Genomic DNA, 57671 nt, shown 5'->3' with positions numbered 1-57671 from the left:
CTTGGCCTTGATGAGGTCGAGGGTGCGAATTCGCCGAGGCGGCGCTGCGGGTGCCGACGCCGGACCGCCGTATGGGGCGGGCTGTTCCGCCGAGGCGGCACCGGCCGTCGCGCCGGGGCTGGCCGTCGCGTTGGGGCCGGCCGGGGCATTGCCGCCGGCAGGTGTACTACCGGCGGCAGTCACGTTGCCGTTCGTGTCGGTGCTGGAAGTGGTGGTGAACTGGTTCGGTTGTGCCGCTTCGGGCATGAGAATCCTTCAGATATGCGATGTCGTCGGTGCCGGCGCGGGCGGGGCGAGACCGATGCTCCGGTCCGAAGCCTCGGCGTCTCTCACGGGGGCGCCCACCGCAATGCGCATCGACTCGGATTGCGAGCCAGACCACAGCCTATTGCATCTCGTGGGCGCAGAGCCATCGACAGATTCGACGGCGCGCGCGACCACCGTCCACCTGCCGCCCATTGGAACATCCGCCCGCTCCCAGCGTCGCACCCGCGCGTCGCGAGTTGTACATTGCCCACCCTCGGGATTAAGCTCAAATCTGCGCAAAGAAATAAACGCACAACTGCGTAAAAGATTTCGGGCGGCTCTCACCACATGCGAGGCACTTCAGGCACGGGTCCCGCCCACCGAGCGAAGGACGATGATGACCACGACAGCTTCGATCGAACTCACCCTCAAGGACATCTCTGCCTCGGGCGCGAATGACGATATGTGCACGACGGAGCTGCTCGATGCCCCGTGGGACGTCGACGAACGCCCCGGCTACGGACCTGGTTCGTCGATGGCCGATCCGATTCCGGTCGCCGCCCCACGTCAGGGCGATATTCCCGACGAGTACAAGCAGGAAGCGCCGGAGGAGCTCGATGCCCGTATCCGCGCCGCGAAGGCCACCCTCGGCGATCGCGTCGTCATGCTCGGCCACCACTATCAGCGGGTCGAGGTCGTCGAACACGCCGACTACATCGGCGACTCGTTCATGCTCGCCCAGGCCGCCCAGAACCATCCGGAGGCCGAGGCCATCGTCTTCTGCGGCGTCCACTTCATGGCCGAGACCGCCGACCTGCTGTCCAAACCAGAGCAGTCGGTCATTCTGCCCAACCTCGCCGCCGGCTGTTCGATGGCCGATATGGCCAGCATCGATCAGGTCGAGGACTGCTGGGAGCAGCTTGCCGAGATCTTCGGCACCGAACCCGACGCCGACGGTCGCGTCCCGGTCATTCCCGTCACGTACATGAACTCCTCGGCCGCGATCAAGGGCTTCTGCGGCCGCAACGGCGGAATCGTGTGCACCTCCTCGAACGCCGAGGTGGTCCTGGAGTGGGCATTCGAACGCGGGCAGCGGGTCCTGTTCTTCCCCGACCAGCACCTCGGCCGCAACACGGCGGTGAACATGGGAATCAGCCTCGACGAGATGCCGCTGTGGAATCCCGCCCGACCGCTGGGCAACAACGACGAGCAGACGCTGCGTGAGGCCCGCGTCATCCTGTGGCAGGGCTTCTGCTCCGTGCACAAGCGCTTCACCCCCGCCCAGATCGACAAGGCCCGCACCACGCACCCGGACGTGCGCGTCATCGTCCACCCCGAATGCCCGCGTGAGACCGTCGAAGCCGCAGATGAGGCCGGGTCGACCGCGTACATCACGAAGGCCATCGCCGAGGCGACCGAGCCGACCACGTTCGCCATCGGAACCGAGATCAACCTCGTCCAGCGGCTGGCCGCCGAACATCCGCAGCACGAGATCTTCTGCCTCGATCCCGTCATCTGCCCGTGCTCGACGATGTATCGCATCCACCCCGGTTACATCGCCTGGGTCCTCGAATCCCTCATCGACGGCCATGTCGTCAACCAGATCTCCGTCGACGCCGAGGTGGCCGAACCTGCGCGTGTGTCCCTGAAGCGGATGCTCGCCGCGAAGCCGCGGATCTGATGAGTCGCGTCATGGTCGCAGGCTCCGGGATCGCGGGGCTGACCACGGCACTGCGCCTGTCCGGACGCCACACGGTCACACTCGTGACGAAGGGCCGCCTCGGCGAGTCGAACACCGAGTGGGCGCAGGGCGGCATCGCCGGTGTCATCGGCCCCGACGACACGGTCGATTCCCATATCGCCGATACGCTCACGGCAGGTGCCGGACACTGCGACCAGGAGGCCGTGCGCATTCTGTGCGAGGCCGGTGGTGACGCGATCATCTCCCTCTCCGAGGCAGGGGTGGACTTCGACACCGATCCGACCGGAACCTGGGTCAGGGGTATGGAAGGGGCACATTCCTATCCGCGCATCTTCCATTCCGGAGGCGATGCTACCGGTCGGGCGATCAGCACCGCACTGGCGGAGAAGCTGCGCGCCGAGGCGGCCGCAGGTCGCGTCACCCTGCTCGAGGACACCATGCTCGTCGATATCCTCACCACCGACGAGGAGCATCGACCCGTTCGAGCCACGGGAATCACCGTGCTCCGCGGCGGTCGGGTCAAGAGCCTCACCGCCGATGCTGTCGTGCTGGCCACCGGCGGGGCCGGGCAGCTCTTCGCGCATACCACGAACCCGGCCGCGGCGACCGGTGACGGTTTGGCCGCGGCCATCCGTGCCGGTGCCGAGGTCGCCGATCTCGAGTTCTTCCAGTTCCATCCCACCGCCCTTTCTGGTCCCGGCTTCCTCATCTCCGAGGCCGTTCGCGGAGCCGGCGCTCTTCTCCTCGACGAGTCGGGCCACCGGTTCATGACTGACATCGACGATCGCGCCGAGCTCGCCTCCCGTGACGTCGTCGCCCTCGCGCTGCACCGCCGCCAAGCGGCTCAGGACGGACGTCCCTGCTTCCTCGATGCACGGGCCGTGCCGGATGTGACGGCGAAGTTCCCGAGCATCACCACTGGTCTGGCCGCTCATGGTCTCGACCTGTCCCGAGATCTCATTCCCGTCACCCCAGCCGCCCACTACTTCATGGGCGGGGTGGCCACAGATCGCGACGGTCGCACGAGCATCGCGGGGCTCTTCGCCATCGGCGAGGTCGCGTGCACCGGAGTGCACGGCGCCAACCGGCTGGCCTCGAATTCGCTGCTCGAGGGCGCGGTCTTCGCCTCCCGCGCCGCCGCGGCGATCGACGCACTGCCGGCCGATACATCCGCAGCCGGCCTCTCCGCACACCGTGCAGACCTCGCCGTCGAGGATTCGAATCCAGTGAGTCATGACCTCCCACTCCCCCAGCTCGATTCATTCCACCAGACGGCACTGACACGAACCGAGCTGCAGGCTCTGACCTGGGCTCATCTGGGTGTGGAGCGCACGGCCGAGGGCCTGCGGACTCTGCTCGACCGCCTCGACGACGGTGCCCACAAACACGCCGCCCACGACGACGGCTCCACCGGCGACCTCACCAATGACCAGGAATTCAACGCCGACCATTCCGTACCCGGCATCAAGCCACTCGAGACCGCGAATCTCGCTCTCATCGCCGAACATATGGCTCGGCACGCGTTGGCCCGGGAGCACAGCCTCGGCGCGCATACCCGCACCGACGTTCGCACCGCCACCGCGCTCACTTCGCCCACCGCTCTGCTTCAGGAGGCCACCGCATGCTGACAGCTGCGACCATCGATTCCGCACTGCGCACAGCCCTCGACGAAGACGCTCCCTGGGGCGATCTCACCGGCGAGGTCTTCATCCCTGCCACCGCCTCGGCGAGGGCCGATCTGCGTGCCCGCGAAGACGGAGTGCTCGCCGGGGTCGAGGTCTTCGCCCGCGCCTTCACCCTCGTCGACCCGAACGTCGCAGTGGAACTTGCCGCCGCGGATGGTGACTCTTTCACCGCGGGTCAGGTGCTTGCCACGGTCACCGGTCCCGCCCGGGCGGTGTTACAGGCCGAGCGGATCGCATTGAACTTCTGCCAGCGGATGAGCGGAATCGCCACTCAGACTCACGCCTTTGTCGAGGCCGCCGCGGGGCGGGCACGCATCGTCGACACCCGCAAGACGACTCCTGGCCTGCGGGCGTTAGAGAAGCATGCCGTGGTCTGCGGCGGCGGGCACAACCATCGCTTCGGCCTCTCCGATGCGGTCATGGCCAAGGACAATCACCTCGCCGTGCTCACCGGTGAGGGGCTGAGCGTCGCCGAGGCGATCCGCACCGCCCGTGCCCGTCTGCCGCATACGACGACGATCGAGGTCGAAGTCGACCGTCTCGACCAGGTGCCCGCGGTGCTCGACGGCGGCGCCGATATCATCATGCTCGACAACTTCACCCCGGCTCAACTGCGCGAAGGCGTCGAACTCGTGGGCGGCCGCGCCGTCGTCGAAGCCAGCGGCAACGTCACCCTGGAGACGATTCCGGAGATCGCCGCCACCGGCGTCGACGTCATCTCATCGGGCGCGCTGACCCACAGCGTCCGTGCGATCGACCTCGGTCTCGACCTCTCCCTCGAGGCCTGAGATGACCGGGCGCCTCTACCTCGACACCGCGGCCGCGGCCCCCGTGCGCAGGGAAGCCCTCGAAGCCGCTTGGCCGTATCTGGCCGGGGCGTTCGGCAACCCGTCGAGCCACCACGAATTCGGGCGCGGACCCGCCGAAGCCCTCGCCGATGCCCGTGCTCGCGTGGCGAAGGTGCTCGGCATGCGCGCCACGGACATCACGTTCACCAGCGGAGGCACCGAGGCGGACAACCTCGCCATCATCGGCATGGCCCTCGGCGCTCGGACTCAGAGTCGAGCTCAGGCCCAGGGCCGGGCTGGGACCGTGGCGCCGCCTCGGCGGCATATCGTCACTTCCCCCATCGAACACGAAGCCGTACTCGCCTCGGTGGAGTTCCTGACCCGCGTCCACGGATTCACCGTCACCGAGGTGGCCCCGGCCTCCGATGGGACAGTGACCCCCGAAGCCCTCACAGCAGCGATCCGCCCGGATACCGTGCTCGTGACCTTGGGTTATGCGAACAATGAGATCGGCACCGTGGCCGACATTCCGGCCTTGGCCGGCATCGCCCACGAGGCCGGAGCACTCTTCCACACGGATGCGGTGCAGGCGGCCGGATGGCTGCCGCTGACCGGGTTGGGCGTCGATGCGCTCAGCTTGGCCGGGCACAAGGTCGGAGCGCCGAAGGGCATCGGTGTGGCCGCTATCCGCGCCCGCGTCCCAGTCGAACCGCTCATCCACGGCGGCGGTCAGGAGTCGGGACGACGCTCGGGCACGGAGAATGTGGCCCTGGCCGTCGCGTTCGCCACGGCCATCGAACTCGCCGAGGCGGAGCGGCATGAGGCCGCCGATCGTGTCCGGGCCGTCCGCGATGAGTTCATCGCCACGGTCCTCAGCGCTGTGCCCGGGGCGTTCCTGACTGGCGCGGCGGGAACGGCCGGCCTTGACGGCCGGACGACGCGGACTCCGAATCATGCGTCGTTCTGCTTCTCGAATACCTCCGGTGAGGCCGTGCTGCTCGAGCTCGAACGCCTCGGGGTGACGGCTTCGAGCGGTTCGGCCTGCGCGGTCGGTTCCGACGAACCCTCGCACGTGCTCACGGCCTTAGGGATCGCTGCGGAGGTCGCGCAGACGAGCGTGCGCTTCACGTTCCCGTCCTCGATCACCCTCGAGCAGGGACGGGCGGCCGCACAGTCCGTCATCAGCGCTGCCGAGAGCCTCGCTTCGTCCTTTGCGTGAACGGCGTCTCACGCCCGGGTTGATTTTGATCACCTTTGCGCCCACCAGGTGGGATAGCCCTATCTTTCTCAGTATTTTGGGGCGAGACTGAAAGAGAAGCATTCGCAACAGGGTGTGAGGGGGCCGCCATGGATCTGCTGATTCTGCTCATGATCGCAGTGATGTTCGCAACGATCGTCTTCCTCGTGGGACGATTCGCCTGCCCGAAGCATGACCGAGTGCCCCTCATCGAGGTCGATCACGTCCTCCTGTGGACCACCCTGCGCCGTGGCTGGCATGCGCTCGGATCGTTCGGTCCGTTCACTCATTACCCGGATGGTCGATCGGGAGCGTCTCGCGCCTGAGGTTGCTGACGGCTGTTGTCAGAGTGACAACATGCCTTCCCCTGCACAGCCGCATCGGAACCCACCGAGCGAGAGAGCCGCGCTCGTCTTCGCGATTGCCTCGATTCTCGTCTTCCTCGGGTTCTCCGTCTGGTTCTGGGTGCAGGCGCCCGAGAACGTAGCCACTCACTTCGACTCCGGCGGACAGCCCGATGACTGGACGTCGAAAACGGGACTCCTGTCGATGTTTCTGCCCATAGGCGTCGGCCTGCCCGCTCTGATGTCGATCAGGCCGCTGTTCGAGAAACTTCCGGTCTCGCTCATCAATGCCCCGCACAAGGAGTATTGGCTCGAGCGCGACGAGAGGACCTACCTCGTCGACTGCCTCATGGAGCTGCTGCGCATCACCGCGGGGCTCACCGCACTGCTCGTCGCGGCCATCCTCGTCATCATCGCCGAGGGGGCGCGTTCGGCAACGATGCCGGAATGGCTGACGTTCGTGCCGACGGCCGTCTTCCTCGCCGCCACGGGGCTCGCCGTCTGGCGTTTCTACCGCAGGCTCACCCCACCGAGGTGACCGACTCAAGGTCAGGGCCACCTCGGTGAGGGGGATCCGATGTTCCCTGGGATCAGACGGTGACTTCCTGGGGCAGGAACACGGAGACGTCCCAGTTCTGCATGGCGTGGGCAGAGGCCCAGAAGTGGAGTTCGAAGACGCAGGCCTGCTCGAAGGCGGCGCGCATGCGGGTGGCTTCCTCGCTCGGGGCCTTCGCTAGCTCCTGTTCGAGGATCTGCACGGCGTGGCGGGTCGATTCGTCGAAGTCGGGAGAGTCATAGGTCTGCACCCAGGTGCGGTAGGGGTGGTCGTCGGCCATCTGCCCGGCCCGGTCGACAAGCACCTTGCCCATATGGGCGTACACCCAGAAGCAGGGCAGCACTGAGGCCACGCCTTCGCCGTAGGATCGGCTGGCGGCGTTGGCGACGAGGAAGGACACGTAACCCAGCGTCGTCGGGGAGGCCTTGAAACGGGAGCCTTCCACGGTGAGCTCCTCCAGCGCCGAGGCGAGTCGGGCGTCGGCGAGCAGTTCTGCGTGCATCTCCTCTTCGACGGTGATCGCCTCGGCGGCAGATCCGGCCCAGAATCGGGATTCTTCACGGTCGACGGTCTTCGCGGCCAGGAACGACATGGCCTTGGCATATCCGTTCAGGTAGAGGCTGTCCTGCGAGATGTAATTGACGAAGGCCTTCGGATCGAGGCTGCCGTCGGCGAGCTGGGCGAGGAACGGCAGCTCTTCGATCTGCTTGACGATGGGACCGACGCGGTCCCACAGCTGGGTGGTCAGTGGGCCGGCGGTAAAGGTGACGGTCATGGGAACTCCCTTGTGCTGGTGTGACGTGGTGATTCGTATGACGTGGTGGTTCGAGTGAGTTGGCGGTTCCGGTGAGGTGGTGGTCAGGCGGGATGGATACCTCAGGCGGGTCGACCGCTGACGATGTCGACCTGGTGGTCGACCGGTCCGTGGGCGCCCTCCGGATTCAGGCTCAGCTGCCAGTCCGCAGCCGAGGTGAGAGCGCGAGCAAGATAGTCGAGGGCATTGCCGACGGCCTCGCCGAGGATGTCCGACCCGATCTCTGTGTGTTCGCGGCCGAGGACGGCCACCTCGGCGGTGATCGCGGCTGACAGGGTGCACCCAGTTCCGTGCGTGTTCATCGTCGTCACGCGGGGGTGGGTGAACTCGCGAACCTGGCCGTCGGCGGTGGCGAGGATATCGATGACTTCGTCATCGCTGCCGTGTCCGCCCTTGAGCAGGACCGCTCCGGGCCCGCGTTCGAGCAGGCGCCGGGCCTGGTCACGCATGGCTTCAGTCGTCTGCGCTTCAGGTTCGTCGTCGGAGATCAGCAGGGCCGCCTCGGGGAGGTTGGGGGTGATGAGGTCGGCGACGGGCAGCAGGTGGGTGCGCACAGCGTCAACGGCATCGGTCTCGAGGAGGCGGTGGCCGGAGGTCGCGATCATCACAGGGTCGACGGTATAGAAGCCGAGCCGACCTTCGGCGGCGCGATCGACGACGAGTTCGACGAGGTCACGGCTGCCGAGCATTCCCGATTTCGTCGCATCGACGGGCAGGTCGCCGAGCACGGACTCGAACTGATCGGCGACGAAATCGACGTCGATCGGATAGACCCGGGACACACCGTGCGTGTTCTGCGCGACGAGAGCAGTGATGACGGTCGTGCCCATGGTCTTCCGCGCGGTGAAGGTCTTGAGGTCGGCATGGATTCCGGCGCCGCCGGAGGGATCGGTGCCGGCGATGGACAGGGTGATCGGCGGGCGGGTCGTCACTGTGCACTCCCGGTGAAAGCGGCGAGCAGCTCCTCGGCCGCAGTCTTCGGATCGTCAGCCATGCAGATCGCCGAGACCACGCAGATCCCGATCAGCCCACGACCCTTCAGGTCAGGGGCACGATCGGCGTTGATGCCGCCGATCGCGACCGCGGGGATGCCGGCTTCTGCCACCAGTTCGCGGAGACGGTCCGGTCCGATTCCGTCGGGGGCGTCTGCTTTCGTGGAAGTGTCAAAGACCGGCCCGATGCCGACGAGGTCGACGACTCCGGAGTCGCGGGCGGCGGCGAATTCGTCGCTGTTCGCGGCCGAGAGACCGATGAGCGGTTCCGCACCCAGGGCGGCGCGCACCTCGGCGACGGTGGTGTCAGTTTGGCCGACGTGGATGTGCACGTTCTCGCCTTCGTCGTTGAGGCGGCGGGCCACCTCGACGCGGTCGTTGAGGACGACGGGGACCGTGCGGTCGGTGTCACGGGTGGCGGCTTCGACGGCGGCGATGACTTGGCGGGTGAGCGAGTAGAAGTCACCGTCGTCGATGTCTTTGTCGCGGACCTGGACGATGCCCACTCCCCCGGCGACGGCGGCCTGCACGGTCTCGGCGACGCTGCGACCGGCGGCCTCGCATTGCGCCGAGTCGGTGACGAGGTAGAGGCGCGTGTCGATTCCGGCGAAGCGGTCGGTCGAGCCGTCTCGGTCGTTCACGGTTGCGCCGTCGTCGGCCGAGTTGTCAGCGATGTGGGCGGATCCGGCGGTCATGCCTGGACGCCTTCGCCGGCGGTGAGCGTGTCGAGGCCGATTCTCGCCTGCGCGAGTCGGTCACCGTCGACGGTGTGGAGCGCGTCGAGGAAGTTCACCGAGTAGCTGCCCGGACCCTTCGCACCATCGGCGGCGAGTTCCCCGGCGACCGCGAAGTGGGCGTGGGCGGCGACGACGGCTTCGAACTTCGCCGAGGCGGCCCCACCGTTCGCGGACTGCTCGGGGGCGCTGATTGCTGAGACGTCGGCGTCGGGGTCGGCCAGTCCGGCACGGGCGGCGGCCAGGTATGCGACGGTGACGGCGCCGAGTGAGCAGCCGGTGCCGATGACCAGCGGCATGAATTCGTGTCCGCCGGAGATCCGGGCGACGTGATCGGTGCCGTCGATGTGGGCGACGACGGCGTCGGTGGGTCCGGAGACCGCGACGATCGCGCCGGTCTTTCGCGACAGTTGAGCCGCGGCGGGAAGGACGGCATCGACTTCATCGGTGGATTCGACTCCACGACCACCGAGTCCGACTCCGGCGAGTGCTGCGACCTCGGAGGCGTTGCCGCGGATGGCAGTCGGGTGATCGGCGGCGGCACGGCGGATGCGGGAGGTGCGGAAGTCGACGGCGCCGACGCTCACGGGGTCGAGGACCCAGGGCTTGCTGGCGGCGTTCGCGACGTCGATGGCTGCGTCGGCGGCGAGCAGCTGATGGTTCGAGGCGGTTCCGAAGTTGACGAGGATTCCGTTGGCGATTCCGGCGAACTGTCCGGCGTCGGCTTCGTGGTCGAGCATCGCCGGGGAGGCGCCGATGGCCAGGAGCACGTTCGCGCTGAACTGCTGTACCACGGTGTTCGTGATGCACTGGATGAGTGGATTGCTTGCGCGCAGTCGCGCATTGGCAGAACGCAGGTCGAAGTCAACCATGACGATCCCTTCGCTAGTATGGCCCAGATCAGGTTCGATGGGTGTTCTCTCAGCCTCGGTGTCCTCCGTGCGCAGCTTCTCGGTGCGAACGGATCCTCATGAGGCACCCCATGTCAATGGCTCCGACTGTATCAGCCCGGTCGGACACGGGCGACTCCTCCATCCAGCAGAACCGCCGAGCGGACCCCGTCGCGGCGAAACCACCTCCGGTTCAGGGTGGTTTCGCCGCAACGGGGTCCGCTGAGGGAAGAGCAGCCGCTACCCCCGCCCGACGTACCTCTGTCCGCGGCGGCTGAGCGCATCGATGACGACGGCGGTGAGCAGGACGAGTGCGGTGATGATCTGCTGCGCATCGGAGTTGAAGCCGATGAGGTAGAGACCGTTGTTGATCGCACCGACGACCAGGGCACCGAGCACAGCGGCCCATGCGGTTCCGCGACCGCCGAACAGCGAGGTGCCGCCGATGACAGCCGCCGCGATCGCGTTGAGCAGGTCCTGCGTGCTCACCAGCGTCGATCCCGCATTCGTCGTCACACCGGTCTTGATGAACCCGAACAGTGCGGCCAACACTCCGGCTGCCATGAACACGCTGATGCGCACCCAGGTCACGCGGATGCCAGCGCGCCGGGCGGCTTCGACCTTGCCGCCGACGGCGTAGATCGACCGGCCATAGCGGGTCTTGCGCAGCACGAGATCGATGATGATCGCGATGACGATCATCAGGAAGAACGGCATCGCCAGACCGAAGTCCTGATTGACGAGGATGAGGAATCCGAACACGATGGCGGCCAGCAGCACGATGCGCACGATCACCGACGCCCAGCTCGGGGCGCTGAGGCCTTCGCGGTGGCGGCGCAGCTTCGAATAGATGATGCCGCCGCCGAAGCCGATGATCGCAATCGCTCCGAAGATATAGGCCCAGATCGCCGGGAAGTAGAAGCTCGCGAAGTCGAAGGCGAAGGTGTCCGACATCGACAGGTTCTTCTGTGTGCCCAAGGTCGTCAGGGTCAGACCGGTGAATGCGAGCAGACCAGCCAAGGTGACGACGAACGCCGGGATGCCGACGACGGCGAAGAACCAGCCTTGGATCGCACCGACGACCAGACCGAGCAGCAGCATGATGATCAGCGCCATTGCCGGGGGCACACCCTGCCTGACGACGAGGACACCGAGCAGCGAGGCGGCCAGACCGCCCAACTGCGCCAGAGACAGGTCGATCTCGCCGAGGAGTAGGATGAGGTTGATGCCCAGAGCAAGGATCGCGAGGAACGCCACCTGGGTGGAGAGATTGACGAGGTTGGCCGGCGAGATGAAGTTGGAATCGGCCGACTGGAAGACGATGACGATGACGATGAGGGCGAAGATGACGGGGAACGAACCCAGCTGCCCTTCTTTGACCCGTCTGACGAACGTCCCGACGATGCCTTCGGACGAGATCCGCTCATCGGTGATGAAGGAGTTGCGGGTCATCGGCGCTCACCCCTCCGTGCGGCGCGTTTGGTCACGACATTGTCGCTGGCTCCGGTGATCGCGGCGACCAGCACGTCCGTGCGTTCGTCTCCGGGGAAGTCACCGGCGTCCTTGCCCAGGCGCAGCACGTGCACCCGGTCGCACACGGCCTGCACATCGGCCATATTGTGGCTGACGAGCAGCACGCCGAGGTCGCGTTCCTTGAGCCGTTCGATGAGATTGAGCACCTCGGCCGTCTGGGCAACACCGAGGGCCGCCGTCGGCTCGTCGAGCATGACCAGCGAAGGATCGCCGAGGAGGGACCGGGCGATGGCGACCGTCTGACGTTGTCCGCCGGACAGTGCCGCGATCGGTACGCGCACGCTCGGGATCTTCGCCGACAGGCTGCGCAGCAGCTCCCAGGATTTGGCTTCCATGGCCACCTCGTCGAGGACTCCCCCACGGGTCTTCTCGTGCCCGAGGAACAGGTTGGCGACGACGTCGAGGTTCTCACACAGAGACAGGTCCTGGAACACGGTGGCCACTCCGGCCCTCTGCGCGTCCTTCGGGGAGGAGAATTTCTGCGATGTCCCATTCATGATGAGTTCGCCCTCATCGGCGGCGTGGACTCCGGCGATGACCTTGATGAGTGTCGATTTGCCGGCGCCGTTGTCGCCTACGAGGCCGACGACTTCGCCGCGACCGACGCTGAGATGGATGTCGCTCAGCGCTTGGACGGCGCCGAACCGTTTGTTGATTCCGCGCAGTTCGAGCACCGGCTCGCTGTCGCTGCCCGGCGTCCGCGTCGCCGCAGCTGCCGGTTCGGGTGTCTCTGGTGTCATCTGTTCCTACTTGTCGCAGTCGTTGACCCCGGCGGCCGGCGACCGGTGATGGTCGCCGGCTCGAGGTCGGTCACGTCAGATCATGAACGCTCACGCGCTCACTTCACGCCGGCATCGGCGCAGAGCTTCTCCACCTTCCCGGTGCAGATGTCCTCGGCCTTGATCTGATCACCGACGATGTCCTTGATGGTGTCGGTGGTGACGACTTTGGCTTCAACGAAGTCCGTGGGGGTGTCCTTGTAGGTCGTTCCTGCATCGACTTCCTCGCCCGCTGCCAGAGCCACGGCGGCCTTGGCTGCGAACTCGGCCTGCGGCGGAATCGACTTGTAGATCGTGGCGTACTGGTCACCTTTGAGGATGTTCTGCAGACCGTCCACCTCGGCGTCCTGACCGGTCACGACGGGATCGACCTTGGCCTTCTTCGTCGCGGCGATGACACCGCCGGCGTGCCGTCGTTGGCCGCGTAGATCGCGATCGGCTTCTCACCCTTGCCCTGCAGCTGACCCTCGACCCACTGGCGTGCGTCGTCGGGGTTCCAGTCGAGGGTGTCGTGGCTGGCGGCGATGTCGACGCCGGCGCCCTTCAGGGTCTCTTCCGCACCGGCCTTGAAGTCCGCGGCGTTCGGGTCCTTCGGGTCGCCGTTCACCATCCAGACCGGTCCCGACTTCGGGTCGACTCCAGCTTCCTTGAGCCCGTCGAGGACGGCCTGGCCCTGCAGGTTGCCGATCTTCTTGTTGTCGAACGAGGTGTAGTAGGCCGCACCTTCGAAGAAGCGGTCGTAGGAGATGACCGGGATCTTCTTCGCTTCGGCCTTCGAGAGCGCAGAGGAGACGGCGGAAGCGTCGACGGGGTCGAGGACGATGGCGTCGACACCCTCGGTCACGGCGGCCTCGACCTGTTGCTGCTGCTGAGTCGCGTCCTGATTGGCGTTGCGGTATTCGACCTTCGCGTCTGGGTCGGCCTCTTTGACGTACTTCTCGAAGTTCGGCTTGTCGAGCGACTCGTACCGGGTGGTCTTCGACTCGGGCAGCAGCAGTGCGATCGTGACATCTCCGTCACCGCCGGACCCGCTGTCGGCCTCGTCGTTTCCCTGGCCTTTCTGGTTGCCGCAGCCGCTGAGTGCAAGAGCACCGATCGCGACCGAGGCACCGAGGAGCGCCAGCTTCTTGTGGGAGTCAAGGTTGTGCCTCATTGTGAACCTTTCAATCTTTCTGACAACGTTGTCAGGCTGTTGAATATGATTCGCCGAACGTCGCCTGCTGTCAACTGTTTCGGCAAAAGTTTTCAGCGGGTGTCGGGAGGCTCCTCACCGCTGCCGCGAGCGATGACACAGAGCGCGTTGTCGAATTCCGGCACACCGTCATCGACGCGTTCGCGCCCGGTCGTCTCCGACGGATGCTGATTCCTACCCTCGCCGAGGCGGCCCTCTCCTCCCCCGGAATCGGTGGGTTCCGCGCCGGACCGGAGTCGTCGGACCGCCTCGGCGGCGAGGGATTCGACGTTGCGATCGACGACGGTGACGTCGAGGAGTTCGGCGGTGGGGAAATCGTCGATGCCGACCAGGGCCGGCCATTCGCCGAGGCGGCGGCAGGCGTCGATGGCACCTTGAGTCACGGTCGCGGACAGGGTGATGAGTGCGCTGGGGGCGCTGCGCGAGCCCAGCCAGGCGGCGACGACGTTCTTCGCGCTGGCTTCGTCGTGGGCGTCTTCGCGCATATAGGCGCGCCACCCGACGCCGCGGCGGCCGGCGATGGCGTCCCGGATTCCCTGCAGCCGGCGGGTGGTGATGAGGCTGGGCGAATGGTCGCCGATGACGCCGAGCGCCATGTGTCCGTGGGCGAGCAGCTGTTCGGCCGCGAGGCGCCCCGCTTCATGGTCGTCACCTGCGAAGACGCTGATCCCTGGGCCGCCTACCGCAGGGTCGAGGGTGACGATTCGGATGCCCGGCGCCGAGGCGGCTCGTGCGTAGGTCTCGGCCGCCTCGGGGTGGGCGCGGATGACGATGATCCCGGTCAGGTCGTTGGCGAGGCATTCGTCGAGGAAGGCTTCCTCTCGGTCGGGATCGTCGCCGACGACTGTCACCACCGGGCGCAGGTCGAGGGCGGCGAGTTCGGCTTCGATAGCGCCGAAGGCACGGGCTTGGAAGGCGTCCCCCGCGTCGGAGAGGACGACGCCGATATAGGGTGAGCGGCCTCCGGCGCGGAGTCGGCGGGCCGTGGAATTGAGGCGGAATCCGAGTTCTTCTGCGGCGGCTTCGACCTTCTCCGCGGTTGAGGCGGCGACGTGCTTTTCGCCGTTGAGGACGCGGGAGGCGGTTTTGATGCTCACACCGGCGCGTTCGGCGACCGTGGCCAGAGTCGGCCGATCGTTTCGCTTCGCCATGTGCGCACCTTTGAGTCTGCGGACCGGTTCGTGACTCTGCGCATCGACGCGCAGGCAACCGTTGGAATGATACTAACCGGTGGGCATGAGGGATGAACGCACTCGCCGAGGCGGGACATCCTTCCGGAGTCCCACCTCGGCGAGGTTGTCGTCGGTTCGGCTCAGCGGGCCACGGGGTTGGGCATGGTGCCGGCGTAGAGCAGCGATTCGGCTTGGTTGCCGATGTCGACCATCTGCTTCGTGTTCTTCAGCTGCAGTCGGTTGAGGCACGAATGAGCGAAATGATCGGCGCGCAGATCGACGTCACCGCTGACCCCGCGTGCGGACTCCGGGTGCTCTGCCTCGTAGTCGTCGAGGGTCTCGGCGACGATCGCCCAGAACCGATCGGCCGGCAACAGACCATCGGCGTCGAGGATTCCCGACAGGTGCCGCAGCACCCCGTCGAACATGTCGGTGAAGACCGCCAGGGCCTTCTCCTCCCCCGACACCACGGCTCGGATGCGTTCGACGTCGGCAGGCAGTTCGCGGTGGCCGAGCACGGCGACTTCCTCACCGATGTCCTTCATGAATGCCCCGGTCACCGTGTGCTCGTCGAGGATGAGGATGAGGTTCTCCCCGTGCGGCATGAATACGAGATCGTGCGCGAGCAGCGCATGCACGAGCGGTTTCAGGTAGGCCCGCAGGTAGCTGCGCATCCATGCCGCGGCGCTCAGCCCCGAGGCGTTGATCAATTCACTAGCCAAGGACACACCCTGATGGTCCCGGTGCAGCAGCGCGGCCATCGTGATGAGCCTCTGACCTGGAGCGATCTGCTCGATGGGGTTCTCCCGCCATAGGGCGGCGAGCATCTTCCGGTGCGGGTTCGTCTCCTTCGTCCGGTGGTAGACATCGCCGGTGTAGCCGAGTGCGGCACGCTCCCGCAGCACTCGGAATCCGGTCGCGGCGAAGGTGTCATCGGCGGAGATGAGGTTCGCGACCCAGTCGTTGATGGCCGGAGTGTCGCGCATGTACTTCGGCGACAGCCCGCGCAGGAATCCCATGTTCTGCACGGCGAGCGCGACCTTGACGTACGGCGCTCCGGTCCGCGAGTGGTTGAAGAACGTGCGCAGGGACTGCTGCGCCTGATGCTTATCAAGCCCCTCCCCGAGCGGCAGCAGATCACCTCGGGCGATGTCCGCGGCGAAGGTGATCGACAGTCGATGGTCGGCCTGCCACGGGTGGATCGGCATGAGGTGGAAGTCCGCTGGGTCCTGTCCCGCCGCCCGGATCCGGGAACCGAAGAGGTCCCGTTCGGCTTCGCTGAGCGCCTCACCGAGGTGGCTCTCCTCATCGAGTCCAACGCCCAAAGAGAGATGGCTGAGTTCGCGCCTCGCCGCCACCCATTCGATGCGATTGAGTTCGCCGTTCTCCGGTGCCCATGTGCGGAAGTCGCTGAGGCCGAATCCGATGCGGCCGTTGTTCGCGAGGAACCCGGGGTGCCCTTCGGTCATGGCTGCCTCGGTGGTCTGGAAGTCCGCATCGGCGAGCGTACGCGCATCCGGCCTGCGACCGGCTCGAGCGCCTTCGAGTTTGTACGCGGCCCCGGCCAGGGTCGATGCGAGCTCCTCGAGGTAGGTGGATATGAGGTCCTCGGGGATGGAGAGTGCGTCTTGGAGTTCGACGATGAGTTCCTGGGCGTCGAGCGGAACCTCGGATCCGTCGCACCACCGGGTGATGCTGACTTCGTCGATGACCCAGTGTTCGAGCGTCAGCACCGCGCGGTAAATGTGTACCGGCTGGCTCCGTCGATGTTCAGTTCCCAGGCTTGGTCGTCACCATTCGCCGAGGCGGCTCTCCCGTCCGCATGTGCGTTGCCATTCGCGGCGGCTCCCCCGCCCGCACCGACGCTCACCGGATGGATGAGTCGTTCGTGGGCGAATTCGGACAGGGCTTTGGCGACGAGGTGGCGTTGTACGACGGAGAACGCATCGGAGTTGAGATGGGCGTATGGCGCCGGCGGCGTTGCTGTTCTCCGGCTCATTCGTGATTCCGTCAGCTTCTGGTCGCCAGCCGATTCCTCGGTCTCAGCGACGAGAGTCGGTCGTGCGTGATCCGAGTTGATGGGCGTCGGTCCCAGGCCTCCGACGCCGACGAACGGGGCCAGTGCGCTGGACTCGAAATCCGCGCGGGTGCATACGCTCACGAGCGCGCGTTTCGCGATCTCGCCCATCATGATGGTCGCCTCGGTGATGGGGGTGAAGCCGGCGGCTCGGTTCTTCTCGATGATCGCGTCGTTTCGTGCATCGGGTTCGACGACGACACGTTCGGCACCGCGTCCTCCCTGGTCACCGGGTTTGAGGCAGAAGTCGATGACCGCTGCCATGATCCGGTCGGTAAGTCCGTGCACGGCAGGTCCTGCCGGTGGTGCGACGAGCAGGTGCATCCCGATGTCGCTAGGTCCGGTGGCCAGGACGTTCTGCGGGATGAGGCTGTCGGGAGTGTAGGTCTCGACGTAGAAGCAGTCATCTCCGTCGACGGATCCGACCCAACCGGCGTCGTCCGCGGAGTCGCGAATGCCTTCCAAGTAGGCCCGGACCTCGTTCTCGTTTAGGTCGGTCATCATCCAGTAGTGTGCGCGTGGGTGGGTCAGCCACTCGTGGATCCGGGCGGTGTTCCGGTCGACGTCGAGCGGACGGATGGACACTGTCGCAGAGGCGGCCGTGAGCTTGCTCGGTTCGGTGATGAGTTCGGTGGTCATGCGTGTGACATCTCCTTGGAGTCGTCGAGTGCGAAGGCGGCGGAGTCGTCCCCGGAATCAGCGTCGGCGGAGCCGGCTCGGGAATCTCCCTCGGTCGAGTTCGCGGTGGCAAGCACGGAGGCGTCGGATTCGTCGGCCGGCACTCCGAAGGTCTGGAAGGCGATGGTCCGTTCGATCGGATACGGTTCTCGACCGGTCACCGCGGCGAGCACCACCGAGGCCCGCCAGGGACCGAAGCCCAGGTCAGGGGCGGTGACGCCGTGGGTGTGCTCTTCGCCGCCCACGACGTGGATGGTGCCCTCGTCGTTGATCGCGTAATGGCGGCTGACGTCGAGACGGCCGCGAGAGTCCAGACGGATATCGTCACCAAGGGGGCTGAGGAAGTCCGGCACCTGTGACTTGTATCCGGTGGCCGCGACGACCGATCCGGACCGCCTGGTGAAGGTCTTGCCCAGTGCGGTGTTGCGGAATCCGAGCAGGTATTCGCCGCTGATCGGGTCAATGTCGGCGCTCTCGAGTTCGGCTTCGGAGATGAGGTTCGTCAGCAGCTGCCTGCCACATCGACTGAGTCTATAGAGAGTGTCGTGGATGTCGTCGACGAGGTCGGCCGAGATGCCCTTGTACAGATTGCGCTGTTCACGACCGACGCGTTCGCGCAGCTCGTCGGGCAGGGATCGGAAGTGGTCGGTGTATTCCGGGGAGGTCATCTCGAGGGTGAGCTTCGTGTACTCCATCGGGAAGAACCGCGGCGAGCGGGTCACCCAATCCAAACGGACGCCTCGGTCCTCGGCATCGTCGATGAGGTCACGGTAGATCTCGGCGGCGGACTGGCCGCTGCCGACGATCGTGATCGCACCGGAATCGAGCAGCGCTTCGCGGTTCTCGAGGTAGTCGGCGGTGTGGACGAGCGGGCCGGCAGCGGGCGAGCCGGCGACACCATCCGGTTCGGCGACTCCGTCCGGTCCGGCTCCGGAAGTATCGGCGCCGGCGTCACGCCTAAGTCCCTGCAGCGCGGGCGGCAGCACCGGCTGCGTTCCCACTCCGAGCACGAGATGCCGGGCGCGGTAGGTCTCGGTCGTCACGATCGAACCGGAGTCGTCGGCCACCTCGGCGAGGCAGTGAACACACCCTTCTCCCTGGTCACGGACACGACGCGACGGTTCCACCGCAGCGTATCCAACTGGGCGGCGACCCACCGGCAGTACTCGTCGAATTCGGCGCGGAGGGGGTAGAAGGATTCGCGGATGTAGAACGGGTAGAGCCGCCGGCGCTCCTTGAGGAAGTTGAGGAATGAGTACGGCGAGGTGGGATCGGCCATGGTGACGAGGTCGGCGAGGAACGGCACCTGGATGGTCGAGCCTTCGATCATCATGCCCGGATGCCAGCGGAATTCGGGCCGCTGGTCGAGGAAGATCGCGTCGACGTCGTCGAGAGGTTCCGACAGTGCGGCCAGGCCGAGGCCGAAGGGGCCGATGCCGACGCCGAGGATGTCGTGGATGTGCGTGGAATCTGCGCTCATGCTGCGCCTCCTTCGGTTGCAGCGCTTTCGATGTCTGCGGCGCCCTCGAGATCCCGGCCGGCGAGGATTCCGTGGCCGGTGGCGCGGACGAGGTCGAGCACGGCAGTGATGTCGTCGATGCTGGTGTCGGGGTTGAGCAGGGTGAGTTTGAGCCATGGCCGGTCGTCGATGACGGTGCGGGCGATGGCGGCCGGCCGGAGCGGAAGAGGACGCGGCGGATGAGCGGCACGAGTTCGTCGCAGGTGACCTGGTCCGCGGCCACCGGGGTGAATCGGAAGAGCACCGTGGACAGGTCCGAGGCACCGAGCACCTCGAAGTCAGCCTGATCCTCGAGCAGCGCCCGGACGTCGGCCGCGAGGTCGCAGACCGTGTCGAGCATCGACCCGATCTCGGATGCGCCGCGGGCGCGCAGCGTCGTCCAGAGTTTGAGCGCGTCGAAGCGTCGGGTGGTCTGCAGGGACTTGTCGACCTGGTTCGGTTCGGCGTCGGCGCCCTGTGCTTCGGCTTCGGGGTTGAGGTAGTCGTGGTGGTGGATCGTCGGTGCGAACAGGCTCGCGTCCCTGATCAGCAGGGCCGAGGAGGACACCGGCTGGAAGAACGTCTTGTGGAAGTCGATGGTCACCGAGGTGGCCCCGGAGATCCCGTCGAGCAGGTGGGCTCGTTGTGGGGCCCAGAGCAGTCCGCCGCCGTATGCAGCGTCGACATGCAGCCACACGTTCGCCGATGAGCAGACCTCGGCGATGGTCTCGAGCGGGTCGATGACTCCGAGGTCGGTGGTTCCGGCGGTGGCGACGACGGCCATGGGGATCTGGTCGTTCGCGTCGATGGCGAGCAGGCTCGCGTTCAGCGCCTCGGCGTCCATGCGCCCGGTCCGGTCGGTCGGGACGGTCACGACCGCCTCGGCGTCGAGGCCGAGGAGGAAGGCCGCACGGGACACGGAGAAGTGAGCCTGATCGGTCGCGAGGATCCGCAGCCGGGACAGCTGGTCACGGCGGGTGGGCTCACCCAGGTCGGGGCCGCCTCGGCGAGGTTCTGCGTCAACGGACCCGCCACGTTCGGATTCGTCGGCGTGATCGGCCAGTCCGGCAAGCACGTTTTCGCGGGCGAGGAACAGCGCTTGGAGGTTCGACTGCGTGCCTCCGGAGGTGAAGATTCCGTCGCCGCCGGCGAAGCCGAGGTGGCCGCAGGTCCAGTCGATGAGGCGGCGTTCCATGAGGGTGGCGACCTCGGATTGGTCGTAGGTGTCGACCGAAGTGTTGATGGCCGCGAGCATCGCTTCGGCGGCGACGGCGGGCACGGCGACGGGGCAGTTGAGGTGGGCGACGTAGCTGGGGTGGTGGAACCACACGGCGTTGTCGGCGTAGAGGGCGTCGACTTCGCGCAGGGCTTCGGCGTTGCCGACTCCGGCGGTGTCGAGGTCGACAGCATCGACGGCAGCCTGCAGTCCGGAGCGGTCCTTCGCCGAGGCGGCGCGCTCAGTGGTGCGGAATCGTTCGCCGAGTGCGTCGACGACGTTGTGCATGAGCGATGTGTATTCGTCTGCGCTGTGGGCGCCGAGGAGCGCATCGGTACCGGTCGGGTTCCGGACCTCGGCAAGGGTGGGGTTGACGACCTCCGGCGCCGCGATCGGGGCGCTGGACTCGGAGTTCGCGTGGGGGATTTCGGGGGTCTGAAGGGGTGCTGAGGTGGGTGTCGCTTCGGTGTCGTAGAGCAGAGAAGTCGTCACTGTGAGGTTTCCTCCTTCGATGATGCGCACCGCGAAGCGCGGCTCGCATTAGGGAAACCTACCCTAACTTTCTCTGTTTCCGAAGAGATATCAGTCGGGTTCGCTGACTACGGAAGTAGACCTCTCATCGGGGCCGATGCCGCCTCTCCCCAGCACTCATCAGGCAAGGAGCCCGTTCACACTACGGGTGCATCGGCCGGAAAACGAGCGCGTGGTCTTCGTCACAACAGGGTGTGTCATCCAGCATCGTGAGACAGCACGGACCCCGGTAACCGCGAATTGATGGGTCGATCCACGGTGGTTTCAGCCCGCAGACCACCGTGGATCGACCCAACAATCTGCTCGGGCGCTGCAGAGTCACAGCCGCCCGTTGAAAGGCCAGGAATTCGCCCCGCGCCGTCGGCATCCACATAAGCAAGAAGCCGCAGCCTCCGCGAAAATACGGAAACTGCGGCTTCTCATCGACCAGAGGCATCTCCGTCAGATGTGCCCGCCTACGTCACTTCACGACGTAGTTCGGGGCCTCGACGGTCATCTGGATATCGTGCGGGTGGCTTTCTTTCAGTCCTGCCGTGGTCAGACGGACGAACTTGCCCTTGGCCTTGAGCTCGTCGACGGTGCGCGCGCCGACGTAGAACATCGTCTGGCGCAGACCTCCGGTGAGCTGGTGGGCGACCTGCTTGAGGTGACCGCGGTAGGCGACTCGGCCTTCGATACCCTCGGGGATGAGGTCGGTATCGGTGGCGATATCGGCCTGGAAGTAGCGGTCCTTCGAATACGACTTGCCCTTGCGCGGAGCCATGGCGCCCAGCGAGCCCATGCCGCGGTAGGCCTTGTACTGTTTGCCGTTGACGAAGATGAGTTCGCCCGGCGACTCGTTGCAGCCGGCCAGCAGGGAGCCGAGCATGACGGTGTCGGCACCGGCGACCAGGGCCTTGCCGATGTCACCGGAGTACTGGAGTCCGCCATCGGCGATGACCGGAACTCCGGCGGCTCGGGCGCCTGAGCGGCGAGGTGGACGGCCGTGACCTGCGGGACGCCGACACCGGCGACGACACGGGTGGTGCAGATCGATCCGGGTCCCACGCCGACCTTGACGGCGTCGACTCCGGCCTCGACGAGCGCCTGCGCGCCTTCCTTCGTGGCGACGTTTCCGCCGATGATCTGCACGGCGGAGAACGCCGGGTCGGACTTGATCTTCTTGATCATGTCGGTGACTCCGCGGGCGTGGCCGTTGGCGGTGTCGACGACGAGGACGTCGGCTCCCGCCTCGGCGAGCATTCCCGCGCGCTCGTAGGCGTCACCGTAGAAACCGACGGCGGCACCGACGCGCAGGCGGCCTTCGTCGTCCTTGGTGGCCAGCGGATATTCCTCGGTCTTGACGAAGTCCTTGACGGTGATGAGGCCCTGGATGACGTTGTTGTCGTCGACCAGGGGCAGCTTCTCGACCTTATGTTCGGCGAGCAGTTCGAAGGCCTTCTCGGCGGCCACCCCAACGGGCGCGGTGACCAGTGGCATCTTCGTCATCGTCTCGGCGACGGTGCGAGTGGGAAATTCGCTGCGGGTGACGAAGCGCAGGTCGCGGTTGGTCACGATGCCCACGAGCACGTTGTTCTCATCGACGACGGGCAGTCCGGAGATGCGGTACTTGCCGCAGATCTCGTCGAGCTCTTCGAGCGTCTTGTCGGCAGTGATCGTCAAGGGGTCGTTGATCATGCCCGATTCGGAGCGCTTGACGTAGTCGACCTGGTTCGCCTGATCCTCGGCAGAGAGGTTGCGGTGGATGATGCCCAGACCGCCGATGCGGGCCATGGCGATCGCCATCCGGGATTCGGTCACGGTGTCCATAGCCGCGGAGACGAGCGGGATGTTGAGCTCGATCTCCTTGGTCAGCCGGGAGGCCGTGGAGGCTTCGGAAGGGATGACATCGGTGTCGCCTGGCAGGAGGAGGACATCGTCATACGTGAGTCCCGTCAGCGAGAACGGATCGTTTGCGGCCTGTGATTCCTGCTCAGGGTTTCCCATGAAGACAGCCTTTCGACGCGAAGATACGGTGGCTCAATGCTATCGGAGCCAGAGTCTCGACCGCTATGGGTTCAAGCACCGGGCACTGTGAGACTGGCTACACAGGAAATGCTGTGGGAATCGCGCTAGAGCAGGGCGTTGAGTCGCGTGAACGGCAAAGTGTCCGAACGCCGGCCCCCTAGCGCCCCTCCCCCACGGACCGTGCGAGGTCGAGCGTCGAGGCTTCGGAATCGTCGAGGTGGATGCGCAGCAGTCCTTCGGCCCCCTGCCGATCCCCGGATTTCATCTTCTCGAGGATGTCCCGATGCGGATTCGCCCAGTGCGAGTGGTATTTGCCGGGTTCGGGCGAGCGCGAGAACGTCGTCGACAGCCGAGCCATGAGGTTGAGGTAGAACTCATCGAGCAGCGGTGAGCCCAGCAGCCCGACGATCGCCCGGTGGAACGACGCCGAGTGCTCCTGGGCATCCGCCCAGGTTTCGTTCTTCGGTGCGGTCTCGGCCCGGACCACGGAGGCTTCGACGGCGGCCATCGCCTCGTCGGTGGCGTCCTGCGATTCCTGGACGGCGCGGATTTCGAAGACCCGGCGGGCGCGGTAGAGGTCCTTGAGTTCGTCGATGCCGAAGGTGGAGACGAAGAAGCCCCGGTTGGGTTCCTGAGTGAGCAGCCCGGCGTGGCGCAGCAGGCTCAGCGATTCGCGGGCGGTGTTGCGCGAAACGTTGAACTCCTTGGCCAAGGCACCATCGCGGACCGGGCTTCCTGCCGGGTACTCACCGTCGGTGATGCGGGTGCGGACAAGGGCGACGATGGCCTCTGATGTGCATCCGGGGGCGTGTGGACTCATAACACCAGGCTACCGGGTTTCGCCCGGATCGGAGCTGACCGCAGCAGGATCGAGGCCGAGTCCGCTCTCGAATCGTCGGCTCACTCCGGTCAGCGGATCGTCGAATGCGATCTCCGCGGCCAACAGCTGCAGCGGCGATGAGAAGTCGTAGGGGTCCGGGGCGAGGTCGACCGGATAGACCGGATCACCGAGGATGGGCAGCCCGAGCGCGTTCATGTGCACCCGCAGCTGGTGGGTCTTGCCGGTGACCGGCTCGAGCTCGTACTCGGCAACCCCCCGCCGAGGCGGCGCTTCGTCCTCGCCCCTTGTTCGATCACGAGGTTCGACGTCGGCATCCTCTCGCCGAGACGGCGCACCGACGGCGATGTCCAGTTCAGTCGCGGTGGGGCTGGGTCCAGAGATTGACGGGACGGCGCGCACCAGGCGGATCCGGCTGATCGCGTTCGACTCCCCCGCGACTTCGAGGACTTGGCGTCCTCCGACGGGCTTCACCAGGCGTGATTCACGGACGAGCGGAAACTCCATGTCTGCAGGTGGTGCCGGGGCCAGGGCGCGGTACGTTTTGTGGACCCTGCGGTCTTGGAACAGGCGCTGGTAGCGGCCGCGTGTCTCGGGCCGTTTCGACAGGACGAGCAGTCCGGCGGTGATCCGGTCGAGGCGATGGATGGCGACGAGGTCGGGCTGGTCGAGGTCGACGCGCAGACGGGTGACGACGCATTCGCGGACGAAGCGTCCGTTCGGGGTGCTGGCCAGGAAGTGGGGTTTGTCGACGACGAGCAGGTCCTCATCCTCGAACACGATGCCGACTTCGAAGGGGATTCGTTCTTCGGGCGGGACAGGACGGTGGAAGAAGTAGAACCCGCCCGGGATGACCGGATCGTCCCAGGTCACCGGGTGCCCCGCCTCGTCGCGGAGGTCCCCATCGGTCAGCAGCGCCCGTCGGGATTCGGGGGCCGCCTCGGGGAATTCGGATTCGAGCCATTCCCCGATGGAGTCGGGAACGGGCAGGTGATTCTTGGCGTGAGTGGCCTTGCCACCGGGGGCGCGCAGCGCGGTCGCCGAGATTCCCTCTCGAGGCGGAAGCGGACTGCGGGGCATGGGCCCAGTCTATGCGGTGCCGCCTTCGTCGCGGTCGCGAATGCACTGGCGCGGAACCGCACGAAGTCTGCCGGATACCTCAGATCCGCGGAGGATTCCGCAAAACTCCGAGACGCCTTCGGAATCCCGGCGGATGAGGACCTATGGTGGGACACATGGACCGCATCGAACTTACGCAGGATGTGCTCTGCGAGAAGGTCGTCACGCCGATTGTTCTCGGCATGTTCGCCAACTACGAGTGGGACAGCATCGCGATGCTTCGCGATACCGACGATGAGCGTCGGCTGATCGCGCGGATCGTCGTCGCCGGGGAGGCCATTGAAGTCCTCCTCGATTTCCCCGGAAATGATGAGAGCCTCTATGACATGCAGGAGCGGCTGGTCGAGGAGTTCCGGGCGTTCATCGAAACGTCCGAATTCGGCGCGCGCCGCACTCCGGAGTGGGAAGCCGACTCACTCGCCCTCGAGCAGAAACCCGCTGTCGTCACCCGCACTCCCCGACCGGACTTCGACGGCCCGCCGGACTGCGTACAGCGGCACCTGCGCAACCGCAGCCGGGTCATGCGCGTCGACCGCCGCCGCTGCGTCTCCGCCCACCGCCGCGGCTGAGGCTCCCGGCACCGCTCGCGACTGAAGCCCAGTCTGAGGTGGGCAGCCCAGTTTCAAACATGGGCTATTCAACTCAAACTGTGCTATTCGCCGCGCCGACCCCGGTCCCGCACCTCACACGGCTTCGAGGGCCTGGACGGGACTGATCGACGTCGCCGCTCGGGCAGGTTCGCGGCTGGCAACGAACACGGCGACGAGGGTGCCTGCGACGACGGCGATGACGACTACCCAGGGCACGCTCGGCGCGAAGAGTCCGAGCAGGGGCGAGAGCAGGGTAAGCGCGCCGACCCAGCCGAAGCCGATACCCAGCGGCACGGCAACCAGGCACGCGGTCAGGCTCAGCTGCAGGCCTTCGGCCGTGATCATCCGCCGCACGCGCTTCGGGGTTTGGCCCAGTGCCATGAGCAGGCCGATCTCCTGAGTGCGCTGCCGCACGGAGAGCATGAGCGTGTTCGCGACGCCGATGACGGCGATGATCACGGAGAAGAGGATGAGGGCGAAGGCGAACAGCATCGACTTGTCGATGACGGTGGCCAGCGCGTCCTCGAGACCGCCCCACCCCTCTTCGCCGAGGGAGCGCGCATACCGCAGCAGCTGATCGCGGAAGGTGGTCATGGCGGTGGCGAACATGACGATGAGCGTGATGCCGATGACGAGCCCGATGACCGTGCGCGCGTTCCGGGTGGGATGGCGGGCGATCGTCGATGCGGCCAGCCGGGACACCGCGGTGCGTCCGACCAGCCAGCCGATCGCCGCCTGCACCGGAGGCAGGATCCACGGATGACCGATGACGACACCGAGGAACGTCAGACTCGACCCGAACGCAGTGAGCACCACGCTCATCAGGCTGATCCGATGGTCGGCGGCTCCGATCACGGAATTGACGAGGAACGTCAGGCCCATGGACAGCAGAATCAGCGAGGCGGTGAGTCCCCCGAGTGAGGCACGGGCATCCTCGGGGCGGCTTTCGACCGCCTGCGAGGTCGCCTCGATCGGAGAGATCCCGGTGATGCGGCGCGCGCCCAAGTACGCCGACAGCCAGGTCACGATGATGGTGGCGAGCGCGGGAACGGCCATGGTCGGGGTGAGGAGAGCGACCTCCTCGGTGATGGCGTTGCCCAGGTAATTCTGGGCCGCTTTCGCCAGCCCGGTCGACGCTGCGAAGGCGAGCACCGCGGCGGGGACGGAGATGATCAGCCCCTCCACCGAGGCGGCCCTGCGCAGCCGTTTCGACGACGCCCCGATGAGGCGCAGCAGAGCCAGTTGGCGGCTGCGGCCGGCGACGATGATCGAGAACGTGTTCGCGATGACCATCGCGGAGACGAAGAGGGCGATGAGGAAGAAGGTGATTCCGACCATCGAGAGGAAGTTCTGTGCTGTCTCGGATTCGGCGATCATCTTCTCCGACGACAGCCATGCCGTGAGAATCGCGACGCCCTGCATGATCGCGGTGCCGAAGAGGGCGGCGATGAAGACGACGAGGACGCTGGGGAAGAACTGCCGCGGGTTGGTTCTGATTTCGCGCAGCGGGTTCATCGGCTCACCGCAGTCTCGGCGCGCTCGTCGATGTCGAGCATGGTCGCGGCGATCGCCTCGGCGCTGATGGATTCGCTCAGCTCCGTCACCGGGGTGCCGTCGGCGATGAAGACGACGCGGTCGGCGTGGGCGGCGACGATCGGGTCGTGGGTGACGAGCACGATCGATTGGCCGAAATCGCGGACAGCTTCCGACATGATCGCCATGACTTCGCGACCGGACTTCGCATCGAGGTTGCCGGTCGGCTCGTCGGCGAAGAGGACGTCGGGGCGGGTCGCGAGCGCCCGGGCGATGGCGGTGCGCTGCTGTTGGCCGCCGGAGAGTTCATTGGGTCGGTGTTTGAGCCGGTCTTCCAACCCGAGGCGGTGGACGACCGTGGAGATCCACGCGCGTTCGTCGGCGTTGGGTCGACGGTCGTCGAGCTCGAAGGGCAGCCGGATGTTCTCTTTGACGGTGAGCGTCGGCACGAGGTTGAACGCCTGGAAGACGAATCCGATCCGGCGACGGCGCAGGGCGGTGAGATCGTCGTCGCGCAGCTTCGTGATCTCCTCGTCGCCGAGGTGGACCGTGCCGGAGGTAGGCCGGTCGAGTCCGGCGAGGACGTGCATGAGTGTTGATTTCCCCGAGCCCGAGGGTCCCATCACCGCGGTCAGCTTGGCCGGTGCGATATCGAGGCTGACTCCGCTGAGAGCCGTGACCGCTGCCCCTTTCGGATCGAAGACCTTCGAAACGTCGCGAAGTCTGGCGATGGGCGTCGTTGGGCCGGTGGTCATAGATTCCTCATGCGTCGGTGCAAGCTGTCCTTTCCAGACTAACGAGGATCAAGCCTCAGAAACATGATAAGCGACTGACCAGTAGGTGTGAGCCAGCTGTGTGAGCCAGGTTCTCTGCCCGCGCGCAGCCAGCTGTATGCGCCGCCCATCGGCGACGCCTGGGACCGCACCGGCCGCGCGCCCTGGCCGCGTGCGCCACGTTGTGGTCCACTTGGGAGATGACGAATCCAGCGCTCCATCTCTCAACGTCCATCGACGCCTCCCCCGCCGAGGTGGCCGCCTTCGCCGGCGATCCTGCGAATCTTCCGGCGTGGGCCGCGGGACTGAGCAATGGAATCCGCGAAGAGGCCGGCCGCTGGATCACGGACTCACCGATGGGCGAGGTCGAGGTCCGCTTCGGCTCGCACACTGACCTCGGCATCCTCGATCACGACGTGGTCTTCCCCGACGGCACCATCGTGCACAATCCCCTGCGGGTGCTCGCCAACGACACCAGCGCCGAGGTTGTCTTCACTCTGTTCCGTCTGCCCGGTGTCGATGATGCCGAGTTCGACCGCGACGCGGACATGGTCCGTGCCGACCTCGCCCGCCTGCGGACCCGTCTCGAGAACGCTCACGGCTCCGGCACAGTCTCAGACGAATAGCACTGTTTCAAACATGGGCTGCTCAACTTTTTCTGTGCGCTCGCGGACAGGTGGCGCCGCCTCGGTGAGGGTGAATACGACTGTGAATACGACGGTGGCCCGGAACGTGATGTTCCGGGCCACTGTCGCGGTCAGAGGTGACTCAGTCCGAGCGAGTGGCTCAGGCCTCGTCCTCCTCTTCCTTCTTCTCGACGACCAGGGTCTCGGTGGTGAGAACCAGGGCGGCGATGGATGCGGCGTTGCGCAGTGCCGAACGGGTGACCTTGACGGGGTCGATGATTCCGGCGCCGATGAGGTCGCCGTATTCGTCGCTGGCGGCGTTGTAGCCCTGGCCGGACTCGAGGTCCTGGACCTTGGCGATGACGACGTAGCCGTCCTGGCCGGCGTTGGCGGCGATCCAGCGCAGCGGCTGGACGACTCCGCGCTTGACGATCTCGGCGCCGGTGAGTGCGTCACCGGTGAGGCCGAGGTCGTTGCCGTCGAGGACCTTCGCAGCGTGGATCAGAGCCGATCCACCACCGGCGACGACGCCCTCTTCGATGGCAGCACGAGTAGCGGACACGGCGTCTTCGACGCGGTGCTTGCGCTCCTTGAGCTCCACCTCGGTGGCGGCGCCGACCTTGATGACGGCGACTCCGCCGGAGAGCTTGGCCAAGCGCTCCTGCAGCTTCTCGCGGTCCCAGTCAGAATCGGTGTTCTCGACCTCGGCGCGGATCTGTGCGACGCGACCGGCAACAGCATCGTCTGAACCTGCACCATCGATGATCGTGGTGTTGTCCTTGGTGACGGTGATGGTGCGGGCGTTGCCGAGCTCTTCCAGGGTGACCTGGTCGAGCTTCATGCCCATGTCCGGGGTGACGACCTGGCCACCGGTGAGGACAGCGAGGTCCTCGAGGATGGCCTTGCGGCGGTCACCGAAGCCGGGAGCCTTGACGGCGGCGACGTTGATGATTCCGCGCAGCTTGTTGACGACCAGCGTCGACAGTGCTTCGCCCTCGATGTCCTCGGCGATGATGAACAACGGCTTGCCGGCCTGCTGCACCTTCTCGAGGACGGGCAGGAGCTCCTGGATGTTGGAGATCTTGCCCTGGTTGATGAGGATGAGCGCGTCGGAGAGCACAGCCTCCTGGCGATCGGCGTCGGTCACGAAGTGCGGCGAAAGGTACCCCTTGTCGAACTGCATTCCTTCGGTGATCTCGAGCTCGACGGACGCGGCCTGCGACTCGTCGATCGTGATGACGCCGTCCTTGCCGACCTTGTCGAAGGCATCGGCGATGAGCTTGCCGATCTCAGGTGACTGAGCCGACAGACCGGCGACGTGTGCGATCTCCGAGGAGTCGGCGACATCGCGGGCGATGGTGCCCAGCTGCTGCGAGACGGCCTCGACGGCGGTCTCGATGCCGCGCTTGAGCTGACCGGGTGCGGCACCTGCGGCAACGTTGCGCAGTCCTTCGTTGACGAAGGCCTGAGCGAGAACGGTTGCGGTGGTGGTTCCGTCACCGGCGATGTCGTTGGTCTTGGTGGCGACTTCCTTGGCCAGCTGTGCGCCGAGGTTCTCGTACGGATCGTCGACCTCGACCTCACGGGCGATGGTCACACCATCGTTCGTGATCGTGGGAGCGCCCCACTTCTTGTCGAGCACGACGTTGCGGCCCTTGGGTCCCAGAGTCACCTTGACGGTGTCGGCCAGGGTGTTGACGCCCTTTTCGAGTGCACGACGGGCTTCGTCGTTGAATTCCAATGATTTAGGCATTCGTCCTCCTGTCAGTGAAGTTGTTGTTCAGGGGATTCAGCCGATGACTGCGAGCACGTCGCGAGCCGAGAGCACGAGGAACTCTTCGCCTGCGTACTTGACCTCGGTGCCTCCGTACTTGGAGTAGATGACCTTGTCGCCGACGGCGACGTCGACCGGCACGCGGTTTCCGTTGTCAGCAACGCGGCCCGGGCCCACTGCGACAACTTCGCCTTCCTGAGGCTTTTCCTTGGCGGTTTCGGGAATGACCAGACCACTGGCGGTAGTCTGTTCTGCTTCGACCTGACGGATGACAATCCGATCTTCGAGTGGCTTGATGGAGACCGACATATCGGGCCCTCTCCCTTCGCTGGGTTCTATTTCATCGAGTCAGACGGCGGCTGCTGCCATGAACCTCTCGTCGTCGCGGGTGCCGAGCGGTTCGACCGTCTCATGAAACTGGCACTCAATGAGTGCTAGTGCTAATTCGACTCTAGAACGCTCTTAGCACTCGGTCAACTTGAGTGCCAGCAATTCGTCATGCTCTGGGCGAAAGTTCAGATTGGCGCTTCCGCCCCGCTCCCGACAGGCATCAAAAAGCGTGGGCCCCGAGGATCTCTCCTCGGGGCCCACGCTCCTTGCTGACCGCCTCAGCTCAGTTGTCGATATCTGTTGTCAATGGCGGCCAGAGCTCATGGCCTATCAGACGTCCAGTCGGCGACTGCGGCTCTGATCTCAGATCAGGCGCAGGCCCACTGACCCCAGCCGGCTTCGGCCTGCAGCTTCTTGGCGCGATCGAACTGCTCCTGCGGGCTGGCATCGATCGGGTTGCCGCTGCCGCCCATGGCCTCCCATGTGGCGAGCTTGAACTGGAACAGACCGAAGTGTGCGTTGTTCGACTGGTTCACCGCACGGGGGTTGAAGTTCGATTCGCACTCGGCGATCTGGTACCACTTCGACCCGGGTCCACCGAGCATGGCCTTGATCTCTGCGGTGCTCATGTCGCCGCCTCCGGAGCCGGAGCCGCCGCCGGTGCTCGAGTCGCCGCCGGAGTCACCGGAGTCGCCCGAACCGGAATCGCCGGAGTCGCCCGAGTCGGAGCCGCCGGTGTCAGCCGGCTCTTCCTTCTTCTTGGTGCCCTGGATGACGACCTTGGTCTTGGGTTCGGAGAGGACCTTCTCGTCCTTCTTCTCCTTCTTGACCTCTTCGCCGTTGATCGTCTTGACCTTGTAGGTGACCTGCTTCTCGCCGTCCTTGCCTTCGGTCTCGACCTTGGTCTCGCCCTCATAGAGGGAGTCGGACTTCTTGGTCTCGACCTCAGCCTTGATGGGCTGCTTGTCCTTGACGGTGTCGTTCTTCACGCGGTTGACGGTGAGAACCTGGCCGTCGGAGACCTCAGCGGACATCGGCACGGAGAGGAAGTCGTCCTTGTCGAGTTTGACCCCCGTGTCCTTGAGCGCTTCCTTCGCGGTGCCCACAGCGGCCGAGACCTTGTGGTCCTTGCCGTCGGCGACGACGGTGAGGTTCTTCGCGGTGGTCACCTCGATGTCATTGCCCTGGTCCTTCAGGCGCTGGCTGGCCTTCGCGTTGAGGTCGGCACCCTTCGCGTCCACACCGAGGTCGGCCAGAGCCTGACCCACGGTGTTCGCGTTGGTCCATTCGTTCGTTTCCTTGCCATCGACGGACAGCGCAACCTTCTTCGCCGTGTTGACGGTGATCGTCATGTCACGGTCGACCTTGGTGCCCACGCCGGGCTTGACCTGGTCGCGCTTATCGACATCGATTTCGTGGCTGTCGAGGATGTCCCCGACCGTTCCACCGAAGGTCCGGATCTCTTCCGCCTGTCCGTTGACCTCCAAGGTCACAGGCTTGTTCATGGTCACAACTGCGCCCGTGCCACCGACGAGTCCGGTGATCACGACCGCCTGTGCAGCGATCTGAACCTTGCGGTTCTTCAGAAAATCAATCACAAAAATATCCCTGAGCAGAGTTTATCGACCTGTTCACTGTAACCGATTCGTTACAAGGTTCGCAAAATATCACGGAAATGTAACGGTGTGAGTTTCCTGAGGGCGTGTCTGACCTGGAGTTCCCCGTGTTTTCGGGGCGTTCCCAATCGTGATATTTCCTCGCCGAGGCGGCCCCACGTCGCGTTATCCCGCTCACAGAACGCGGGGAGGAGTCCGGCCCAGGTGCGACTGTGCGACATCCAGCCGGGTGCCGGTTCACGCTTGCCGCGGGTTGGGTCCCAGTCCCGACCCCGCGCGCGCCGAGGTCCAGTTCCCGCTTCCCCCGGGTCCGGCTCAGTCCCAGCTGCCGAGGGCTCGCTCCGCGTTGTTCCACACTGCCGCGCACAGCTCCTCTTCGCTCATCCCGCGCACTTCGGCGAGTTTCCGCGCCGTGATCGCGGTGAGGTAGGGACCTCCCGGCTTCCCGCGGTGCGGATGCGGGGTGAGGAAAGGCGCGTCGGTCTCCGTCAGCAGCAGCTCCAGCGGAGCGGCCGCCGCGGCGCGACGCAGCTCGTCGGCGTTCTTGAACGTGAGGTTGCCGGCGAAGGACATGTAATAGCCCTCGGCAGCGCATTCGCGAGCCATCGCTTCATCACCGGAGTAGCAGTGGAAGATCGTGACCTCGGGAGCGCCTTCCTCTTTGAGGATGCGCAGCACATCGGCGTGTGCCTCCCGATCGTGGATCTGCAAGGCACGTCCGGTGCGCTTGGCGATCTCGATATGGGCCCGGAAGGAGCGCTGCTGTTCGGCGACGCCCTCCTCTGCCGTGCGGAAGTAGTCGAGACCGGTCTCCCCCACCACGCGCATGCGATCGTGCGAGCTCACGAGTGATTCGATCTCGGTCAGCGCATCGTCGAGCAGGCCACGTTCGGCCAGCCGCGGTGCCTCGTTCGGATGCAGGGCGGCTCCGCCGATCATCCACGTCCGGCCCTCGGCAGGAGGAGTGGGCACGGTCCGGCGGTCGGCCGCCTCCGCGGGAGAACCTGAATACTGCGACGCCACGAGCGCGGTCGTCCACCGGGCTGCCGGAAGGTCGCAGCCGATCTGGACGATGCGACGAACCCCAGCCTCGGCGGCGGTGTCATGGAAGAAATCCAGCGACGGGAACTCTTCGTCCTCATCCGGGGTGACCTCGGGTTCGGGTTCGCCGGCACCCAGCGGCAGCCGAACACCCGTGCAGATGTCCAGGTGGGTGTGGGTGTCGACGATGGGGTGAGCGAGCGGTTCGGGCACCGGTGGATAGGTTCCGGCGGCGCGCGAGGCCATTATTCGGTCTCCTCCACGAACTTCGGGAACACGGGTTCGGGCTTCGGCAGGGGTGTGCCCGGCTCGAGCGGGGACTCGACGGCCGCGAACGACCGGGGATCCGCCTCGGCGGCGGCGATTCCATCGGCAGCGGCCTCGGCGACATTCGGTGCCAGGGCGGCCGAAGCGTAGGCGGCACCGGCGGCGACGCCGATGGACGCACTCGCGGACACGGCTCCCATCGCCTCGGCGCCGGAGCCGGAATCGACGGCGGTCGGCAGGACCTTCGCACCGGCCTCACCGACGCCCGCGGGCACACCGAGGAGGTCGAGGATCTTGCCCGCGGATTCGGGCATGACCGGCTGGATGAGGATGGAGATGATGCGCACGACCTCGATCGTCACCCACAGCACGGTGGCCATGCGAACCGGATCGGTCTTCTTCAGCTTCCACGGCTCCTGAGCGGAGAAGTAGCGGTTTGCCTCCGAAAGCACCTTCCAGCAGGCCTCGACATAGAGGTGGAGGGCCTGGGTGTCGACGTGGCGACGGGCGGTGTCGGGTACGGCACGGGCGAGGGCGAGGAGCTTCTCGTCCGCCTCGGTGAGCTCGCCCGGCTGCGGAACCTGGGCGTCGCAGTTCTTCTGGATCATCGACAGCGACCGCTGGGCGAGGTTGCCGTACTCGTTGGCGAGGTCGGAGTTCTTACGGGTGATGATCGAGTCCTTCGTGTACGAGCCGTCGTGGCCGTAGGAGAACTCGCGGAAGAGGAAGAAGCGCAGGGTGTCCAGTCCGAAGGCGTCGACGAGGTCGAGGGGGTCGACGACGTTGCCGACGGACTTCGACATCTTCTCACCGGAGTTGAAGAGGAAGCCATGGGCATGGACGCGCCCCGGCAGCTCGATGCCGGCGCTCATGAGGAACGCGGGCCAGTAGACGCTGTGGAAGCGGATGATGTCCTTGCCGATGATGTGGACGTCGGCGGGCCACCACTTCGCGAACTTCTCCTCGTCGTCCGGGAATCCGGCGGCGGTGATGTAGTTCGTCAGGGCGTCGATCCACACATACATCACGTGCTTGTCGTTGCCGGGCACCGGCACACCCCAGTCGAAGGTGGTGCGGGAGACCGAGAGGTCCTTGAGCCCGGAGGCGACGAAGGAGGCGATCTCGTTGCGGCGGGAGTCGGGGCCGATGAACTCGGGATGGTTCTTGTACAGCTCGAGCAGCTTGTCCTGGTACTTCGAGAGGCGGAAGAAGTAGGACTCCTCTTCCGTCCAGGTCACCTCGGTACGAGTCTCCTTGGACAGGCGGACGCCGTCGACGACCTCGGTTTCGTCATCGGTGTAGAAGGCCTCGTCGCGCACGGAGTACCAGCCCGAGTACGTGTCGAGGTAGATATCGCCGGCTTCTTCGAGCTTGCGCCAGATGGCCTGCGAGGCGGTGTAGTGGTCTTCGTCGGTGGTGCGGATGAACCGGTCGAAGGTCGAGCCGAGGGCGAGTTGAGTGTCGCGGAAGTTCTTCGCGTTGTCGTCAGCGAGCTGTTTGGGGGTGATGCCGAGTTTGTTCGCCGCCTGCAGCATCTTCAGCCCGTGCTCGTCCGTGCCGGTGCAGAAGAAGACATCGTGATTGTCCAGTCGCTTGAACCGGGCGATCGTGTCGGCCGCAATGTACTCATAGGCATGCCCGATGTGAATGGCCCCGTTGGGGTAGGCAATCGCTGTCGTCAAGTAGTAACCCATAGGGAACTCAGTCTAAGGGACGCCGCCGCACAGCCGCGCATGGGCGGGTGCGGTTGGGACGTGGGTGGGACCGCGAGTGAGGATTCGCTAGTGGCACGGTTTGAGTCAAGAAGCACCTGTTTGAACAAGTGCCAAGCGCCTCAAACTGTGCCGTCACCGTTCCCGGCCCCATGAAACACTTCGGCGAGGACGAGTCAGAGAATCAGCCTGTTGCTGCAACGGCTTCGCAGCTCGGGCGCCTGGTGAAACAGTTTCTCGCTGAACAGCTTCGGCGAGTGAACTTCGCTGAATTTGAAACGAACGACTTTGTATCCCATAGCCAGCACACGATTGTGCTGTCGGCTCTCCTTGCTCATGACGTCGAAGCCTCCATCGACGTACTTCTGCGTCCCATCGACATAGAGAGCAATTCTGTCCTCCCGGAAAAGGAAATCGAGTCTCGTCAGCCGTCGACCTCGGTCGATGATGTCGACCTGCTGGGCAAAGTCGTGCAACCCGAGCAGGTGCAGATTGAACGCCGCTTGGCTTTCCGCATAGCTTTCGGACAGCGGTGAGGCGAGTCTTGCTAGTCTCGACGCAATCATCTTTCCCTTGGCCAGTCGTCTGATCGGAGATAGAAAGAGGTCGATCTGTGCTTGGGGTACATCGTCAAGCAGGTGCGGCGGATAGCCGAGCTTGAAAATGCGGTCCTCGTCGTCGCCAAGCATATGTCGCCGAAGCACCTGCTCCATCGCCGCAAAACCGGCGGCGTTACCAAGTTCGCTACGAAGATCCAGCACGGTTCGAGCCGGCGTTGTCACTCGCAGCCCCTCAACAGTGCAGATGTCTTCTTCCGCGATCAACCTGCGTCGACGCACCAGTTCGCTTGTCCGCGTACTCGCTGCCGGATGGAACACCGACACTGATGTATCCGGCTCATTGAACATCCCGATCCTATGCAAGCGTGCAGCGGAGACTCCGCAGATGATGTCGTCCGGGCGAAAGTGCGGATAGTGGACGATCCGCAGATGTTTCAGATGTTCTTCATACCTGCGTGCATAAGCAGGTTCGCTGCTCAGGCCCGCTTCATGCTGCTCGAGCCAGGGCACGTCCGTTGCGAAGGCGGAGAACCGCCTGTGTGCTCGGACGTCGCACCTTCGGATCACCGAATACACGCCTCGAGACAATCGCTTCAGACAGCAATCCAAGGCTCCCCGGATCTCCGTTGTTGAGAGTCCGACATTGCGCAGGTCCTGGAAGAAGACAATATTGCTCTTCATTTCGCCACCATGTCGAAACGCGGTCAACAGCGACAAGACCTGATTCGAAGGCTGTGGATACGGCCTGACCATCCACAGCCGGGAGGAGGACGAGTCTGCGGAGACCCTGCATGCCACTGCGTCTGGGTCGTGACGATGTACTGGCGCCCGGGTCTTCGCCTCAAGTCAAGCCGAACCCAGGCCCTAGCTGCTGACGGCCCCGTTTGAGTCGGAAAGCACCTGTTTGAAACCGTGCTTTCTGACTTCGAGTGTGCCGTAGCCATCCACAGCGGGAGGCGTACCAGTCGCGGCCGGCGAGGGCCTACCTCTCACTCGCGGTGAAGCCAGGCCTCGTAGACGTCGCGCTTCGACAGGCCGAACTTCTTCGCCACCTGACCGGCGGCATCCTTGGCGCGCACACCGGAGTCGACCAGCGCGCTGACCTCACCGAGGTGGTCCTCCGGAGCCGTTTCGACCTCCGTGGCGCCGGCGAGCACCAGGGTCAGTTCCCCGCGCAGACCGTCGGCGGCTTGGTCGCGCAGGGATCCGACGTTTCCGCGCAGTGTCTCCTCAAAGGTCTTCGTCAACTCGCGGCTGATGGCCATGGGACGGTCGATGCCGATGATCTCGGCAAAGTCGTCCATCGCGTCGGCGATGCGGTGCGGGCTTTCGAAGAAGACCATCGTCCGCTTCTCAGCCTTGAGCTCGGTCAGCAGGGTCTTGCGCTGCCCGGACTTGCGGGGCAGGAACCCTTCGAAGCTGAACCGATCGCTCGGCAGCCCCGAGACCGCAAGGGCCATGAGCACCGCAGACGGACCCGGCGTCGAGGTGATCGGCAGTCCCGCCTCGCCGCAGGCCTTGACCACGCGGTAGCCGGGATCGGAAACTGCGGGCATCCCCGCGTCGGAGAGCAGAACAACTGTCTCACCAGCAGCGATGATGTCGACAAGCTCGGGCGCTCGGTGGCCCTCATTATGGTCGAAGACGCTGATGACCCGCTTCGTATGCGTGAGGTCGAGCCGCTGCGCCAGGGACAGGAACCGGCGTGTGTCCTCGGCGGCGATGACATCGGCGGTCTCGATGGCCTCCCGCATCCGCGGGCTCGCATCGCCGAGGTTGCCGATCGGAGTCCCGACCAGGATAAGTCGTCCGCCGGTGAGTTTCGGACCCCGCCCCGCTGGGGCGAGATCGCCATCGGTGCGGTGGTCGGCCGCCTCGGCGAGGTCGCCGTCAACTCGGTGGTCGGCCGCTTCGGCGGGATCCTCGTCCGAGGTGAACTCAGGATTCGGAATCGAGGAATCCTCGGTCACGAAGCCCCTTCAGCAGCGAAGATCAGCGCGAACATCCCGAGGTAGAGGAGGATCATGAAGACCCAGAAGAGGATCCAGAGGATGGTGCCGATGTAGCCGACCCACAGAGCCGCGATCGCCATGCCGTCGCCGCGCTCACCGCGTTCCTTGATCTGCTTGCGGGCGATGTGGCCCATGATGATGCCAGCGATGCCGCCGATGAAGACCGACGAGATGACACCGAAGATCGAGGCGCACATGCCGACGATAGCCAGCACGTTCGTCGGCGGAAGCTGCTGGTACACATAACCGGGACCGCCGGCGTACTGCGCATTGGCCGCGTAGGCGTTGTTCTGGCTGTACGACTGGGCACTGTATGAGCTGCCCGCGTTCGACTGGGGCTGCTGGTAGTACATGTCCGGATTGTTCCAGTTGTTCTGGCTGCTCATAGCGAAGTCTCCTTGTGGTTGCCTTCAACGGTACAGAGTCGTCGGTGGCGGCAAAAGGTGGGGCGGTTACAGGTCAATCACAGTTGGGGATGCGGACCGTGGGATGGGATGCCGGTTCTGCCTTGCCGGGGCGGGCTCCCCCGAAGGGATGCGGCATCAGCTGACGGTTCCTCCTCCGGCGGTGATCGCCGCGCCGATCATGAGGGCGATGACGCCGAAGTAGATCAGCCAGAACGCAACCCAGAAGAGCACGCTCAGGTAGCTCAACCACAGCCCGGCGACGGCCATTCCGTTGCCGCGTTCACCGCGAGCTTTGATCTGCGAGCGGGCTATATGGCCGAAGATGATGCCGACGATGCCGAGGAGGAAGAACGTGGAGATGAACGAAATGAGGCCGAGCACCAGCGCGACGATCGACGAGGAGTTCGTCGGCGCCCCCTGCTGGTAGACGACGACCGGAGCCCGATTTCCGTAGGTCACCGGCGCCTGAACCAAGGCAGGCGCGTGGACCGGTGCGGGCGAATGGACCGGTGCGGGCGAGTGAACCGGCGCGGGTGAGTGAACCGCGACGGGGGCGTGGACCGAACCGTTCGATCCGGTGTAGGTGTTCCCGAGGGGCAGTACGCGAGTGTTCATGTCCGTTCCGTTCCGCTGGCTGTCGTTGCTCGTCAGGTCTGTTCCGGGCCGTCTTCAACGGTTGTCCCGATGTCTGAGATCAACGCTACCCACGTGCGGCGAGCGCGGTGGCCGAATCGTGTTGCAGTCCTGCACCACGCGTTGCAGAACACCCCCGCCGAGGCGGCCCGACCGTCCCATATCCGCGTGACCTCGGGAGTCGTCCGAGGTCACGCGGAGCGGCTCAGTAGCTGCTCATCATGCCCAGGAAGCCGATGCCCATGATGCCGATCATGATGATCGCCATGAGCAGGCCCAGGGCAATGGTCACGTAGCCGATGATGAGACCGGCGATCGCCTGTCCGCGGCCTTCTTCGCCGGTGGTCTTGATCTGGCTGAGGCCGATGTGGCCGAAGATGACGGCGAGAATCGGTGCGATCCACAGGAGCATCGCGATGATGCTGAAGATGACGCCGATGATCGGAACCATCGACAGCAGGCCGCAGACGAATCCTCCGCCGATTCCGGCGATGCCCATCCACATCGACCACACGGCCATCTTGTTGGGTGCGGGACGGACGAAGACCGGCTGCGCGCCGTAGGTCATCGGCTGACTGTACGCACCCGGCTGACTGTAGGCATCGTAGGCGTTCGGCTGGCTGTACGCGCCGGGCTGACTGTAGGCGTTCTGCTGGCCGTAGGCGCCGGACTGTCCATACGAATCCTGCTGACCGTACGGCTGCCCCTGCGAGTACTGCCCGGCACCAGACCCATACTGACCTGCACCGGAACCGTACTGCCCTGCACCAGACCCATACTGATACTGACCTGCGCCGGAACCGTACTGGCCCGGCTGTCCCTGTCCGGGCTGCGGCTGGGATCCATAGTTGTTGTTGAACTGCTGCGAGCCGACCTGGGGAGGATCGCTCGGGCGATAGTTGGGGTTGTTCGACACGTTGTGCACCATTTTCGCTCGGACTCCGGCTGTCTCCCACTACTCTAGTGATGCACGCAGGCGAATGCCCAAGAATCCTGCTCAAGGTGCCGAACCTCATGCCGAGCCGGCCCAGCCGACCGCCCCGCCTGCTGTCAGCGCACCCCGCACATCCCCGCCGGCCGCAGCAAACCCACCCAGCACTCCCCCGTTCCCCACCTCTCCGACCGCCCAGCCCCTCAACAACCGCTGTCTTCCCTGCGGGTCGCATGAGAGCCCCGCCCGCCGAGATCTCTAAACTGGACTCCGATGACACACACCGCAGACTCCCTGGCCCCCACCAGGCGCATCGCCCGCGAGCGCCTGGCGAGGAAACGCGAAAAAGTGCGTGCCGGCGCCGCTGCGATGCGCCGCGAAACCTTCCACGCCGGCATGTGGGCCACCCGCGCACCGCTGTGGATGTGGCCCACGCTGCTCGTCATCACCGGAATCGGCGCGACCCTGCGCCTCTTCCGCCTCGACTTCCCGCATCGCCTGATCTTCGACGAGACCTACTACGTCAAGGACGGCTACTCGGTCATCAACTTCGGGTACGAACGCTCCTGGCCCGAGAACGCCGACGACTCCTTCAACGCCGGCGACCCCAGCGTCATCGAGCCCACCCCCGAATACGTCGTCCATCCACCCCTGGGCAAATGGCTCATCGGGTGGGGCATCGACCTCTTCGGCGCCGACGATTCGTTCGGCTGGCGCTTCACCGTGGCAATCATCGGCACCCTGACGATCTTCCTCCTCGGCGTCATCGCCTGGAAGCTCTTCCGCTCGGCGTTCTTCGCCTGCGTCGCCGCCGGCCTCCTCGCCATCGACGGCGAGCACTTCGTCCATTCCCGCACGAGCCTGCTCGACATCGTGCTCATGGCCTTCGTCCTCCTCGCCTTCTTCTTCATCCTCCTCGACCGCGAGCAGGTGACGAAACGCTTGGCCACCTGGACCCGATCGACGACGAATCCCTCGCCCCCATCCACTCCCACCGAGGCGGCACCAGCCCCCACATCGAACCTCACCGAGGCGGCGCCGACGCCCACGTCGACCCACGCCGAGACGACCGTTGCCACCCCTTCCGACCCCAATGAGGTCCCCCGAACCTTCCCGACCGAACTCAGCGAGTCGATTTCCTCAACGGTCACGGTCACCGAGGCGACCCCGCCCACCGCGGCAGCCCGACGTCGGCGTCACACCCAGTCCAGGGACGTGATCAACTTCGGGCCCCGCCTCGGCGTGCGTTCGTGGATCTTCGCGGCAGGGATCAGCCTCGGTCTGGCTGCGGGAGTGAAGTGGTCAGGTCTGTATGCATTGGCGGCGTTCGGGATTCTGCTCGTCCTGTGGGATGTGCATTCGCGGTATCGGGCCGGGGTCGTGCATCCGTGGCTGGGCATGTTCATCCGCGACAGCATCCCGTCGTTCTTCAAACTCGTGCCGATCGCGGTCGTGACCTATCTGGTGTGCTGGACCGGGTGGATCCGGTCGGACGGTGCGTGGGACCGGCAGTGGGCGGCTGAGAATTTCGGCTGGTGGCGTGCACTGCCGGAGTGGCTGGACTGGCTGCCGTCGCTGGCGCACTACCACTACACGGCGTATTCGTTCCACGTCGGACTGGACTCGGAGCATCCGTACATGTCGAACCCGTGGGGTTGGATCGTGCAGTGGCGGCCGACGTCGTTCTACTACGAGTCCTACGAGAAGGGCGATATGGGGTGCATGGCCGCGAAGTGCTCCTCGGCGATCACCTCGGTGGGCAATCCTGTGATCTGGGGCTTGGCCGCCTTGGCGGTGCTCGTCTGCCTCGTCGTGTGGATCATCCGCCGAGACGTCCGCCCTGCTGTCATCCTCGCTGGCCTCGCCGCGACCTGGCTGCCATGGTTCGCCTACCAGGAGCGGACGATATTCACTTTCTACACGATCGTCATGGTGCCGTTCGTGGTGCTCGCAGTGACGTACTGCCTGACCCTCGTCTGGGGACGGGTGCCTGCGGGTGGGCGGGCGGCTGTCACCGGGCAAGCGGCCGCGCACCAGGTCGGTTCGCCGTCGGTGCCGTCAGCTTCGGCCGCTGAGCGAATGGCGGCTGGGCCGGTGAAGAAGCAGCGTTTCGCCCGGATCTCGGCGGCGCTGTTCGCCAGGCGGCTGAGCGTCGGCCTCGTCCTCGTCGCAGCCATCCTCGCCTTCGCCTACTTCTGGCCCATCTACACCGGCGAAGTCATCCCGTTCTCGGCCTGGAACAACCGCATGTGGAACATCACCTGGCGCTGATCGGCTGACGTTGGCGTGTACTTGCGCGCCGCACTGGCGTCGCCGAACCACGCCGCTGACAGCTTCGAGCTGCACCTCATTGAGTTCTGTTCGACCTGTCAACGAGTTCTGTTCCACTCGTCATCGCCTTTTGAGCAGATACTCGTATTCGAACCGGATTACTCGTCCAAAAGTCGATGAGACTCCCACCGGCTCTGCCCACTCAGCATCCATCGTCCGCCAACCACCAGCGCATCGGTCACGGGTTCGCCATCGAAGGGTCGCCTCGGCGACATAGCGTGTTCACCTCGAGGTAACACCCCGTCGTTAGCGTCGAATCATTGTGAATGACCAATCGACGACCTACGAGCCCAACGCAACCGAGTTTCAGTCGGAAATGAAGCCGGATGCGCGTACCACCGTGGCCGTAAATGAGGCGGCAGAAAGCACCTCCCCCACTCCCCACCGCACCGTCGCGATCATCCCCGCGCGCGGAGGATCCAAGGGCATCCCGCTGAAAAACCTGCAGAAGGTTGCGGGAATCTCGCTGCTGGCCCGCGCCATCAACGCCGCCCAGGCCAGCCCCAGCATCGACCGTGTGGTCGTCTCGACCGACCACGACGGAATCGCAGCCGAAGCCGTCCGCGCCGGCGCCGAGGTGGCCCACCGTCCCGCCGAGATCGCCGGAGACACCGCAACCAGCGAATCCGCACTCATCCACACCCTGTCGACCCTCGACGAGGACTTCGACATCACCGTGTTCATGCAGTGCACCTCCCCGTTCATCGACTCCGCCTCGATCGAGAACGCAGTGCGCACGGTCCGTGACGACGACGCCGACGTCGTCTTCTCCGCCGTCGAAGACCACTCCTTCCTGTGGCGCCTCGACGACGACACCCAGGCTGTGGCCGTCGGACACGAAGCCAACTTCCGCCCGCGCCGCCAGGACCGCGCCAAGCACTTCAACGAAACCGGCGCCTTCTACGTCATGCGCACCTCCGGCCTCATCGAGCACGAGCACCGCTTCTTCGGCCGCATCGGCATCGAGGAGGTCCCGCCCGAGCACGCCCGCGAGATCGACGACATGTCCGACCTCACCCTCGTCCGCGCTATCGCCTCGACGCAGGAGACCGCGCAGGTCATCGACGTCGACGCCCTGGTCACCGACTTCGACGGCGTTCACACCGACGACGGTGCCTACGTCGACGAGGACGGAAACGAACAGGTCCGCGTCCACCGCGGCGACGGCATGGGCGTCTCCCGCCTCGTGAAGTCCGGCGTGCCCATGATGATCCTGTCGAAGGAACGCAACCCGGTCGTCACCCGCCGTGCGGAGAAGCTGGGCGTCGACGTCGCCCAGGGCATCGACAACAAGGCGAGCATCCTCGACGCGTGGATCACCGCCAACGACCTCGACCCGGCCCGCGTGGCCTACGTCGGCAACGACATCAACGACCTCGAGGCCTTCGACGTCGTCGGTTGGCCCATCGCCGTCGCCGACGCCCACCCGCGGGTCCTCGCTGCCGCCCGCGTCATCCTCGATCGGCCCGGCGGACGGGGTGCGGTGCGTGAGGTCTGCGACCTCATCCCGATCCCCGCCGAGGCGGCCGAACCACTTCCGAATCCGACCCTGACCTCACTGCGGTCGCCCACCGGACACCCATCGACCTTGGCAGGCCACCAGTCAGAACATCTGGCCGGCCACCAGTCGGCGGCCATGTCCGGCCACGCGTCCGCCTTCCCCGACGATCAACCGTCCGTCCCGCGGCACCAGCCGCAGTTCACCCACCGCGCGGAGATTTCGCGTGCCAACCGAAAGCAGGTTTCATGACTGATCAACTCGCCCCCGTGGCCATCGGAGAGCACCTCGTCGGCCCGAACCAGCCCGTGTACATGATCGGTGAGATCGGCATCAACCACAACGGCGACGTCGACATCGCCAAGCAGCTCATGGATGTCGCCGTCACCGCCGGTGCGCAGGCAGTGAAGTTCCAGAAGCGCAACCCCGAGGTGGCCGTCCCCGAACACCAGAAGTCGAAGATGCGCTCGACCCCGTGGGGCGAGATGACCTACATCGACTACAAGCACCGCGTCGAATTCGGCATCGAGGAATACGCCGAGATCGACCGCTACGCCAAGGAAGTCGGACTCCAGTGGTTCGCGTCCCCGTGGGACACCGACTCCGTCGACTTCCTCGAGAACGAATTCGATGCGCTGACCTACAAGGTGGCCTCGGCCTCGCTCACGGACTTCGAGCTGCTGCGCGCGATCGCCGCCACCGGCAAGCCGGTTCTGTGCTCCTCGGGCATGTCCGATTGGGAGACCCTGGATAAGGCCGTCGAGGTCTTCGATCCCGCCTTGCTCGTGCTCATGCACGCCACCTCGACCTACCCGCTGCCGCCCGAAGAGGTCAACCTCAAGGCGATCCCGGCCATGCGCGAACGCTACGGAGTTCCCGTCGGCTACTCCGGTCACGAGCTCGGTCTCGAGATCTCGTTCGCCGCTGCCGCACTGGGCGCCGTGACCATCGAACGCCACATCACCCTGGACTCCTCCATGTGGGGCTCCGACCAGTCGGCTTCGATGGAACCGCGCGAGTTCGCCTCCCTCGTCAAGGGCGTCCGCGTCCTCGAAACCGCGTTCGGCGACGGGCAGAAGCGCGTCATGCCGGGTGAAGAGTCGAAGATCGATTCCCTGCGCAAGGTCACGGCCTGACCTGCAGCTGACACCGGGATCGTCCCGGACCTGAGCGTTGATTCGGCGCCATCACCTCACCGAGGTGGTGGCGCCATTTCGTTGTCCCCTCACCGAGGCGGCCGGACCATCGTCGTCAGCCGCGACGTTTGAGCCGGCGGATCCTCCACCAGATTCCGTGCCGAACCTTCTCGGCGAGCACACGCGCCTCCTCACCGGCAGTGCGGCTGTTCACGGCATCGAGCTCACGAGCGTTTCTGGCCGCTTCGTCGGACAGCTGGGCGATCCGCTTGTCCCGGTCCGCTGTTTCACAGCGCTGGCGTTCAGCCTCAGCCAGTGCGTCATCACGTTCGACTTCGACGGCCTGCCGTTTCGTCTCCGCTCGTGCCGCGACTTCACTCAGGGCTTGCTCGTGGTCGCGGCGAGCCTGAGCAAGGTCCCGGCCCACTCGAACAAGAGCGCTGGTCTGCTGGGCCGCGACTTCTTCTGCTTCGGCGATGGCCGCGACGTGGAACTCTTCGGCGCGGATGTCCTCCGCAGTGCGCAATCGCGAAGCAGAACCGACCGCCGTAGAATCGACCGTCGCCGACTCGGCAGAGCTCGTCCCAGTTCGAGCGCCCATTCCTGTTCCCGAGCTCGAACCTGCGCGAGTGCCCGAACGACTTCTCGACCGCACCGAGTCTTCGATGCCCGCGAGGTTCTCCGCGGTGACGTCGGCGAATCGCGCACGCGTCTCGGCCAGGTCGGCCTGAAGGTCGGCACCGTGCGAATACGCATCCTCGAGTGCCGCGACCATCCGGGCAGCCAACACATCCGCCGCTTGTGAGCGGTCCCCAGCAGTCCGCGCAGGCCCGGACGGGTTCTCATCACCCACGTCGTCGACTCCAGACGCCTCGTCGACCCCACGCTCCTCGGCGCCCACGCTCATCCCCTCCGTCCCGACGGGCACCACGAACTCCGGATGCCCGATATCGGCAGCGAAATAGCCGAGCTTCGCATGCAGATCGACGGAGATCGGAATCGAACCGACCCCGAACGGAATCATCTGCGCATGCCCGCGCCCGCCGAGCACATACGGCACGGACGCGAAGAACTCGACGCCGGAGAAGAACCCGACATCATGACCGAACAGTCGCACCTCTTCGACTCCGTCCACCTCAGCGACAAGCCGACGGGAGACCTCCGCATCATCGGGATGAAACGGAGTGCTCAGCACCCTCCACCCTTTGCCCACGAGGATCCGAGCGGCACGCACTGTCGCCTCGTGGATGGTTTCGGCGTCGAATCCCGCGGCGGTCTGACGGGGGTGGACGAGCATCTGGATGGCCACGGTCTTCTGCTTCGGGTCCGGTCGCCGACCGGCCAGCGGTTCGTAGAGGTGGTCGAGGATCGTCGTCGGGCACGGCTGGAAGACGATGCGATCCTGCCAGCCCAGCAGCGCTCCCATCGTCGCCATGCTCCCGGAGTTGCGCAGCCCGAAGAACGCCGACTGCTCGAGCACCTGCCCCACATGGGAGCGCATGAGGTCATCGAACCCCGGCTGCCCGGGGAACCTGTTGTCCCCGAGCGCATAGACGATGAGTGGAACCTCGAGGCTGCGAAGAGCCTCGGGTGAGATCTTCCACTGCCACCCGGACAGCCGGTTCGGGTTCGTATCCTGCAGGAACAGTCCCCCACCGCCGATGACGACGGCATCAGCGGTGGCATTGATTCGGGCCACCGCCGCCTCATCGACTTCGCGCCGCAGCGCCGCCGCCGAGGTGAACGTGAAGTTCGGCTCCCCACTGACCGTGTCCGTACCGCCCAGGACCCGGAAAGCGTCCCTGACGACCGGGAACAGTGCCTTGTCGCCGAAGTTGCCCCAGGTCGGGATGTCGAAATGGAAGAGTCGCAGGCTTCTCATCGGCCAAGACTAGAGGCGTCGGACGAACCCCAGATGAACGTCAGCGAACATTTCCGGACACCTGCGCGCAACTTTCTGTTCTCCTCTCACCCCTACGATCGATCGGACGCGCACAGCAACCGAGAAACCGCGGAAGGACCACATGCCCCAACCAGTCGTCAGCGTCGTCATCGCGGCGAAGAACGCCGAGGAGACGATCGGCGGAAGCCTCAAGGGTCTGGTCAACCAGAACTTCGCCGCCAACGAACTCGAGGTCATCGTCGTCAACGACGGTTCGACCGATGACACGGCCGGGGTGATCGCCGACTATTCCGATCGGCTCAATCTCATCGAGATCCACAACGCCGAATCACGTGGGGTCTCCACCGCCCGCAATGCAGCCCTCGAGGCCTCGACCGGTGCGAACATCACCTACCTCGATGCCGACGACTGGTACGCCCCGGGCCACCTGCGCTCACTCACCGACGCCATCACCGGACTCGGCGTCGACTTCGTGAAGACGAACTATCTCATCGTCAACGGCTTCAATCGGAAGCTGCGCCGCGCACCATGCGCGAAACACAACACGGCGCTCAACCCACGGGACCACATCCTGCCCCACGACGCCTCGACGATGGTCGACTTCCCGGAATGCTGGACGGGCATCTACTCCCGGTCCATGGCCGATCGCGGACTGCTCGAATTCAACCCTCTGCTGCGCACCTGCGAGGACCGCCCCTGGACGTGGCGCCACCATCTCGAGGCCGATTCCTTCGCCGTCGTCGACACAGCGGGTCTGTGCTACCGGAAGGGCAGCACCACCTCGTTGACGGCGATCTTCGACGAACGCCAACTCGACTTCATCCCCGCCTTCCGGTCGGTCTTCGCGATGCTCGAGGCGAACCCGGAGTTCCGCCGCTTCGAACAGAAGGCCGTGCGCAACTTCCTCTCCATCCTCTACTTCCAGATCTTCAACCGGGGATCGTCGATGTCGCGGACAGTGCGCGAGCAGCTCAACCTCGGTGCCGTGAATACCTTGAAGAACATCAGCAACGACGTCATCGACCTCGCGCTGACGAACTACGGCGAACGCCGACTGCCCGTGATCGAACCGATCGTCAGGAGGGCCCGCTGATGACGCAGATCATCGAGATCTCCACCCAGTACCAGCTCGCGAACATCTCCGCCCTCATCCGGGCGGGCCGCCTCGGCGAGGCGAATGAGCGTCGCATCCTCGTCGTGGCGAACAATTCCTTCGCCCCCGAGCTCACCCCGGCCGCCGATGCGATGCCCGGGTCGACCGGACTGCTCGCCGATTTCGATGCGGTCGTGGATTGGAATGCCACGATCTGGCCCAACCATCCGAAGGCCTTCGGCATCTCCGGCGAGCGCGCCCCGATCATGGAACGTGCCCTGCGCCGGGAGTGGGACATCGCCGATGACGAGGAGCTCGAGCTCATCGTCGAGTCCCTGCCCAGCCATCCTGCCGGGGCGCTCACGCAGATCTTCTCCACCGCCGATATCAGCGTCCATTCCGACGGGCTGATGAGCTACGGGCCGATCCGCAATCCGCTCACCCTGCCACAGTGGCAGCGCCTGAAGTCGATCTGCTTTACGGATCTGCTGCCCGGCATCACCCCACGTCAGCTCGCCGAACACAACCCGAACCGGGTGGTGCTGCCGACCGCCGATCTCGCCGGAGTCATCGACGAGATGACCACAGAGGTGGCCGATGAGCTGGCGGACGCCCACCTCGATGCGCCGATCGAGGGCAGTGCGCTCGTGCTCGGTCAGTACCTTGCGCAGCTCGACCTCATCACGGCCGAGGAGGAGCTCGATCTGCATCTGCAGATGCTCGATGTGGTCAAGGCCGCGGGTCTGACGACGGTGATCTTCAAACCGCATCCCACCTCGGCGCGGACGACGACCGGTCCGCTGCGTCGGCGCTGCGAGGAGCTCGGCCTCGACTTCGTCCTCGCCGACGTGCCGCTGCTGGCCGAGATCGTCGTCTCCGCCACCCGACCCGAGCTCGTCGTCTCCTGCTTCTCGACGGGCCTGGCGACCGCGAAGGGCCTCTACGGGTGTGAGACCGCGGCCGTCGGGACCACGAAGCTGCTGGCCGCGCTCGCTCCGTACCAGAACAGCAACCGCATCCCGCTGACCATCGTCGATGCCCTCCACTCGGGTCGGTATTCCCTGCCGGGTGACCTCGCCGAGGCGGGGCCGCAGTCCCGTGAGTCTTCCGGGTCGGGGGCGGCGGGTGCCGATGCTCAAGTCGGTGCGACGAAGGATCTCAATCCGCTCATCGATGCCGTCACCTACTGCATGCAGTCGGACTCGGCCTCCTATCTGCGGCAGAACGCGATCGAGTTCCTCGCAGGTGCTGTGGGCGGTCCCGATATGAAGTACTTCAAGCGCAAACGCCTGACCAAGCTCGACCTGCCCGGTCAACAGGAGATCCCCCTGCACAGGAAGACCCTGAGTGCCGCCAAGCAGCGGGTGATCTCGAAGGCGAAGCGCACCCAACACGTGCTCAAGGACTACGGCATCACCATCGATCCATCGAAGCTGAGAAAGAATGGCTGAATTGCTGATGGCTGAGAAGACGAAGGCGAACTCGAAGAAGGCCAAGAAGTCGAGTGACTCGGCCGTCAAGGACGAGGCGGTCAAGACCGGTGCCGGCAAGAGCGGCGCGGGGAAGAAGGGCACCAGGATGGCTTCGGTGGCCTTCGTCGAATCCCCGCTGCAGTTCCTCTCTGCACTCGAATCCCACGAGCCGACGGAGGATCTGCTCATTCGCGCCCGGGCGAGCGCGAAGGGAATGACGTCCTTCCTCGACGCCTTCGACCCGGCCTGGCTGCCGACGAACGTCCGTCTCGAACGTGACGGGGCGAAGCCGGGACTGCTGCGCAAGAACACCTTCGATCGGATCTACCTCGGCGATACCTGTTCGGGTGAGGTCCACAAGGCCTTGTCGCTTGCGTATCTCGAGCGCCGCATGCCCGAGGTCGTCATCCTCGACGACGGTCTGGCCACCTATTCGGCGATCGAGATCCTCGCCGCCAAGCGCGGTCCCCTCGTCCGGCCCCGGCAGAAGCTCAAGGCTTCGCGCACGGTCATGGCCGCACACGTCGCAGACCGGCTTCGCCACCTGGCGACTGTCGGCAAGCTGCGCTGGCACACTGCCCTGCCGGTGGCGAAGCCGCTGCGCAAGGCGTTCCTCAAGTCCGGTGGCGAAATCACCCGCCACCGGTTCGAGCACCTCCAGACCCTGCCCACCGGCGGCAGCCACCCACGGGACAATCCGGTCATCGGTTCGTCCCTGGCCGCCGACGGACTCATCGACGCCTTCGCCTACCGGGCCTGGGTCGACGACATCATCGACACTCACGGATCGATCACGTACTACCCGCATCGGCGTGAAACCGAGGAGTTCCTGGCCGACCTCGGCCGTGATGACCGGGTGCGGATCAAGCACCTCGGCCTGCCGATCGAGCTGCGTCTGATCAACCTGCCGCCGGATTCGACGATCCGCAGCCTGCCGTCGACCGCTGCGGTGTCCCTGGCCGTGCTCAATCCGGACGTGACGATCGACGTCACCGAGATCCCCGCGAAGTGGTGGACCGGTGCTTCACCCGATAGTCTGCGAAAGTCCCTCAACGCCCAGTCGGTCAAGGCAGATGACGATTCCTGAACCAGGCGATCCCCACTACAGCGGGCCGATGCTGCCCCCGTCGCACTCCGACGCGCCACCGCGGCCCTCTCATCTGACGGAGCGCACCCGCGCGGACGGGCCGTCCGCACAGTCGAACTATCCGGACGGCCCGGTGCTGCCGCCTCGGCGATCGGCCGGGCTCGCCCCGATCCGCATCCTCTCGGTCTCCGACAGCGAGTCCTACCTCAAATGGGCGACCCAGCTGCTCTCCAGTCTGCCCGACGTTGAGGGGCGCGTGTTTCTCGTCGACAACCCGATCCTGCCGACCGATGAGCAGATCGACAGTGCCGTCGCCGGCACTGATTGGGAGCACCGCGAGGTCCCCGTCATCGCCCGGTCCGACCTCGCGCAGGTCATCGCCGATCACTCCCCCGATATCGTCCTCGGTGCCGCCACCGGTCCGATCGTCGCCCAGGTCTTCCTCACTGCGCACAGCCGCACCGACCGGCCGGCGTTGGTCTCGGGGCTGCCCGGGATGGGCCTGCCGGCCAGCGGCAAGGGGATGAATTATCGCCGGATGATGGATGCGTTCATCGCCCATTCCTCCGCCGAGGTGACCGCCTACACAGAGGCGAGCACCAAGTCGCAGGTGCCTTGCGAAGTGTTGTTGGCGCGCCTGCCGATGCTGCGTTCGGAGGGCATTCCACAGCTGACGAACTCCGGCACCGAGGCGGTCCCGCGCACCCTCGTCTTCGCTCCGCAGGCGAAGGTCCCGGTCGAACGTACCGGCCGCGAAGCGATCATCGCAGCCCTGGCCGAATTCGCCGAGCGGCACCCGGAGTCGACGGCGATCATCAAGATGCGCTCGCGTCCCGGTGAGTTCGAGACCCATCATGAGCAGCATTCCTACTTCGAGATCCTCGAGGACTTCCGCACCCGAGGAGTCCCCGGTGCCGCACGCATCGAGTTGGGCTTTGGTCCCCTCAGCGATTTCCTCACCGACGGCTCTGCTTTGGTCACCGTGTCGTCGACGGCGGCGCTCGAATCCATCGATCGCGGCATTCCGACTCTGCTCGTCTCGGACTTCGGCTTCGACTCCGAGCTGCTCAATGAGGTCTTCGAAGGATCGGGTGCCACCGGCACATTGACCGATGTCGCTGCCGGAACAATCGGGTTCCCTGACCCGGAATGGCTGGCTGAGAACTACTTCCATCCCGTGGATGGGCAGCTGCGTCGCGACCTCGGGCTGCTGGCCACCCGAGCACGGGCCGGTCAACTGCCCAACCGTCGGTCGGCGATGTTCAAGCAGAAGCGGATGCTGATCCGGGCCGAGCTGCGCACCGTCACCCCAGCACCCGTCATCAGCGCCTACCGCAAGCTCCGCGGCACCGGCTGACGACCACCCCGCTAGACCACATCGCCTCTCAAGTGGGCGAAATGGACACAGAATCCTATGGCAGGTGTGACCATCTACCCCATCTAGCGGCAGTTTTGCGGTTGCAATCAGCCCGAGCGGCGGCGCGACAATCTCAGCCAGCAGTGCATGGGGCCGCGGTTCTCAGCTCCGGTCGTCGGGGACTCGGCTCGATTCCTCCATGGGCACGACCACCTCGGCGTGGGGTGATTCGTCTTTGAAGACCCACGTGCGGTAGGCGTAGAAGCGGAAGATCATCGCCAACCCGATGCCGATGACATTCGTCGACAGGTTGTAGGTGAGCTGGTCGCGCATATCGAGCAGATACCAGGTTACGCCGAGCGGGATGACGGTGATGATCATGCCGGCGAGATTGACAGCGACGAACAGGACGATGCCGCGCATGTTCGAGTTCGTGGTCCGGTCGCCGTAGGTCCAGAGCTTGTTGCCGATCCACACGACGATCATCGACAGAATCGTCGAGACGATCTTCGACTTGATCGGGCTGCCCTCGAGGAGGGCGGGGATCGGACCGACCCCGTAGGCCAGCAGGTTCGACAGGCCGACGTCGACGATATAGCCGAGCCCGCCGACGGTGAGGAACTTGAAGGCTTCCACCGCCAGGCGCCGGAGACGGTCCGAAAATGACTCTTTCATAGCTGGCACCAGTCTATGGCCCTAGGATTCGGACTTGCTGGAAGCCGCGCTCGGGCGGGTGGCCGCGTCCCGATCCGGGCGACGCCACATGGCGATCGCAAGCACGACGGCCATGGTCAGTCCCAGTGCCGGCCAGAACGTGTACCGGAAATGGTGCTCCGGCACGATCGGGAAGTATCCGAATACGTAGCACAGCGCCGAGGCGGCCAAGGTCGTGATCTCGGGCCAGAAGGATCGCTTGCGGACCGGTCCCCCGTGACCGCGCCGATGCGCTCGATAGGCAAGGCCGAGCAGCACCACTGCTGTCAGAGTCCAGAACCAGGGGGCGAACAGCATCGGGAATGTGCCGAGCGCGAAGTCCTCGACATACGGGCGCATGATGTAGTCGGCTTTGGGATCACCCTGCTCGATGCCGACATCCGACGCTTTGCCATTCCACTCAGCAGGCCAGTACTCGACCCCGGAGGTGAAGAAATAATAGGAGAACACAGCTGCCCGGTATTCGGCGTACCGCAGCGGGTGAGTGATGACGTGGTCGAGCCACAGCTGCTTGAGCGCGTCCTGGTGGGCGATCGGGGAGAAATCCTCTCCGCTTTCGCCTTTGCCGTAGCAGTTCCAGTACGAGTCCCAGATCTCGCCCTTCTCCAGGCATTTCTCGCGGGCCGAGCTGATGTGGTCGGTGAGTTCCTTCGGGGCCCCGGACTTCTTGAGTTCGGCGTCGGGGACGGAGAACATCACATCGTCGAGGAAGATCTGTGAGATCTGACCGGTCTTCGTCACTCCCAGCTGCGAGTCGATGACCGCATCGGTGACCTTCACGCCTCCGCCGATGGCCACGAGCACGATCAGCGATGCGGCCGCCGTCAGCAGAATTGGGCGTCCCCGCTTCGCGGAGGCTGCCGGCGGCTCCGAACTCACAAGTGACGCGGAGCCCGTGCACGTGGCTGAGTCTCCAGCTCGTCCGCGACGGTGCCGCCACAGATGCACCAAGCACCATCCGCCGTACACGGCGATCGGCACGACCGCGAACACCGCGTTCTTCCGGACTCCCACCGCGTAGACCAGGAGGACCAGCGCCGGAAGCCACAGCAGCCACGCCTTCGGGACGAAGCGGGTGATCATGACGAGGACGACAGCCAGCAGGATGGCCACGGCCATCTGGGTGTCCTTCCACAGCGTCGTCATCTGGGACACGACCCAGGGCGTGACCATGATGGTCGGTCCCAGGAGCGACACCCACTTAGGCGCCCCGGACCTGTGGACGAGCACACCGATCCCCCACGCGCCGCGGCCAGCAGACCGACCTGCAGCAGGAGCAGGCTTCCCGGGTCTCCGGTGATGTCGATGAGAATTCCCCACACCGCGCTCATCACCGGCGGATGCCAATCGGAGTACGGAATCTCTCCAGTGGCCTGAAGGTACTGGTTGGCGATGTCGACGTTGACCCGGCCCGGCCAGAACAGACGCAGGAAGATCGCCGACCAGATCGCGGTGAGGACCCCGAGCAGCAGATCCCACAGCAGAGGTCGCTTCAGCAGAGCACGCACCTTGACGCCCGTGGATCGAGAGGGCGGAGTCTGCGGCGTCGTGTCCGGCATCGGTGAGTCAGATGGAACCGCATCCGGGCCAGAATTCGTCGGTTGCGGTTCGGTCATGAAGCGAAGCGGGCCCGCACCTGCTGGCTCGGCTTCACCCGTGCCGCATCAACGTAGATCCCCGCTGTCGAAGCAGCGACCTCACCGCCGGGAGCATTCTGCCCCGGGGTCTGCCGTTGGATCACGGGGCGGCCGGTGACGGCGGGCAGGCCGAGATACGCCAGCCGTGAAGTCTCGCGCCGGGCACGGCGCAGTCCGTCCAAGGTCAGTCCGACGCTGCCGAGCAGGAACGCCAGTCCCATGAGCGCGGCGGCGAGGATCGCCGTGGGGAACCTGGGCACGAGTCCGGTCTGCCAGAACTCCCACACGACGGGAATTCCGAACACCAGGGACAGTGCCGCGAGCACAAAGGTGAGGGTGCCGTAGAAAAGCCGCGGGCGCTCGTGCCGAACGAGGGCGGAGATCAGCCTGAGAATGCGGAACCCGTCTTTGAAGGTCGACAGCTTCGACTCGCTTCCGTCGGGTCGGTCACGGAAGTCCACGGCCACCTCGGTGGTGGGAAGACGCAGGGACATCGTGTGCACGGTCAGCTCGGTCTCGATCTCGAACCGCCGGCTGATCGCGGGGAACGACTTGACGAAGCGGCGGGAGAACACGCGGTAGCCGGAGAGCATGTCGGAGACCTGCGAACCGAAGAGCCACCCGGTCAGCCGGTTGAACATCTTGTTCCCGGCTTCGTGGCCGGGCCGGTACGACGTCGTCTCCTGATTGTCCTGCCGCACCCCGAGCACATGGTCGTACGGGCCGGAGATGAGGGTATCGATCATCTCGGGCAGGTGAGCGGCCTCGTAGGTGTCGTCGCCGTCGATCATCACGTAGATGTCGGCATCGATATCGGCGAAGGCCCGACGCACGACGTTGCCCTTGCCCGGCACATTCTCCTTGCGCACGATGGCCCCGGCCTCCGCGGCGCACTGCGCGGTCCTGTCGCTCGAGCAGTTGTCATAGACGTAGACCGTGATTCCCGGCACTGCGGCCTTGAGGTCGCCGACGACCTTCGCGACGGTGATCTCCTCGTTGTGGCAAGGAACGATCGCTGCGATCCTCGTCGTCTGCTCGTGCATTCACCGGTCCCCTCGTGGAGCTCAGCCGCTTGCCCGATACTCCGGACAGGCGGACCTGTCGATCATTCACAGGTACGCCCCGGACATGGACATGGGGTTACGTCGGAGGAAAATGCTGCTGGATTCTGCCCCGACTTCGACCGCCGTTCACCGTCTCGTCATCTCGGCCGTCGAGGAGGTCAGACGGGCCTGCGCAGTGAGTCCTTCGTCACGATGGGCCGCCAATGCGTCCTTTTATGACATCCCGTGACGGCGCCGAGGCGCTTCCTTGTCATCCTGAATCGTCGGCCCTACTGGACCGTAGACCGACCCATCCCCATTTTTCTGCCGTCCACCACCGTGCGCGGCATTCGTCAACCACACGAGGAGGCGTCTGTGATCGAACTGCGCGCACTGCGGAAGGTGTTCGGAGAGACCGTCGCCCTGGAGGAGATCGACCTCTCGGTCCCGGCCGGAGAGATCCACGGCATCGTCGGCCGCTCCGGCGCCGGCAAGTCCACGCTCATCCGTTGCCTGACCGGACTCGAGTCCCCCACCTCCGGGACGGTGTCGATCAACGGAGTCGACCTCACGAACCAGTCCGGTTCCGGACTGCGCGAGGCCCGCCGCAGCATCGGCATGGTCTTCCAGCACGTCAACCTCCTCGACTCGAGCACGGCGCTGAAGAACGTCGCCCACCCGCTCAAGATCGCCGGTGCGCCTAAGGCCGAACGTCTGGCCAAGGCCCGTGAGCTCCTCGAGTTCGTCGGCCTCGGCGACCGCGTCGACAACTACCCCTCCCAGCTCTCGGGCGGGCAGAAGCAGCGCGTCGGCATCGCCCGCGCCCTGGCCGCCGAACCGAAGGTGCTGCTGTGCGATGAGCCCACCTCGGCGCTGGATTCGACGACGACGGATCAGATCCTCGGTCTCATCCGCTCGCTGCGCGACCGCCTGGGCATCACCGTCCTCATCATCACGCACGAGATGTCCGTCATCCGCGAGATCTGCGACTCCGTGACGCTGCTCGCCGACGGCCGTGTGGCCAAGACCGGGAAACTCGCCGAGGTCATCGCCGAACCCGGATCGGTCCTGGCCAAGGATCTCGTCCCTCTGCCGCCGGTCAGCATCGATGACGGGGCGAGCCGCCTCGTCGAGGTGTCCCTGGCGGGAACGGACCTGCCCACCGTGCTCACCGCCGCGCGGAATGCCGGAGCGAGCGCCGAGGCGATCCTCGCCGGAGCCGTGGAGACGATCGAAGGCCGTCAGGTCGGTCGACTGCGGTTCTCCGTTGACACGGCCGAACAGGCGAAAGAGCTGATCAGCACCCTGAAAGCAGATGGAATCTATGCGGAGGAGGCTGCCTGATGAACGATCCCACATGGTTCGACAACCCGGCGATCACCGATCAGATGTGGCCGGCCACCATCGAGACTCTGCTCATGACGGCCTGGTCGACCGGACTTGCCGTCCTCTTCGGACTGCCCTTGGGCATCTGGCTGTTCACCGCATCGAGAGGCGGGCTGAACTCGAACCCGGTCGTCTACCGGGTGCTGTCCTTCATCGTCGACATCACGCGCTCGATCCCTTTCATCATCCTCATCATCGCCCTCATCCCCTTCGCCCGATTCGTCGTCGGTTCGGCGCTGGGCTGGCAGGCGACCGTGGTGTCGCTGACGATCGGCGCGATCCCCTTCTATGCCCGTCTGGTCGAGAACTCGCTGCGCGAGGTCTCCGAGGGCAAGATCGAAGCCGCCCTGATGATGGGAGCCTCGAACGGGCAGGTCATCCGCCAGGTCTACGTCCCCGAAGCGCTGCCCGGTCTCATCGGAGCCGCCACGGTCACCTCGGTGACGTTGGTGTCCTACACCGCGATGGCCGGTGCCGTGGGCGGCGGAGGTCTGGGTGCTCTGGCGATCTCCTACGGCTATCAGCGCTACCAGGCGGACACGATGATTGCCTGCATCATCGTCCTCGTCCTCATCGTCACGATCATCCAGTTCATCGGCGATCGGCTGGCCCGCGCGGTCGACCACCGCTGAGCCGCCTCGGCGACTCCCACCTCAACTGCACTCTTCACCACACAACACACATCTCAAGGAGAACCATGAAGACCAAGCTCATTGCGATCGCGACCAGCGCGACTCTGCTGCTCTCGGGCTGCGGACTCGTCGGCGGCGGCACCGATTCCGTCGGTGAGAAGGACGGCGACATCACGAAGCTCACCGTGGGTGCGACCCCGGTGCCGCAGGGCGACATCCTGCGCTACGTGGATGAGAACCTCGCCGAGGATGCAGGCCTCGACATCGAGGTCACCGAGTACACCGACTACACCCTGCCGAACAAGGCGCTCAACGATGGCGACATGACGCGAACTACTTCCAGCACAAGCCGTACCTCGATTCCGAGGTCGAGGGCCAGGGTTACGAGATCACCGGGTTCAAGCCCATCAACCTCGAGCCCTTCGCGCTGTTCTCGAAGGACATCAAGGACGTGGGCGACATCCCGAAGAACGCGAAGATCGGCATCAACAACGATCCGTCGAACCAGGGTCGTGCGCTGAAGATGCTCGAAGACGCGAAGCTCATCACCCTCAAGGACGGCGTGGACGCGGTCGACGCGAAGCTCTCCGACGTCGAGGACAACCCGAAGAACGTGAAGTTCGTCGAGGCTGACGCCGCGCAGCTGGCTCGCACCCTCGAGGACGTCGATGCTTCGGTGATCAACGGCAACAACGCCCTGGAGGCCGGACTGAACCCGGCCAAGGACGGCATCCTGCTCGAGAAGGCCGAGGACAACCCGTACGGCAACTTCCTCGCCGTGCGCACGGAGAACAAGGACGACGAGAACATCAAGAAGCTCGACGAGCTGCTCCACTCCCCCGAGGTGAAGAAGTTCATCGAGAAGAAGTGGGCCGACGGCTCCGTCCTCCCGAGCTTCTGACCACTAATTGCTACCTGACGGCGGCCCAGATACCTCGCGCGAGGTTAT

Annotated in this window: 46 protein-coding genes, 5 pseudogenes and 1 riboswitch (1 of these 52 running past the window's edge); of the genes and pseudogenes, 18 read left to right on the top strand and 33 right to left on the bottom strand. The window is 65.3% G+C overall.

Annotation, left to right across the window (positions count from 1 at the left end; genetic code table 11):
- A protein-coding gene (gene panB / locus AC2W7L_RS13045; protein ID WP_486004806.1) for a 3-methyl-2-oxobutanoate hydroxymethyltransferase crosses the window boundary here: on the bottom strand, window positions 1-246 show its start. The gene continues 759 nt to the left of window position 1, outside the view; the window shows 246 of its 1005 coding nt (coding positions 1-246); its start codon is at window positions 244-246; the stop codon falls past the left edge of the window.
- 397 nt (window positions 247-643) lie between these two features.
- Between panB and nadA the strand changes: the two genes are divergently transcribed.
- From nadA to AC2W7L_RS13015, 6 genes are all read left to right on the top strand, one after another.
- Window positions 644-1927, top strand: coding sequence for a quinolinate synthase NadA (nadA, locus tag AC2W7L_RS13040; RefSeq protein ID WP_486004805.1), 1284 nt, complete (start codon window positions 644-646; stop codon window positions 1925-1927).
- Window positions 1927-3576, top strand: a complete 1650-nt coding sequence (nadB, locus tag AC2W7L_RS13035) for an L-aspartate oxidase (protein ID WP_486004804.1) — start codon at window positions 1927-1929, stop codon at window positions 3574-3576. Before nadA ends, nadB begins: the two co-directional genes overlap by 1 nt.
- On the top strand, window positions 3570-4421 hold the full coding sequence (nadC, locus tag AC2W7L_RS13030) for a carboxylating nicotinate-nucleotide diphosphorylase (protein WP_486004803.1): 852 nt from the start codon (window positions 3570-3572) through the stop codon (window positions 4419-4421). The genes nadB and nadC overlap by 7 nt, the downstream gene beginning before the upstream one ends.
- Window position 4422: 1 nt before the next feature.
- Window positions 4423-5640, top strand: a complete 1218-nt coding sequence (locus AC2W7L_RS13025) for a cysteine desulfurase family protein (protein ID WP_486004802.1) — start codon at window positions 4423-4425, stop codon at window positions 5638-5640.
- A gap of 128 nt (window positions 5641-5768) precedes the next feature.
- Complete coding sequence (locus AC2W7L_RS13020) at window positions 5769-5984, top strand: hypothetical protein (protein ID WP_486004801.1); 216 nt, start codon at window positions 5769-5771, stop codon at window positions 5982-5984.
- A gap of 31 nt (window positions 5985-6015) precedes the next feature.
- Complete coding sequence (locus AC2W7L_RS13015; RefSeq protein WP_486004800.1) at window positions 6016-6540, top strand: DUF1648 domain-containing protein; 525 nt, start codon at window positions 6016-6018, stop codon at window positions 6538-6540.
- Window positions 6541-6592: 52 nt separating this feature from the next.
- Here AC2W7L_RS13015 and AC2W7L_RS13010 read toward each other — a convergent pair whose 3' ends face one another.
- From AC2W7L_RS13010 to AC2W7L_RS12940, 15 genes and pseudogenes are all read right to left on the bottom strand, one after another.
- Complete coding sequence (locus tag AC2W7L_RS13010; protein WP_486004799.1) at window positions 6593-7333, bottom strand: TenA family protein; 741 nt, start codon at window positions 7331-7333, stop codon at window positions 6593-6595.
- Between the two features lie 101 nt (window positions 7334-7434).
- Entirely contained in the window at window positions 7435-8304 is an 870-nt protein-coding gene (gene thiD / locus AC2W7L_RS13005; RefSeq protein WP_083532679.1) for a bifunctional hydroxymethylpyrimidine kinase/phosphomethylpyrimidine kinase, read from the bottom strand.
- Window positions 8301-9059: a thiamine phosphate synthase gene (thiE, locus tag AC2W7L_RS13000; protein ID WP_486004798.1), complete on the bottom strand. Its 759-nt coding sequence runs from the start codon at window positions 9057-9059 to the stop codon at window positions 8301-8303. The genes thiD and thiE overlap by 4 nt, the downstream gene beginning before the upstream one ends.
- Window positions 9056-9970, bottom strand: coding sequence for a hydroxyethylthiazole kinase (gene thiM / locus AC2W7L_RS12995; protein ID WP_486004797.1), 915 nt, complete (start codon window positions 9968-9970; stop codon window positions 9056-9058). Before thiM ends, thiE begins: the two co-directional genes overlap by 4 nt.
- Window positions 9958-10091: riboswitch (TPP riboswitch) on the bottom strand. It overlaps the preceding gene by 13 nt.
- Before the next feature lie 137 nt (window positions 10092-10228).
- Complete coding sequence (locus tag AC2W7L_RS12990; RefSeq protein ID WP_062243360.1) at window positions 10229-11440, bottom strand: sugar ABC transporter permease; 1212 nt, start codon at window positions 11438-11440, stop codon at window positions 10229-10231.
- Window positions 11437-12261 (bottom strand): ATP-binding cassette domain-containing protein, encoded by an 825-nt coding sequence (locus tag AC2W7L_RS12985; RefSeq protein ID WP_486004796.1) that lies wholly within the window; start codon window positions 12259-12261, stop codon window positions 11437-11439. Before AC2W7L_RS12985 ends, AC2W7L_RS12990 begins: the two co-directional genes overlap by 4 nt.
- A 98-nt stretch (window positions 12262-12359) precedes the next feature.
- Window positions 12360-13453: pseudogene (locus AC2W7L_RS12980) on the bottom strand (substrate-binding domain-containing protein).
- Between the two features lie 92 nt (window positions 13454-13545).
- A complete protein-coding gene (locus tag AC2W7L_RS12975) occupies window positions 13546-14643 on the bottom strand; it encodes a LacI family DNA-binding transcriptional regulator (protein WP_486004795.1) in 1098 nt (365 codons plus the stop codon).
- A gap of 161 nt (window positions 14644-14804) precedes the next feature.
- Window positions 14805-16397 (bottom strand): IucA/IucC family protein, encoded by a 1593-nt coding sequence (locus AC2W7L_RS12970; RefSeq protein WP_486004794.1) that lies wholly within the window; start codon window positions 16395-16397, stop codon window positions 14805-14807.
- Complete coding sequence (locus tag AC2W7L_RS12965) at window positions 16391-17380, bottom strand: GNAT family N-acetyltransferase (protein ID WP_486004793.1); 990 nt, start codon at window positions 17378-17380, stop codon at window positions 16391-16393. The genes AC2W7L_RS12970 and AC2W7L_RS12965 overlap by 7 nt, the downstream gene beginning before the upstream one ends.
- Window positions 17377-18899 (bottom strand): annotated as a pseudogene (locus tag AC2W7L_RS12960) (lysine N(6)-hydroxylase/L-ornithine N(5)-oxygenase family protein). Before AC2W7L_RS12960 ends, AC2W7L_RS12965 begins: the two are co-directional and overlap by 4 nt.
- A 328-nt stretch (window positions 18900-19227) precedes the next feature.
- Window positions 19228-20112 (bottom strand): annotated as a pseudogene (locus AC2W7L_RS12955) (pyridoxal phosphate-dependent decarboxylase family protein); the annotation flags it as partial.
- A gap of 1012 nt (window positions 20113-21124) precedes the next feature.
- Window positions 21125-22650, bottom strand: a pseudogene (gene guaB, locus AC2W7L_RS12950) (IMP dehydrogenase).
- Between the two features lie 178 nt (window positions 22651-22828).
- Window positions 22829-23491, bottom strand: coding sequence for a GntR family transcriptional regulator (locus AC2W7L_RS12945; RefSeq protein ID WP_025776861.1), 663 nt, complete (start codon window positions 23489-23491; stop codon window positions 22829-22831).
- 9 nt (window positions 23492-23500) lie between these two features.
- A complete protein-coding gene (locus AC2W7L_RS12940; RefSeq protein WP_486004792.1) occupies window positions 23501-24589 on the bottom strand; it encodes a pseudouridine synthase in 1089 nt (362 codons plus the stop codon).
- Window positions 24590-24744: 155 nt separating this feature from the next.
- Between AC2W7L_RS12940 and AC2W7L_RS12935 the strand changes: the two genes are divergently transcribed.
- Window positions 24745-25197 (top strand): hypothetical protein, encoded by a 453-nt coding sequence (locus tag AC2W7L_RS12935; RefSeq protein WP_486004791.1) that lies wholly within the window; start codon window positions 24745-24747, stop codon window positions 25195-25197.
- Between the two features lie 114 nt (window positions 25198-25311).
- Here AC2W7L_RS12935 and AC2W7L_RS12930 read toward each other — a convergent pair whose 3' ends face one another.
- Window positions 25312-26733 (bottom strand): ABC transporter permease, encoded by a 1422-nt coding sequence (locus AC2W7L_RS12930; protein WP_486004790.1) that lies wholly within the window; start codon window positions 26731-26733, stop codon window positions 25312-25314.
- A complete protein-coding gene (locus AC2W7L_RS12925; protein WP_486004789.1) occupies window positions 26730-27506 on the bottom strand; it encodes an ABC transporter ATP-binding protein in 777 nt (258 codons plus the stop codon). The genes AC2W7L_RS12930 and AC2W7L_RS12925 overlap by 4 nt, the downstream gene beginning before the upstream one ends.
- A gap of 218 nt (window positions 27507-27724) precedes the next feature.
- Between AC2W7L_RS12925 and AC2W7L_RS12920 the strand changes: the two genes are divergently transcribed.
- A complete protein-coding gene (locus AC2W7L_RS12920; protein ID WP_486004788.1) occupies window positions 27725-28150 on the top strand; it encodes an SRPBCC family protein in 426 nt (141 codons plus the stop codon).
- Window positions 28151-28310: 160 nt separating this feature from the next.
- On the opposite strand, the gene groL is transcribed toward AC2W7L_RS12920, so the two are convergent.
- The 10 genes from groL to AC2W7L_RS12870 all read right to left on the bottom strand — a co-directional run bounded on the left by groL (window position 28311) and on the right by AC2W7L_RS12870 (window position 39418).
- Window positions 28311-29903: a chaperonin GroEL gene (groL, locus tag AC2W7L_RS12915; RefSeq protein ID WP_167198433.1), complete on the bottom strand. Its 1593-nt coding sequence runs from the start codon at window positions 29901-29903 to the stop codon at window positions 28311-28313.
- Between the two features lie 36 nt (window positions 29904-29939).
- A complete protein-coding gene (groES, locus tag AC2W7L_RS12910; RefSeq protein ID WP_039209993.1) occupies window positions 29940-30233 on the bottom strand; it encodes a co-chaperone GroES in 294 nt (97 codons plus the stop codon).
- Between the two features lie 389 nt (window positions 30234-30622).
- Window positions 30623-31852: a ubiquitin-like domain-containing protein gene (locus AC2W7L_RS12905; protein ID WP_486004787.1), complete on the bottom strand. Its 1230-nt coding sequence runs from the start codon at window positions 31850-31852 to the stop codon at window positions 30623-30625.
- Window positions 31853-32185: 333 nt separating this feature from the next.
- On the bottom strand, window positions 32186-33157 hold the full coding sequence (locus AC2W7L_RS12900) for a TatD family hydrolase (protein WP_486004786.1): 972 nt from the start codon (window positions 33155-33157) through the stop codon (window positions 32186-32188).
- The gene (metG, locus tag AC2W7L_RS12895) at window positions 33157-34872 is read right to left on the bottom strand and encodes a methionine--tRNA ligase (RefSeq protein WP_486004785.1); all 1716 of its coding nucleotides are present in this window, start codon (window positions 34870-34872) and stop codon (window positions 33157-33159) included. Before metG ends, AC2W7L_RS12900 begins: the two co-directional genes overlap by 1 nt.
- Window positions 34873-35066: 194 nt before the next feature.
- On the bottom strand, window positions 35067-36167 hold the full coding sequence (locus tag AC2W7L_RS12890; protein ID WP_486004784.1) for a hypothetical protein: 1101 nt from the start codon (window positions 36165-36167) through the stop codon (window positions 35067-35069).
- Window positions 36168-36439: 272 nt separating this feature from the next.
- The gene (gene rsmI / locus AC2W7L_RS12885; protein WP_486004783.1) at window positions 36440-37420 is read right to left on the bottom strand and encodes a 16S rRNA (cytidine(1402)-2'-O)-methyltransferase; all 981 of its coding nucleotides are present in this window, start codon (window positions 37418-37420) and stop codon (window positions 36440-36442) included.
- Window positions 37417-37848, bottom strand: a complete 432-nt coding sequence (locus tag AC2W7L_RS12880) for a DUF4190 domain-containing protein (protein ID WP_101554169.1) — start codon at window positions 37846-37848, stop codon at window positions 37417-37419. The genes rsmI and AC2W7L_RS12880 overlap by 4 nt, the downstream gene beginning before the upstream one ends.
- A gap of 156 nt (window positions 37849-38004) precedes the next feature.
- Entirely contained in the window at window positions 38005-38484 is a 480-nt protein-coding gene (locus AC2W7L_RS12875) for a DUF4190 domain-containing protein (protein ID WP_486004782.1), read from the bottom strand.
- Between the two features lie 223 nt (window positions 38485-38707).
- On the bottom strand, window positions 38708-39418 hold the full coding sequence (locus tag AC2W7L_RS12870; RefSeq protein ID WP_486004781.1) for a DUF4190 domain-containing protein: 711 nt from the start codon (window positions 39416-39418) through the stop codon (window positions 38708-38710).
- 288 nt (window positions 39419-39706) lie between these two features.
- Between AC2W7L_RS12870 and AC2W7L_RS12865 the strand changes: the two genes are divergently transcribed.
- From AC2W7L_RS12865 to AC2W7L_RS12855, 3 genes are all read left to right on the top strand, one after another.
- Window positions 39707-41704 (top strand): phospholipid carrier-dependent glycosyltransferase, encoded by a 1998-nt coding sequence (locus AC2W7L_RS12865; RefSeq protein ID WP_486004780.1) that lies wholly within the window; start codon window positions 39707-39709, stop codon window positions 41702-41704.
- A 400-nt stretch (window positions 41705-42104) separates the two neighbouring features.
- The gene (locus AC2W7L_RS12860) at window positions 42105-43514 is read left to right on the top strand and encodes a cytidylyltransferase domain-containing protein (protein WP_486004779.1); all 1410 of its coding nucleotides are present in this window, start codon (window positions 42105-42107) and stop codon (window positions 43512-43514) included.
- The gene (locus tag AC2W7L_RS12855) at window positions 43511-44398 is read left to right on the top strand and encodes an N-acetylneuraminate synthase family protein (protein WP_486004778.1); all 888 of its coding nucleotides are present in this window, start codon (window positions 43511-43513) and stop codon (window positions 44396-44398) included. The genes AC2W7L_RS12860 and AC2W7L_RS12855 overlap by 4 nt, the downstream gene beginning before the upstream one ends.
- 115 nt (window positions 44399-44513) lie before the next feature.
- Here AC2W7L_RS12855 and AC2W7L_RS12850 read toward each other — a convergent pair whose 3' ends face one another.
- On the bottom strand, window positions 44514-46280 hold the full coding sequence (locus AC2W7L_RS12850; protein WP_486004777.1) for a polysaccharide pyruvyl transferase family protein: 1767 nt from the start codon (window positions 46278-46280) through the stop codon (window positions 44514-44516).
- Window positions 46281-46422: 142 nt separating this feature from the next.
- On the opposite strand from AC2W7L_RS12850, the gene AC2W7L_RS12845 reads away from it, so the two are divergent.
- From AC2W7L_RS12845 to AC2W7L_RS12830, 4 genes are read left to right on the top strand one after another with little or no spacing between them, the layout of a single operon-like run.
- Window positions 46423-47394, top strand: a complete 972-nt coding sequence (locus AC2W7L_RS12845) for a glycosyltransferase family 2 protein (RefSeq protein WP_486004776.1) — start codon at window positions 46423-46425, stop codon at window positions 47392-47394.
- Entirely contained in the window at window positions 47394-48845 is a 1452-nt protein-coding gene (locus AC2W7L_RS12840; RefSeq protein ID WP_486004775.1) for a polysialyltransferase family glycosyltransferase, read from the top strand. Before AC2W7L_RS12845 ends, AC2W7L_RS12840 begins: the two co-directional genes overlap by 1 nt.
- On the top strand, window positions 48838-49953 hold the full coding sequence (locus AC2W7L_RS12835; RefSeq protein WP_486004774.1) for a polysialyltransferase family glycosyltransferase: 1116 nt from the start codon (window positions 48838-48840) through the stop codon (window positions 49951-49953). Before AC2W7L_RS12840 ends, AC2W7L_RS12835 begins: the two co-directional genes overlap by 8 nt.
- A gap of 28 nt (window positions 49954-49981) precedes the next feature.
- Window positions 49982-51310 (top strand): DUF6716 putative glycosyltransferase, encoded by a 1329-nt coding sequence (locus tag AC2W7L_RS12830; RefSeq protein WP_486004773.1) that lies wholly within the window; start codon window positions 49982-49984, stop codon window positions 51308-51310.
- Window positions 51311-51472: 162 nt separating this feature from the next.
- Here the strand turns inward: AC2W7L_RS12830 and AC2W7L_RS12825 are convergent, their stop codons facing one another.
- Genes AC2W7L_RS12825 through AC2W7L_RS12810 form a run of 4 tightly spaced genes read right to left on the bottom strand, consistent with a single transcriptional unit; the run spans window position 51473 to window position 54704 of the window.
- Window positions 51473-51985: a GtrA family protein gene (locus AC2W7L_RS12825; RefSeq protein ID WP_486004772.1), complete on the bottom strand. Its 513-nt coding sequence runs from the start codon at window positions 51983-51985 to the stop codon at window positions 51473-51475.
- A gap of 21 nt (window positions 51986-52006) precedes the next feature.
- A complete protein-coding gene (locus AC2W7L_RS12820; RefSeq protein ID WP_486004771.1) occupies window positions 52007-53197 on the bottom strand; it encodes a hypothetical protein in 1191 nt (396 codons plus the stop codon).
- Entirely contained in the window at window positions 53167-53583 is a 417-nt protein-coding gene (locus AC2W7L_RS12815; RefSeq protein ID WP_486004770.1) for a hypothetical protein, read from the bottom strand. Before AC2W7L_RS12815 ends, AC2W7L_RS12820 begins: the two co-directional genes overlap by 31 nt.
- 53 nt (window positions 53584-53636) lie before the next feature.
- Entirely contained in the window at window positions 53637-54704 is a 1068-nt protein-coding gene (locus tag AC2W7L_RS12810) for a glycosyltransferase (RefSeq protein ID WP_486004769.1), read from the bottom strand.
- A 375-nt stretch (window positions 54705-55079) separates the two neighbouring features.
- Here AC2W7L_RS12810 and AC2W7L_RS12805 point away from each other — a divergent pair, with 375 nt between their 5' ends.
- The 3 genes and pseudogenes from AC2W7L_RS12805 to AC2W7L_RS12795 all read left to right on the top strand — a co-directional run bounded on the left by AC2W7L_RS12805 (window position 55080) and on the right by AC2W7L_RS12795 (window position 57623).
- Window positions 55080-56048, top strand: a complete 969-nt coding sequence (locus tag AC2W7L_RS12805) for a methionine ABC transporter ATP-binding protein (RefSeq protein WP_486004768.1) — start codon at window positions 55080-55082, stop codon at window positions 56046-56048.
- Window positions 56048-56722, top strand: a complete 675-nt coding sequence (locus AC2W7L_RS12800) for a methionine ABC transporter permease (protein ID WP_167198467.1) — start codon at window positions 56048-56050, stop codon at window positions 56720-56722. Before AC2W7L_RS12805 ends, AC2W7L_RS12800 begins: the two co-directional genes overlap by 1 nt.
- A 65-nt stretch (window positions 56723-56787) precedes the next feature.
- Window positions 56788-57623 (top strand): annotated as a pseudogene (locus tag AC2W7L_RS12795) (MetQ/NlpA family ABC transporter substrate-binding protein).
- Window positions 57624-57671: the final 48 nt, after the last annotated feature.

The organism is Brevibacterium sp. LAARM3_SD1, assembly GCF_057364765.1.
The sequence above is the reverse complement of the archived record's forward strand: the minus strand, read 5'-3'. Positions and strand labels throughout refer to the sequence as shown.

Bases quoted from the DNA above. Each gene is read 5' to 3' on its own strand.
- nadA (WP_486004805.1), top strand. From the start codon at position 644: ATGACCACGACAGCTTCGATCGAACTCACCCTCAAGGACATCTCTGCC.
- nadB (WP_486004804.1), top strand. From the start codon at position 1,927: ATGAGTCGCGTCATGGTCGCAGGCTCCGGGATCGCGGGGCTGACCACG.
- nadC (WP_486004803.1), top strand. From the start codon at position 3,570: ATGCTGACAGCTGCGACCATCGATTCCGCACTGCGCACAGCCCTCGAC.
- AC2W7L_RS13025 (WP_486004802.1), top strand. From the start codon at position 4,423: ATGACCGGGCGCCTCTACCTCGACACCGCGGCCGCGGCCCCCGTGCGC.
- AC2W7L_RS13020 (WP_486004801.1), top strand. From the start codon at position 5,769: ATGGATCTGCTGATTCTGCTCATGATCGCAGTGATGTTCGCAACGATC.
- AC2W7L_RS13015 (WP_486004800.1), top strand. From the start codon at position 6,016: ATGCCTTCCCCTGCACAGCCGCATCGGAACCCACCGAGCGAGAGAGCC.
- AC2W7L_RS13010 (WP_486004799.1), bottom strand. From the start codon at position 7,333: ATGACCGTCACCTTTACCGCCGGCCCACTGACCACCCAGCTGTGGGAC.
- thiE (WP_486004798.1), bottom strand. From the start codon at position 9,059: ATGACCGCCGGATCCGCCCACATCGCTGACAACTCGGCCGACGACGGC.
- thiM (WP_486004797.1), bottom strand. From the start codon at position 9,970: ATGGTTGACTTCGACCTGCGTTCTGCCAATGCGCGACTGCGCGCAAGC.
- AC2W7L_RS12990 (WP_062243360.1), bottom strand. From the start codon at position 11,440: ATGACCCGCAACTCCTTCATCACCGATGAGCGGATCTCGTCCGAAGGC.
- AC2W7L_RS12985 (WP_486004796.1), bottom strand. From the start codon at position 12,261: ATGACACCAGAGACACCCGAACCGGCAGCTGCGGCGACGCGGACGCCG.
- AC2W7L_RS12975 (WP_486004795.1), bottom strand. From the start codon at position 14,643: ATGGCGAAGCGAAACGATCGGCCGACTCTGGCCACGGTCGCCGAACGC.
- AC2W7L_RS12965 (WP_486004793.1), bottom strand. From the start codon at position 17,380: ATGACCACCGAACTCATCACCGAACCGAGCAAGCTCACGGCCGCCTCT.
- AC2W7L_RS12945 (WP_025776861.1), bottom strand. From the start codon at position 23,491: ATGAGTCCACACGCCCCCGGATGCACATCAGAGGCCATCGTCGCCCTT.
- AC2W7L_RS12940 (WP_486004792.1), bottom strand. From the start codon at position 24,589: ATGCCCCGCAGTCCGCTTCCGCCTCGAGAGGGAATCTCGGCGACCGCG.
- AC2W7L_RS12935 (WP_486004791.1), top strand. From the start codon at position 24,745: ATGGACCGCATCGAACTTACGCAGGATGTGCTCTGCGAGAAGGTCGTC.
- AC2W7L_RS12930 (WP_486004790.1), bottom strand. From the start codon at position 26,733: ATGAACCCGCTGCGCGAAATCAGAACCAACCCGCGGCAGTTCTTCCCC.
- AC2W7L_RS12925 (WP_486004789.1), bottom strand. From the start codon at position 27,506: ATGACCACCGGCCCAACGACGCCCATCGCCAGACTTCGCGACGTTTCG.
- AC2W7L_RS12920 (WP_486004788.1), top strand. From the start codon at position 27,725: ATGACGAATCCAGCGCTCCATCTCTCAACGTCCATCGACGCCTCCCCC.
- groL (WP_167198433.1), bottom strand. From the start codon at position 29,903: ATGCCTAAATCATTGGAATTCAACGACGAAGCCCGTCGTGCACTCGAA.
- groES (WP_039209993.1), bottom strand. From the start codon at position 30,233: ATGTCGGTCTCCATCAAGCCACTCGAAGATCGGATTGTCATCCGTCAG.
- AC2W7L_RS12900 (WP_486004786.1), bottom strand. From the start codon at position 33,157: ATGGCCTCGCGCGCCGCCGGAACCTATCCACCGGTGCCCGAACCGCTC.
- metG (WP_486004785.1), bottom strand. From the start codon at position 34,872: ATGGGTTACTACTTGACGACAGCGATTGCCTACCCCAACGGGGCCATT.
- AC2W7L_RS12880 (WP_101554169.1), bottom strand. From the start codon at position 37,848: ATGAGCAGCCAGAACAACTGGAACAATCCGGACATGTACTACCAGCAG.
- AC2W7L_RS12875 (WP_486004782.1), bottom strand. From the start codon at position 38,484: ATGAACACTCGCGTACTGCCCCTCGGGAACACCTACACCGGATCGAAC.
- AC2W7L_RS12865 (WP_486004780.1), top strand. From the start codon at position 39,707: ATGACACACACCGCAGACTCCCTGGCCCCCACCAGGCGCATCGCCCGC.
- AC2W7L_RS12855 (WP_486004778.1), top strand. From the start codon at position 43,511: ATGACTGATCAACTCGCCCCCGTGGCCATCGGAGAGCACCTCGTCGGC.
- AC2W7L_RS12850 (WP_486004777.1), bottom strand. From the start codon at position 46,280: ATGAGAAGCCTGCGACTCTTCCATTTCGACATCCCGACCTGGGGCAAC.
- AC2W7L_RS12845 (WP_486004776.1), top strand. From the start codon at position 46,423: ATGCCCCAACCAGTCGTCAGCGTCGTCATCGCGGCGAAGAACGCCGAG.
- AC2W7L_RS12840 (WP_486004775.1), top strand. From the start codon at position 47,394: ATGACGCAGATCATCGAGATCTCCACCCAGTACCAGCTCGCGAACATC.
- AC2W7L_RS12835 (WP_486004774.1), top strand. From the start codon at position 48,838: ATGGCTGAATTGCTGATGGCTGAGAAGACGAAGGCGAACTCGAAGAAG.
- AC2W7L_RS12830 (WP_486004773.1), top strand. From the start codon at position 49,982: ATGCTGCCCCCGTCGCACTCCGACGCGCCACCGCGGCCCTCTCATCTG.
- AC2W7L_RS12825 (WP_486004772.1), bottom strand. From the start codon at position 51,985: ATGAAAGAGTCATTTTCGGACCGTCTCCGGCGCCTGGCGGTGGAAGCC.
- AC2W7L_RS12820 (WP_486004771.1), bottom strand. From the start codon at position 53,197: ATGGTCACGCCCTGGGTCGTGTCCCAGATGACGACGCTGTGGAAGGAC.
- AC2W7L_RS12815 (WP_486004770.1), bottom strand. From the start codon at position 53,583: ATGCCGGACACGACGCCGCAGACTCCGCCCTCTCGATCCACGGGCGTC.
- AC2W7L_RS12810 (WP_486004769.1), bottom strand. From the start codon at position 54,704: ATGCACGAGCAGACGACGAGGATCGCAGCGATCGTTCCTTGCCACAAC.
- AC2W7L_RS12800 (WP_167198467.1), top strand. From the start codon at position 56,048: ATGAACGATCCCACATGGTTCGACAACCCGGCGATCACCGATCAGATG.